At 34.7% G+C, this 57,671-nt stretch carries 55 protein-coding genes (2 of these 55 running past the window's edge); 14 read left to right on the top strand and 41 right to left on the bottom strand.

The features are described 5' to 3' along the window. The 25 genes from AC0NBN_RS06720 to AC0NBN_RS06600 all read right to left on the bottom strand — a co-directional run. Positions 1–2,423, bottom strand: the beginning of a protein-coding gene (locus AC0NBN_RS06720; protein WP_160813113.1) for an Eco57I restriction-modification methylase domain-containing protein. It extends 2,755 nt beyond the left edge of the window; only the first 2,423 of its 5,178 coding nucleotides appear in the window; it begins with the start codon at positions 2,421–2,423; its stop codon lies off the left edge, out of view. A gap of 4 nt (positions 2,424–2,427) precedes the next feature. Next, complete coding sequence (locus tag AC0NBN_RS06715) at positions 2,428–3,108, bottom strand: hypothetical protein (RefSeq protein ID WP_160813114.1); 681 nt, start codon at positions 3,106–3,108, stop codon at positions 2,428–2,430. A gap of 71 nt (positions 3,109–3,179) precedes the next feature. Next, positions 3,180–5,138, bottom strand: a complete 1,959-nt coding sequence (locus AC0NBN_RS06710) for a hypothetical protein (RefSeq protein ID WP_160813115.1) — start codon at positions 5,136–5,138, stop codon at positions 3,180–3,182. A 198-nt stretch (positions 5,139–5,336) separates the two neighbouring features. After that, positions 5,337–6,053, bottom strand: coding sequence for a hypothetical protein (locus tag AC0NBN_RS06705; protein ID WP_160813116.1), 717 nt, complete (start codon positions 6,051–6,053; stop codon positions 5,337–5,339). Beyond that, a complete protein-coding gene (locus AC0NBN_RS06700; RefSeq protein ID WP_160813117.1) occupies positions 6,046–6,888 on the bottom strand; it encodes a M23 family metallopeptidase in 843 nt (280 codons plus the stop codon). Before AC0NBN_RS06700 ends, AC0NBN_RS06705 begins: the two co-directional genes overlap by 8 nt. A gap of 31 nt (positions 6,889–6,919) precedes the next feature. After that, a complete protein-coding gene (locus tag AC0NBN_RS06695; RefSeq protein ID WP_160813118.1) occupies positions 6,920–8,905 on the bottom strand; it encodes a type IV secretion system DNA-binding domain-containing protein in 1,986 nt (661 codons plus the stop codon). Positions 8,906–8,909: 4 nt separating this feature from the next. Then, complete coding sequence (locus tag AC0NBN_RS06690; RefSeq protein ID WP_160813119.1) at positions 8,910–9,215, bottom strand: hypothetical protein; 306 nt, start codon at positions 9,213–9,215, stop codon at positions 8,910–8,912. Position 9,216: 1 nt separating this feature from the next. After that, positions 9,217–10,086: a conjugative transposon protein TraN gene (gene traN, locus AC0NBN_RS06685; protein ID WP_160813120.1), complete on the bottom strand. Its 870-nt coding sequence runs from the start codon at positions 10,084–10,086 to the stop codon at positions 9,217–9,219. Between the two features lie 4 nt (positions 10,087–10,090). Then, positions 10,091–11,293, bottom strand: a complete 1,203-nt coding sequence (gene traM, locus AC0NBN_RS06680; protein ID WP_160813121.1) for a conjugative transposon protein TraM — start codon at positions 11,291–11,293, stop codon at positions 10,091–10,093. A 25-nt stretch (positions 11,294–11,318) separates the two neighbouring features. Continuing rightward, positions 11,319–11,672, bottom strand: coding sequence for a hypothetical protein (locus tag AC0NBN_RS06675; protein WP_160813122.1), 354 nt, complete (start codon positions 11,670–11,672; stop codon positions 11,319–11,321). A 1-nt stretch (position 11,673) separates the two neighbouring features. After that, positions 11,674–12,288, bottom strand: coding sequence for a conjugative transposon protein TraK (gene traK / locus AC0NBN_RS06670; protein WP_160813123.1), 615 nt, complete (start codon positions 12,286–12,288; stop codon positions 11,674–11,676). Between the two features lie 21 nt (positions 12,289–12,309). Next, complete coding sequence (locus AC0NBN_RS06665) at positions 12,310–13,545, bottom strand: TraJ family protein (RefSeq protein WP_160813124.1); 1,236 nt, start codon at positions 13,543–13,545, stop codon at positions 12,310–12,312. A gap of 2 nt (positions 13,546–13,547) precedes the next feature. Beyond that, positions 13,548–14,378: a hypothetical protein gene (locus AC0NBN_RS06660; protein WP_160813125.1), complete on the bottom strand. Its 831-nt coding sequence runs from the start codon at positions 14,376–14,378 to the stop codon at positions 13,548–13,550. A gap of 5 nt (positions 14,379–14,383) precedes the next feature. Continuing rightward, entirely contained in the window at positions 14,384–15,049 is a 666-nt protein-coding gene (locus tag AC0NBN_RS06655) for a hypothetical protein (RefSeq protein ID WP_160813126.1), read from the bottom strand. 2 nt (positions 15,050–15,051) lie between these two features. After that, positions 15,052–15,735, bottom strand: a complete 684-nt coding sequence (locus AC0NBN_RS06650; RefSeq protein ID WP_160813127.1) for a hypothetical protein — start codon at positions 15,733–15,735, stop codon at positions 15,052–15,054. A 12-nt stretch (positions 15,736–15,747) separates the two neighbouring features. Then, entirely contained in the window at positions 15,748–16,404 is a 657-nt protein-coding gene (locus tag AC0NBN_RS06645; protein WP_160813128.1) for a hypothetical protein, read from the bottom strand. After that, the gene (locus tag AC0NBN_RS06640; RefSeq protein ID WP_160813129.1) at positions 16,401–16,655 is read right to left on the bottom strand and encodes a hypothetical protein; all 255 of its coding nucleotides are present in this window, start codon (positions 16,653–16,655) and stop codon (positions 16,401–16,403) included. The genes AC0NBN_RS06645 and AC0NBN_RS06640 overlap by 4 nt, the downstream gene beginning before the upstream one ends. Before the next feature lie 46 nt (positions 16,656–16,701). Then, entirely contained in the window at positions 16,702–19,773 is a 3,072-nt protein-coding gene (locus AC0NBN_RS06635) for a TraG family conjugative transposon ATPase (RefSeq protein ID WP_160813130.1), read from the bottom strand. Further along, on the bottom strand, positions 19,745–20,059 hold the full coding sequence (locus AC0NBN_RS06630) for a DUF4133 domain-containing protein (RefSeq protein WP_160813131.1): 315 nt from the start codon (positions 20,057–20,059) through the stop codon (positions 19,745–19,747). The genes AC0NBN_RS06635 and AC0NBN_RS06630 overlap by 29 nt, the downstream gene beginning before the upstream one ends. 1 nt (position 20,060) lies before the next feature. After that, the gene (locus AC0NBN_RS06625) at positions 20,061–20,384 is read right to left on the bottom strand and encodes a DUF4134 domain-containing protein (RefSeq protein ID WP_160813132.1); all 324 of its coding nucleotides are present in this window, start codon (positions 20,382–20,384) and stop codon (positions 20,061–20,063) included. A gap of 140 nt (positions 20,385–20,524) precedes the next feature. Next, positions 20,525–20,977: a hypothetical protein gene (locus tag AC0NBN_RS06620; RefSeq protein WP_160813133.1), complete on the bottom strand. Its 453-nt coding sequence runs from the start codon at positions 20,975–20,977 to the stop codon at positions 20,525–20,527. Between the two features lie 50 nt (positions 20,978–21,027). Then, the gene (locus AC0NBN_RS06615; RefSeq protein ID WP_160813134.1) at positions 21,028–21,675 is read right to left on the bottom strand and encodes a ParA family protein; all 648 of its coding nucleotides are present in this window, start codon (positions 21,673–21,675) and stop codon (positions 21,028–21,030) included. Continuing rightward, positions 21,672–23,120: a relaxase/mobilization nuclease domain-containing protein gene (locus AC0NBN_RS06610; RefSeq protein ID WP_160813135.1), complete on the bottom strand. Its 1,449-nt coding sequence runs from the start codon at positions 23,118–23,120 to the stop codon at positions 21,672–21,674. Before AC0NBN_RS06610 ends, AC0NBN_RS06615 begins: the two co-directional genes overlap by 4 nt. Continuing rightward, complete coding sequence (locus AC0NBN_RS06605; protein WP_160813192.1) at positions 23,117–23,470, bottom strand: PH domain-containing protein; 354 nt, start codon at positions 23,468–23,470, stop codon at positions 23,117–23,119. Before AC0NBN_RS06605 ends, AC0NBN_RS06610 begins: the two co-directional genes overlap by 4 nt. 4 nt (positions 23,471–23,474) lie before the next feature. Next, entirely contained in the window at positions 23,475–24,713 is a 1,239-nt protein-coding gene (locus tag AC0NBN_RS06600) for a hypothetical protein (protein ID WP_160813136.1), read from the bottom strand. 891 nt (positions 24,714–25,604) lie between these two features. Here AC0NBN_RS06600 and AC0NBN_RS06595 point away from each other — a divergent pair. The 5 genes from AC0NBN_RS06595 to AC0NBN_RS06575 all read left to right on the top strand — a co-directional run bounded on the left by AC0NBN_RS06595 (position 25,605) and on the right by AC0NBN_RS06575 (position 33,315). Continuing rightward, on the top strand, positions 25,605–27,248 hold the full coding sequence (locus tag AC0NBN_RS06595) for an AAA family ATPase (protein ID WP_160813137.1): 1,644 nt from the start codon (positions 25,605–25,607) through the stop codon (positions 27,246–27,248). After that, complete coding sequence (locus AC0NBN_RS06590) at positions 27,226–28,398, top strand: UvrD-helicase domain-containing protein (protein ID WP_160813138.1); 1,173 nt, start codon at positions 27,226–27,228, stop codon at positions 28,396–28,398. The genes AC0NBN_RS06595 and AC0NBN_RS06590 overlap by 23 nt, the downstream gene beginning before the upstream one ends. Before the next feature lie 155 nt (positions 28,399–28,553). Next, positions 28,554–29,741, top strand: a complete 1,188-nt coding sequence (locus AC0NBN_RS06585; RefSeq protein WP_160813139.1) for a hypothetical protein — start codon at positions 28,554–28,556, stop codon at positions 29,739–29,741. Between the two features lie 63 nt (positions 29,742–29,804). After that, positions 29,805–31,919, top strand: coding sequence for an AAA family ATPase (locus AC0NBN_RS06580; RefSeq protein ID WP_160813140.1), 2,115 nt, complete (start codon positions 29,805–29,807; stop codon positions 31,917–31,919). Between the two features lies 1 nt (position 31,920). Beyond that, complete coding sequence (locus AC0NBN_RS06575) at positions 31,921–33,315, top strand: 5-methylcytosine restriction system specificity protein McrC (RefSeq protein WP_160813141.1); 1,395 nt, start codon at positions 31,921–31,923, stop codon at positions 33,313–33,315. Between the two features lie 112 nt (positions 33,316–33,427). Here the strand turns inward: AC0NBN_RS06575 and AC0NBN_RS06570 are convergent, their stop codons facing one another. Further along, positions 33,428–34,657, bottom strand: a complete 1,230-nt coding sequence (locus tag AC0NBN_RS06570; RefSeq protein ID WP_474467606.1) for a site-specific integrase — start codon at positions 34,655–34,657, stop codon at positions 33,428–33,430. Positions 34,658–35,006: 349 nt separating this feature from the next. Here AC0NBN_RS06570 and AC0NBN_RS06565 point away from each other — a divergent pair, with 349 nt between their 5' ends. From AC0NBN_RS06565 to AC0NBN_RS06530, 8 genes are all read left to right on the top strand, one after another. Further along, entirely contained in the window at positions 35,007–35,387 is a 381-nt protein-coding gene (locus tag AC0NBN_RS06565) for a hypothetical protein (RefSeq protein ID WP_160813143.1), read from the top strand. Between the two features lie 531 nt (positions 35,388–35,918). Beyond that, a complete protein-coding gene (locus tag AC0NBN_RS06560; RefSeq protein WP_474467603.1) occupies positions 35,919–37,046 on the top strand; it encodes an RHS repeat domain-containing protein in 1,128 nt (375 codons plus the stop codon). Continuing rightward, positions 37,043–37,450 carry a hypothetical protein gene (locus AC0NBN_RS06555; protein ID WP_160813144.1) on the top strand — a complete coding sequence of 136 codons (408 nt, stop codon included), beginning with the start codon at positions 37,043–37,045 and terminating at the stop codon, positions 37,448–37,450. The genes AC0NBN_RS06560 and AC0NBN_RS06555 overlap by 4 nt, the downstream gene beginning before the upstream one ends. 184 nt (positions 37,451–37,634) lie before the next feature. Further along, on the top strand, positions 37,635–39,497 hold the full coding sequence (locus tag AC0NBN_RS06550) for an RHS repeat-associated core domain-containing protein (protein ID WP_160813145.1): 1,863 nt from the start codon (positions 37,635–37,637) through the stop codon (positions 39,495–39,497). Between the two features lie 11 nt (positions 39,498–39,508). Beyond that, positions 39,509–39,787 carry a hypothetical protein gene (locus AC0NBN_RS06545; protein WP_160813146.1) on the top strand — a complete coding sequence of 93 codons (279 nt, stop codon included), beginning with the start codon at positions 39,509–39,511 and terminating at the stop codon, positions 39,785–39,787. 292 nt (positions 39,788–40,079) lie between these two features. Beyond that, entirely contained in the window at positions 40,080–40,421 is a 342-nt protein-coding gene (locus tag AC0NBN_RS06540; RefSeq protein WP_160813147.1) for a hypothetical protein, read from the top strand. Positions 40,422–40,439: 18 nt separating this feature from the next. Further along, on the top strand, positions 40,440–40,913 hold the full coding sequence (locus tag AC0NBN_RS06535) for a DMP19 family protein (RefSeq protein ID WP_160813148.1): 474 nt from the start codon (positions 40,440–40,442) through the stop codon (positions 40,911–40,913). A 369-nt stretch (positions 40,914–41,282) separates the two neighbouring features. Then, positions 41,283–43,037 carry a discoidin domain-containing protein gene (locus tag AC0NBN_RS06530; protein WP_160813149.1) on the top strand — a complete coding sequence of 585 codons (1,755 nt, stop codon included), beginning with the start codon at positions 41,283–41,285 and terminating at the stop codon, positions 43,035–43,037. Between the two features lie 155 nt (positions 43,038–43,192). On the opposite strand, the gene AC0NBN_RS06525 is transcribed toward AC0NBN_RS06530, so the two are convergent. The 8 genes from AC0NBN_RS06525 to AC0NBN_RS06490 all read right to left on the bottom strand — a co-directional run bounded on the left by AC0NBN_RS06525 (position 43,193) and on the right by AC0NBN_RS06490 (position 53,566). Further along, positions 43,193–44,056 (bottom strand): alpha/beta hydrolase, encoded by an 864-nt coding sequence (locus tag AC0NBN_RS06525; RefSeq protein WP_143884906.1) that lies wholly within the window; start codon positions 44,054–44,056, stop codon positions 43,193–43,195. 78 nt (positions 44,057–44,134) lie between these two features. Next, positions 44,135–46,378, bottom strand: a complete 2,244-nt coding sequence (locus AC0NBN_RS06520; RefSeq protein ID WP_160813150.1) for a TonB-dependent receptor domain-containing protein — start codon at positions 46,376–46,378, stop codon at positions 44,135–44,137. A gap of 341 nt (positions 46,379–46,719) precedes the next feature. Continuing rightward, positions 46,720–48,006: a citrate synthase gene (locus AC0NBN_RS06515; RefSeq protein ID WP_143884913.1), complete on the bottom strand. Its 1,287-nt coding sequence runs from the start codon at positions 48,004–48,006 to the stop codon at positions 46,720–46,722. 89 nt (positions 48,007–48,095) lie between these two features. Then, on the bottom strand, positions 48,096–49,388 hold the full coding sequence (eno, locus tag AC0NBN_RS06510; protein WP_160813151.1) for a phosphopyruvate hydratase: 1,293 nt from the start codon (positions 49,386–49,388) through the stop codon (positions 48,096–48,098). 185 nt (positions 49,389–49,573) lie between these two features. Further along, complete coding sequence (locus tag AC0NBN_RS06505) at positions 49,574–50,554, bottom strand: coiled-coil domain-containing protein (RefSeq protein ID WP_160813152.1); 981 nt, start codon at positions 50,552–50,554, stop codon at positions 49,574–49,576. Between the two features lie 158 nt (positions 50,555–50,712). Further along, complete coding sequence (locus AC0NBN_RS06500) at positions 50,713–51,501, bottom strand: histidine kinase (RefSeq protein ID WP_160813153.1); 789 nt, start codon at positions 51,499–51,501, stop codon at positions 50,713–50,715. A 612-nt stretch (positions 51,502–52,113) separates the two neighbouring features. Further along, positions 52,114–52,929 carry a PolC-type DNA polymerase III family protein gene (locus tag AC0NBN_RS06495; RefSeq protein WP_160813154.1) on the bottom strand — a complete coding sequence of 272 codons (816 nt, stop codon included), beginning with the start codon at positions 52,927–52,929 and terminating at the stop codon, positions 52,114–52,116. 4 nt (positions 52,930–52,933) lie between these two features. Then, positions 52,934–53,566 carry a response regulator transcription factor gene (locus tag AC0NBN_RS06490; RefSeq protein ID WP_160813155.1) on the bottom strand — a complete coding sequence of 211 codons (633 nt, stop codon included), beginning with the start codon at positions 53,564–53,566 and terminating at the stop codon, positions 52,934–52,936. Positions 53,567–53,787: 221 nt separating this feature from the next. On the opposite strand from AC0NBN_RS06490, the gene AC0NBN_RS06485 reads away from it, so the two are divergent. Next, complete coding sequence (locus AC0NBN_RS06485; RefSeq protein ID WP_160813156.1) at positions 53,788–54,204, top strand: hypothetical protein; 417 nt, start codon at positions 53,788–53,790, stop codon at positions 54,202–54,204. Between the two features lie 57 nt (positions 54,205–54,261). On the opposite strand, the gene rplQ is transcribed toward AC0NBN_RS06485, so the two are convergent. The 7 genes from rplQ to infA all read right to left on the bottom strand — a co-directional run. Beyond that, a complete protein-coding gene (gene rplQ / locus AC0NBN_RS06480) occupies positions 54,262–54,789 on the bottom strand; it encodes a 50S ribosomal protein L17 (RefSeq protein WP_160813157.1) in 528 nt (175 codons plus the stop codon). A 6-nt stretch (positions 54,790–54,795) separates the two neighbouring features. Further along, positions 54,796–55,791, bottom strand: coding sequence for a DNA-directed RNA polymerase subunit alpha (locus tag AC0NBN_RS06475; protein WP_089745107.1), 996 nt, complete (start codon positions 55,789–55,791; stop codon positions 54,796–54,798). Between the two features lie 33 nt (positions 55,792–55,824). Continuing rightward, positions 55,825–56,433 (bottom strand): 30S ribosomal protein S4, encoded by a 609-nt coding sequence (gene rpsD, locus AC0NBN_RS06470; protein WP_143884922.1) that lies wholly within the window; start codon positions 56,431–56,433, stop codon positions 55,825–55,827. A gap of 19 nt (positions 56,434–56,452) precedes the next feature. Continuing rightward, on the bottom strand, positions 56,453–56,842 hold the full coding sequence (rpsK, locus tag AC0NBN_RS06465; protein WP_048504755.1) for a 30S ribosomal protein S11: 390 nt from the start codon (positions 56,840–56,842) through the stop codon (positions 56,453–56,455). Between the two features lie 12 nt (positions 56,843–56,854). Then, positions 56,855–57,232 carry a 30S ribosomal protein S13 gene (gene rpsM, locus AC0NBN_RS06460; protein ID WP_076444023.1) on the bottom strand — a complete coding sequence of 126 codons (378 nt, stop codon included), beginning with the start codon at positions 57,230–57,232 and terminating at the stop codon, positions 56,855–56,857. A 9-nt stretch (positions 57,233–57,241) separates the two neighbouring features. Next, the gene (rpmJ, locus tag AC0NBN_RS06455; protein ID WP_007839480.1) at positions 57,242–57,358 is read right to left on the bottom strand and encodes a 50S ribosomal protein L36; all 117 of its coding nucleotides are present in this window, start codon (positions 57,356–57,358) and stop codon (positions 57,242–57,244) included. Positions 57,359–57,467: 109 nt separating this feature from the next. Then, a protein-coding gene (gene infA / locus AC0NBN_RS06450) for a translation initiation factor IF-1 (protein WP_029297754.1) crosses the window boundary here: on the bottom strand, positions 57,468–57,671 show its 3' portion. 12 nt of this gene lie beyond the right edge of the window; the window shows 204 of its 216 coding nt (coding positions 13–216); its start codon lies beyond the right edge, outside the window — the gene reads right to left on this strand; it ends in the stop codon at positions 57,468–57,470.

Raw genomic sequence — 57,671 nt, 5'->3', positions numbered from 1 at the left:
TGGTAGTGTTCACCATAATTATTCAGCGTTCCGTCATAATCGGTATCTCTGAAAGCATTAATGAGCTCCTGTGAAATATCGGGACTGTTCTGCAAAGATGCAGGAACAATAGCATCCTCTTTTAAAAACCGGTATTTGAGGATACGTGGTTTTATGTCGGGTTTAGTCTGGACTTTGTACTCTTCGTTTTTTCCGGAGTTTCTTTCCAGTATTTTTTCTGCATTCTGAAAAAGCTTATCCAGCTGATCAGGAGAAAGAGTATCGAGAGATGTTTTGTGCTTTTCATATTTTCGGATTTCCGCATTTACTGCGGGAGATTTGAATTTAATATCACCAAGCGTTTGAAGAACTTCAGTTACTTTATTCTGAGCATTGGTAAGCAAAGTTTTTCTTTCCTGCCTTTTATCTGAAATAGCAGTCTGTTTTTTTTCTCCTGTCCCAAGCGAAAGTGAAACATCTTCAATATTCTTATTGGTTTCGCTATCAGAAAAAAGATCTTCAAAAAGATTTCCGATTCTTTCGGTATTTTTTTGAGATTGGATTTTGGCGATTTGCAGCAGGGCATCATCCATATTTCCGGAAACATACGTTTCCATTCTTCCGAACTGATTGGTTCTTTCTTTCATTTCACCCAGAACCCTGTACTGATTTTGGTCAAAATAACCGGAAATATCCTGAGCTTGTTTATGGGTATTTTTCTTCAGAACAATGATGTCAGTTCCGATTTTAGTCCCGGCAAAAGCTCCCGAAGGCAGTCTGAATGCATCTGTTATTTCAGCACCGGTTAATTTTTTCTGCCTGTTCAGCCAACTGGAAGGAAGCACCATTGCTAAAGTTCCGCCTTCCTTCAGAACGTCAAGACTTCGTTTTACGAAATAATCTTCGTATTTGGAAATATTGGACTCTTCACCTAAACCTTTGTAATAGCCTCTATGGTCACCATAAGGCGGATTACCGATGATAAGGTCGTACCTGTTTTTAAATTCTTCCGGATTTGCTTTGATTCCTGTTTCACCGATAAATTCAGTTTCAAATGAGCGAAGATTGATGTCGGCTTCAGGATGAAAAATTTTGGCAATTTTTGCCGTAGTTTCATTGATTTCAAAGGCTGTAATACTTTTTATATCAAGACCTTTCGCAGCATAAACAAAATTTCCGGTTCCGATGCTTGGTTCTAAAACGCTGATGTGGCTTTTTCCTTTACATTCGTCAGTAATGAGACTGCGAACTTCGTCAACAATTTTGGAATCAGTGTAATATTCATCAAGTATTCCACGTCCTTTTTTGTCTGTTCCACCGGATTTGTACTGACTACAGATGTTTTTTAAATCATCAGTGATCATCAGGTTTTCTTTGAGCAGGATTTTTTGCTCATCAGAAACAAAACAAGCTGCGGAAACTACTTCCGCAACTTGCTCATTGGTGATTTTATGATGCCTGTATTTTGAAATCAGAGCATCTAATTTCTGTTTTCCTGTCGCTGAATCTAATACTCCGTCCAAGGAATGTTCTCCTTCTTCATTTTTTCGAACATCATTTTGTTGTGGACTAATTGCGGATCTTCCTGTTTGTCCTCCTCCCAAATTGTTCCGTTCTGTGCCTGCAAGTCTATTTCCAGCATCGTTGCTGCCCACTGCTTGTCCTGAAGCGTTATTTCGGTTTTGGACGGATTGGCTTTCCTCGAAAGATTTTCCAGCGTTTTGTCGAGATGTTCCGGATTCCACTTGCTGAGTTTCGGGAACTGTTCCGGATTTAGTTGCAGTATGTTCATCCTTTGAAAAATTTAATGTGCTAAAATTAGTAATTTTCTGTTCATTGATGAGTTTATTTCTCAAATAATGATTCAGGCTGCTGTTTTCCGATTCCGATATACTGTAAAACGAACGGACATCCCGAATATTCCTGCCTTCAAAAAAATCCGAAATCTTTTGGGTTGCAGCATTCCCTGTGGCACTTCCACTCAGGCACAGCATGAGTTTTCCGTCAAAATTTTTGTACTGCTCGAAAAGCAAATCTGTATTTTCCGTAGAATGCAGCGTGACTAATGTTCTGCCATTCTTTTTGTTTCCCATTTCCAAAAGCCGGAGAAAAGACAGGGTATCCAAAGCATTTTCAAAAACAACGATTTCGTTTTTGCTTCCTTTAATTTCAGAAATACCGGATTTGCCGATAAGATCATGGTTCTGCGGATGCAGAATTTCAAATCCTCCGGAGTGGGTTGGTATAGCGATGCCGAGATATTTTTTTCCTGAATATTCGTAATAAACCTGAGAGGTATTCTGATGAATAAGATTTTTTGAGATTCCTTTTTCTTCAAAATATTCCGTGAGTCCGTATCGGTCAGAATTCAACCGACTGATGATTTTTACAGGAGCTTGATTCTCTGTAATCGCTGCGTCTTTTTGTTTTGGAAAATCAGCCATACGATTACTTCTTTTTCCTGCTTTCGATAAAGCTGTTGAATCTGAACAGTTCTTCGGCTTCCGAATCCCAGTTTTTTCGTGGAATCAGCTGCATGGATACAAAAATGTCTTTCTGTTTATCGTAAGAGTCTATTCTTTCAATTCTCCCATGATAATCTTCATCCGCTTCTTTGTAAAGGGAATAAGGCAGGATCGTATCGGTAGGATAAATATAGTACCGGGTATAATTCCAGGGCGAGTTGATTTCAAAACGTTTGTAATTCTTTTTGAAAAGCACAGTGTCGCTTAATTTCCTGCGGTTTCTGTAATTGAGGATCGGGTCTTTTGTGAAGATAGCTCCGGTGGTTTTCGTATACACTGAAACCGGCTTTTGCTTTTTTTGTATTTCTGATAAAACTGCTGAAGCATTATCGTTTTCCAAATTATATAAAACCGAATCTTTGATGAAATAGGTAGCCATAGTCATTTCCGGAAATTCCAGATCGGGAACCAATTCGATGATCGAGTCATTTTTATAATTGAGCTTTGAAATGTGGAAGCTCCGCATATTTTCCAAACCCTTGGAAGCATCGAAATATACATTGGAAATAATGTCGATTCCGCCTTTTTCGGATATAATTTTTTTCTTACAGGAAATCAAAGTTGCTGAAAGAAACAGGATTGAAAGTAAAAAGAAATTTCTCATAATTAGTGATATTAAAAAAGCGGTAAAACCTGTATCTACCGCTTTGTTATTGGGTTTTAGTGAATAGCCGGTTAAATTCCTCTTGATTTACTTTGTTCTTTTACGTTGTTTTTTTCCTGGTTGTTATCTTCTTTCAGACCTTTAATTGGCTCGTTGGTATTGATACGGGTCATATCATTGTCGTAAAGGTTCAGGTTTCTGTTTTGTGGATTCAAAACCGCTTTTCCCTCAATAACTTTGTCTTCGATCTCAAATTTTACTTTAACGACATTCCCTTTTTCCAGCGATTTAATGGTATCTGCCTTGAATTCAGGCTTATCAAAAACCAAATTGGATTTTTCTACAATATCAGCAGCATTTACTCCATATTTTTTGTAGAAAACCTGAAAATTGTAGTTGCCCCATTGGTTCTTTTCCTCTCCAAAGTTGAGCTTTACAAAAGCTGGTTCTCTTTCATTCGATTTAGGATTGTCAAACTCAATTTTTACGGAACGTCCCTCTAAAAGATTGATGGCTTCTTTTGCCGTATAAGAATTGTCCTTGCTTACCCTGAAATTTTGCGAAACGGATTCTCCTTTTTCGTTGGTCAGGTTGGCATCGTAAGAGTTCAGGAAAACTCCGCCTTTTTCGGGTTTGTTATAATTTAAAGTATAATCTATCTTATTTCCGGGTAAGGTTTTGTCCGAAGTGGTTTTAATTTCAAACTGCTGATTTTTGGAATTAATGCCTTTCTCCAGGTCTTTGTGAAGTTTCTCGTCTTCTCCGAAACCAAGATATCGTAACTGAGCTTTTAAATACTGTGTCTGGTCAAATTCTTTTTGTGTTTCCATACTGTTGGGGTTTTTATTAAGATTGTTAATATGTTTTTCAAGTTCATTTATTTTGTGCTCTATTACTTTTGCTGCCGAAAAATTATTCGCTAATAATTCATAATTACGTTCTCTGTGTAAAGCCTGTATTTTTTCAGTAATTTGTTGTATAGCATCATTTACAGAATTTTGGAGTACTTCAGCTTCGATATCTTTCTGTTTCTCCTCTTTCTTTAAATAAAAATCAAGTGAATTAGGATTCTCTTCTCCATGAATACTATAAATAAGGTCATCGACTTTTTTTAGTAGTTCCGGATTTCTTAGTAACGTTTCGTATTTAAAGGCTCCTATATTAGAATCAAATTCCCGTTCTAAAGCATTTAGATATTTATCAATAGAAGTATATTCCATAACTTCTCCTGAATCATGAAAAGTAATTTTACCAACTGGTTTTTCAGCTTGGTGAATTTGTTGGTGCAAATTTTCAAGCTCTGATTCTTCTTTTGCAGATAATGGTTTTAGTCCGTACTCATCAATGTTAGATTGTACACTTCTTTGCCCTAATTCCTGATATCTATCGATTAAATCTTCCAATGAAAAACCTTCTGATGTATCGTTATATGCTTCTTGTCTTTCACTAATACTTTTTAGTGGGTTTAATCCTGAATCTTTATTTGGGATATCTGCTTTTTGTTCTCCAATTTCAATAAATGGAGTTGATTCTATTCCTAATTTTTTAGCTTCGGTTTCATAATTTCGGTAATGGAAGGCTTGTCGTTCGTCAATTTGTGTAACCGTCAATCCGGAACTTAAACCGGTTCTTTTTTCCAATTCTTTTGCCCAGACGTCAGACAGAAATTTTTCTTTATCTGCTGCATTGCTGATGGATACTTCAAATTCGTTTGGAATATCTCTAAACAGATAACTTTTCTTTTCTGCAAAGTCCGATTTTTCAATATAGCTTACTGCTTTAGTATTATTTTCAAAGCTTAAAAACAGTTCTGCTTTATTATTGAATTTTACTACCACATTAAATTGATAATCGTCTTTAGTTTTTTCAAAATTCAGAGCATCATAGATTTTCAGAAATCTTTCCTGCCTGTTTGTAAGTCCTTTCCTAAAGAATTCTTCAGGATTACTCTCCAATTCTTTTACAAATCTTTTATATGCCGGATTTCTTGTTGTGATATGTCTTTCAGACCAGGACAGTTCGTTTTCCATCGTATCGGGATTACCTTGTTTGAATTAAGAAATATCCGCAAATTTGACCATTAGGAGCCATAAAACCTATATAATCAAGATATTGAAGACTAAAAAAGACTAAAAAAGACTAAAAACTGCTGCAAGGCGAAACCCTGAACTAAAAAATAAAAACAGGCACTTTTACAAATACCTGTTTTTAAATATCCTTACAATAAATTATCTTCCTCTGCCTTTTGGTCTGTGTAGTTCTTCTTCCTCCTGCTGCTGTTCTTCCCGGTGCCGATTGGCATCTTCATACATATCTTTATCATTTACATTCAGCTGAACATCGGAATCACCACCTTTAGAGATTTGCTTGTCATCAGGGGAGATACTGTTTACGGAGTTGAGTTCCTTATCGACAATATTCAAATCAACAGCAATATCTTTGGCTATTTCCGGATATTCGTCCATTTTATCGTAGAGAAAATTTTTCAGCTTTTCAAGTTCTGATTTGTATTGATTGGTTTCATCAGTATTATTTCTTTCCACAACGAGTTTTGTAAGCTCCGGAGCATTTTTGATAAAATCCAGTTCCTTTACAGTGCCCGTTTCCCTGTCAAAAACAAATGCCTGTTTTGAAAAGCTCAATTGAGCAGAATGCTTATTGTCATGAACATCATACTGTCCTTTCGTTTCAGAATACTGAATTTTTTCTTTACTCTTTTCCAGTATTTCCGACAGGCTTTTATCCCTTTCCAAAAAGATAACCTTCAGCCTTGTATTGTTTTCTACCAATTGAAAAGTAGCTCTGTTTTTGTCGTTGTCGGCAACAATGGTATATCCTTGCAGGAATTTCTGAATATCATCTGCATTCAGTTTTGTGGAGAATGTAAAATCTTCATTGATGATTCCATATTTCTTTAAATCATCTGTGGGTAATGTGTTATTCATTGTATAGTGTAATTAGATTATTTACTTTTATTAAGTCGTTTAAAAAATGGGCTGGATTAATGCTTTGTCCAAACTCTTTTACTGAAAAATGCAAATGCGGTCCGGTAGAATTTCCGGAATTCCCGCTTTTGGCAATAATGAATCCCGCATTTACCCGCTCACCGACACGATAATAGATTTCGGAAAGATGCAGATAAGCGGTTTCAAAACGGTTAAAGTGCCGGATTTTTATGTAATTCCCACCTCCTTTATTATCCCAGCCTGTTTCGGTAACAATTCCGTCCAGAACCGAATAGACATTTTCGTAATGGGCAGCCAGATCAATTCCGTTATGAAATTTGGACATTCCGAAAATTGGATGTGTTCTCGTTCCGTAAGGTGATGTAATAGATATCTTTCGATGTAATGGCATTCCGATTTTTGAAAAGCTGAGTTCTTTCGGCTCGTCGACAAAATCGTACTGAGTAAACAGACTCCTGTTATTTTGAGGACGGTTCATCATTGTACTTTGAGCGGATAAGATCAGGGAATCCTGTACTTTTTTCATATCCCATTTTTTAGTGTTTGATGCTGAACTTTCCTTAATCATTGCTTTCAGAGAATCAAGTTCATTTTTCAAATCGGATTTTGTGGTAACATTGAAAATATTTTTCCAAGGTTTTTTATCTTTTTTCTCTTTTTCGATTTCCGTGCTTTTACCATTATCCGAATCTGAGGCGATGTTTGTTTCCTGCTTTTTCGGTACAGTCGGCTTCAGTGTGTTGAATTGCCCGAAAACAAAACTTCCGAAAGCAATACAAACAGCGGTCATGTATTTCTGTAAAATTCTGTTCATTTTTTAGTTCTTTAATTTTTGAATTTCTTAATTACCTCACAAGCTCACCAACAATCAGTTCTACTTCCTTATTGATTTTTCTGAAGTTGGTCATCAGAACATCTTCTTTGCGGTTATTTCCTGCTTTGTCCACAAACGAATAATAGGAGGGCATTTTGACGTAGTTGTTTTCCTCTTCTTTAATGGCTTTCATATCAAGATTGATTTTTCCGTTGATAGCAGACGTTTTGTATTCTTCCGTATCGTTTTCCTCCCCCTGTGCAATCATTCCCGCCATTTCTCCGGTTCTGAGTGCTGCGATCTTTCCGGCAGGAATCATAAAATCCATTTTTTCATTAATGCTGGTTGTGGTTCCCTGTTGTGATATGGATTGGGAAAACGATTTTTGCTTGATCTTACCAAACAGTTTTTCGAGCCATTCCAATGTATTCTTATCTCTCGCTGAACCGGATAGAATATTTCCGACAATGGCGGAAATGGTATCAGCAACTTCCTTTTTGTAAAACTGGCGAAGCTGCGGAAGTTCCTGAAGACCTAATAAAACTGCAACCCTGTTACTTCTTGCGGTAGCCACCACATTGTCAATTTTGTGGATGTAGATCGTTGGAAATTCGTCTGCAATAATTCCACCCGGAAGATTGTGCTTGGAATTGATTAATCGTAATGTCCGGTTTAATACTGCGGAATACAACGCTGAGTTAATATCCTGCGTTCCCGGATCGGAAGCCAGGATAATGATGGACGGATTTTCTCTGTCAGTAATTTTCAGTTCCACTTCATCTCCTGAAAATACCCAGAAGCTTTCCTTGGTTGCTAATCGTGAAAGGAAAATTTTGAGTGTTCCTACCTGTCCTTCAAGCTGGTCAAATGCTTTGTTGTCATACGCAGTTTTGAAAGGCGAAAGCAGGGAATACAATTCTTCGTGATGAAAAAGTGTGTCAAAAATTTCTTTATAGCTGCGGTTCATAAAGGAAAGAATATGAGGTAAATCCGAATATTTTCCGTTTTCGTGGGTAGCAAAAAAATAGATGCAGGATGAAAGGAAATTAATGGCAGACTGCGTAAAGAACTGGTCTGATCCACCGCCGGCACTTGCTCCGCCTTTTTGAAGTGAGGAAACCATTGCTTCTGCCATTTCCTGAGCTTCCGCCAATGTTTTTACATATTCTTTCCGGAACGGATTGACTCTTTTTGATTTTTCAACTTCATTCAGGTTGATTACGTGAAAACTATAATTATAGTCAGACTCTTTGCTTTTTTTCAGCAGATAATGATAATAGGCAATCTGCGCTAAATCGGGAAATTTAAAGTCATAAATGCAGAGGCAGAAACCTTTTGCAATCATTTGGCGGATGGCTGGATTAATGACTCCGAAAGATTTTCCGGAACCTGGTGTTCCGATCACCATTGTTCCACGGAAGGGATTCAGATTGATCCAGCCGTTATTCGTTCTTTTGTTAAATCTGAACAGATAAGGAATATTAATGGAGGTATCGGTTTTTACCAATTCCTGATTCTGGGCAAAACTTTCTTCCTCTACGTTCCATCGGTCTTTTCCCATTTTCTGCTGCATCAGCTTTGAGATACTGTCGGCTCCCATCTGAAGAATGACCGCACCTAAAAAAGAAAGAACAGCATAAATAATCTGATAAAGGCTCAGCATTGGAATGACTTTCGGAAAATAGCGGTTATCCGCGAGAATGGTAAAGTAAAGAGAACCGAATATCATGGTTAATCCTGCAAGAATGGGAAGTATAATCGCTTTTACAATATTCAGATCCTGCTTCTTCTTCGCTCTTGTTCCCACTGCAACCAAAGCAATAAGAATCAAGGTTGAGATTTTGGCATTGACTGGAGGATAGAAAATCTGCATTTTCGCAAACCCTTCCAATAATTTGGATACCACAGGAATTTTAGCATGCAGAAAGAATAAGGTGATACAATCCAATGCAACCACTGCATACACCGCTTTTTGCAGGAATCCGTAAATTTTGATCTGATGTTGTTGCTCTTGCATTTTTCTAACTTTTATTTTCTTTTAATTTTACTTTAAGCCTGATCGCAAAATGTTCTTCATTCTCAAAAAATACTTTTGCATTGGGTAAGGCTTCAAAATATTTCTTACCAAATTCGTTCAGTATTCTTTTTTGCCCAACAGATAATCTTTTCTTCTGCATCAGATTTCGAATGGATTCGCTTTCTTCTAATCGCATGGCTGCTTTCTTCTTTTCCAGCAGGTATTCTCCGATATCATCCATTCCAAACGAGATAGCTTCCTTTTTCAATTCTTTAGCCTGAGATTTTGATAATTTTACAGTGTATTCCATATTAAAATGTATCGGCTTTAAGAATATCAGAATAGTTGACCTTCATTTCAATGGTTCGTCCGGAGAGCTGCTCTTCAATAAGGCGGATCATCATCACTTTAGAGTTGGGATATGTGAATTTTTTAAACACATAAATATTTCTGAAATTTTTCCTGAAGTGTTTTTGTGGGTTCAGCTGAAAAAGAGGGTTCATCTCAATACTTTGATTATTCGTAGCCTTATGGATTTTTTTATCTTCTATGGAAAACTTCAAGGCTTCAATATCATAGCTAAGGTTCGTATTATTCTTAAAGGTCATATCCAAGAATATATAATTGTTTATGACATACACATTATTGAGCTGAACGGTAAGCTTCAGATTTTTCTCCTCTCTGATCGGATTTTTTTCTGATTTTTTCTGAATGATGTTCATTGCATATTTTCTCAGTTCGAAATTGGAAAAAACCATTTTACTGAATTCCAGGGGCTGCATATCTTCCGCCTGAATATGGAAATTGGTAACGGTATTCAAACTATTGGAATTTCTGTAAACCGCTTTATACTGAGCAATGAAAGACTGTCCGACAACAGTAATAATTCCAATGTTATCACCATTAAGAAAAGAAGCAGATATTTTTGTTTTTGCCTCCTCATTAGATTCCGGATGATCAGTAATCTTAATTCTGGCAATATTGGCAGCCGGTAAATCTCCGGTAAGCTGATGCGTGGATAAATCCACATATTGAATAGGTTCCGGTGAAATAATATGCAGGTTGATTCCTTCGGTAATTTCCAGTTCCGGTAAATCGGAAATGATCTGTTCTTTCGTTGCGGTTTGTGCGGTTAAAAATTGAGCTGTAAATAACAGCAGGGTATATAAAATTGCTTTCATTTTTTTATTTTTTTTGTTGGTTTTGTGAATCTTTGAGTTGTTTTTCGTCAATCAGGAATACATAAGAATTGTACTTCAGTTTGGCTTTATTGGTTTTGATAAGGTTAGCAATGGATTTGGAAGTGGAAGTAAATAGCTTGGAACCAATGCTGGTAAAAAATCCTTCGCTGCCCATATCCATCTGGGTTCCCTGAACGGAATTGCTTCCCATTTCCCGAATCATCTCCCTGAATACGCTTTGGGGAACATATAGTCCTTTCATTCCGTCCACATCGTAAATGGAAAGGTTAACAGGGAAAATTTCTCCTTTGGTATAGACGGATACGATCTTGAGATCGACTCTCTGCATGGAAAACCCTGAGATTTGTCCGTATAAAATAGAACCTTTATCGAGTTTTCTGTTTGCTACAAAAATGTCTTCCAACAACCGGAACCGGATTCTGCTTCCCAGGAAACCTTTGTTGTTCTCATCAATCACGGCTTTGATAAAACTGTTTTCATTTTCTTTGTAAAAAGCGTTGAACCCGCTGTTAATTCCCGATTTGCTGACATTGAAAGTGGAATTGAGAAACTCATCCATTTTTTCTTTGTTCGCTTTGAGGCGCTGTTCTGCTGCGAGCTTGCTTTGATATTCAGGATCTCTTGATTTTTCCAGGGAATCCATCACCAGCATTTGTTGCTTCAGGTATTTAACAGGATCTTGCTGGACACTTGTCTTTTCTTTTGATGCATCAGTGTAATTATTTTCCGGTTTTCCGTAGGATTTATCATTCAGCATTCTGATGATTTCCGAAGACCTTTTGTAATCTTTATCGTTATTTTGCTGATTCGGATTATAATACGATGAAGGATTCCCTTTTCCCTGATACCCGTTTTGTCTTCCGGATACGGCTTTTAATGAGTCGATTTTTCTTTTCTGGGCTAATGACAGCTGATCTCCGTAGTTTAATAGGCTGTCTTCTTCTTTATTCAGTCCTTCCAGCATGGTTCTGTTATCCTCTTTTTTGAAAAATGCGTCATACGCATCATTTTTCGTCATAATGGAATCCTGTGATTCTCCTAACGAAAGGGAAAGTTCTTTGGGCTTATCTTTTTTCGATGTATCTTCTTTGGTAAACTGAGTTCCTACATATACAAAGAGCAACAGGAACGGCAGTGCCAAAAGAGGCAATACATATTTTTTCTGTTTGAAATCAATTTTTTTCATTTATTTTTTATTTTTAGGTAAATTGCTACTGGTCATTTTTTAATTGTTGAAATTGGTTAAACAAATATTCAATTCTCAGGCTGTCCTCTTTCTGTAAAGCATGGCTGTCCCTTTTTACTTTTAAAGCTTTGAGCTCAGTCACTATTTTTTCCATTTCTTTTTCGTTATTTACCGTTGTATTTTGGTTGGTATTGCTTTTGGAATAAAGAACAGGAGGCTTTATTTTAAATGCGGTTTCAGAGGGAAAGAAAATTCCCTGTATCATTGATATTGCGAAAGAAACCGATAAAAAAAGCATCGAATACGTAAAAAACTTTTTAGGATTATTAACAGCCCAATTCAGCCAATTTTGTCCGGTTTGTTTAAAAAAAGTGCTCATTTTAATAGGAGTTTTTGTTTTGATTGGATAGTTCTTCATTATTAATGATCCGCCAGTTTTTGAGTAGCACACCGTGCGGATTATTGGGACTTCGGATTATATCCTCAAAGAAACCTTCAGTAATGAGTTTTCGGGTGATAACCGATGATTTTCTCGTAATCATCTGTTTTCCGAAAAAAGCGAATTTTTTCTTATCCATATTGACTGCTATCGAATCGGTATGGATGCTGACCATTGAGCTGGAAGCAATAATCTGGTTATAAAATCCTTTTTCCCTTAAGTTGGTATATTCTTTTTTTCCGCTGTCATCAATCAGATACAGCGATTTTTGGATATTGTCCTTTATATAAGCATCATCGGGAGCGAGGGTAAAAAATAACCGGTGAAACAGTTCGATCTGGGCTTTGTACTCCACAGGTCTGTTGAGCAGGACATCGGTTTGCTTGGCAAGTACCGGAACTCCATTGTCCAGAATGTAAATGGATTTTCGGGAATCCTGAATCATCCTGTAAGAGAAGAAAAATCCGGCAATGACAATAAAAGCCGCAAAAGCAATGGTTGAGATCGAAACAATCTTATTGACTTTAATTCTTTGTTCTATGTTTTTGATAAGCATTTTGTTGTAATATTTTTGAAATTATTTTCCTTTTTTCATAGAATCCTGCACTCTTCTTGATGCAGAACCAGCCGCTGCCGATTTTACTGCGGAAGCTCCTCCTGTTTTAACAGCCAATACAGCGGTTTTTGCACTGCTTGCCATTTTTCCTGCGGCACTTTTCATTTTGGTCATCGCTCCGGCTCCTCCTGCTGTTACAATCGTATCGGCAATGGTCGGGGTCATTAAAACTCCGATTCCTGTTACGACATAGGCTACACAGGTAAAAAGCTGGTTATAGATCATTCCGGAATTGCTCACATAGACCAGCAACGCATCTAAATTGGTAATGGTACCGTTCGTTAAGAGAGTGTCGTATCTTTCAATTTCCATCTCGTAACCTGAAGCGATAAGCTGCTGACCGATATTGATAATGGTGTAAGCGACAAAAGTGTACAGGTTAATATTGATAAATTTGGATACCCAGCTGTACAATGAGTTTTCAAATCCCGGAATGAGCGCCATTCCGACAGCAATCGGACCTAAAATGATAAGAATGTATGCCCAGATTTTCTGGATAAAGAAAATAAGATAGACGCAAACCCGAAGAATGGAAAGGCAGACAAATTCTATGAGTTCAGCGACTAATTTCTGCATCTGGAACTCCATTCTGATAGACCATTCTTTAATAGGCTGAATGAGCTTGTCCAATCCTTCGCTGATATCGAACCAGGAATCGTCGGCATCCTTACCTGTATTGTCAATGACATCCTGTTTTGCATCTTCTTCCGCCTTCAGCTTTATAACTGCATCCAGCAATTGCTGCTGCTTTTTAAATCTTTCAATTCTCAGATCATTGACTTCGGATTCGATGTCACTGAAAATGGCTATTCCGGGTTGGGCAATGGCTTCAAAAGGAGCCTGTATCAGATTGACGAATCCGGTCCAGTACACGAGTGTAAATCCAATCAAAACAGGTTTCAGCATAGGGGTGATTTCCCATTCACGGTCACCGGCTGCCATTTGCCAGCCCATATATCCGAGGTACATCAATGCTCCCAGACCGCCGATAGCTCTCCCGACCAATGCAGATCCGGCAGCATTATCCTGTACGCTGTTATCCAGCTTTGTAAAGACCTCCATAAACCATTTCTCAAAAGCACCATCGCCTTTTAAAAACTGGAGCAGGTTACTGTAATCACTGTCTGTCTGGGCAAATCCCATGACAGGCAATAGTATTGCCAACAGGCAACAAAATAGTGTGAGTGTTTTATTCATATCTAATATCTGTGTTTGTATTGCTGCATTGTGTTTTGAACGATTTGTTTATCCGATGCAGGAGTCCACCCAGAAGGCAAAGCGGTGGATAAATGGTTTTTCAGAATATTTTTATAATCTAAAAGCAGCGTGGTCTTATTGTTATATTTTCTTAATTCCTGAACAAATTTTCGCCATCTGATCAGTGTTTCGTGGTACATGATGAATCTTTTTCCTCTCGGCATATCCATAGACCGGGACATTGAATATTTTTCTTTAATCATATCCAGCTCCTCCTGAAGCCTTTTTAATGTTCCCGTAGTATTGAGGGTTTCATACGTCTGCTGATCTTTCAGCCGCCATTCGATAAAACTTTGTGGTGTATCGGGAAATTCGGTAATGGGTTTGAGCATCCGTTTGTAATAGAGCAGCCATAAAGGGTCTGCATCAACCGTAGCGGAAGTCCAGTGGGCAAAATCCTGAACGCTTCGTTTATAAATAGTATCGGATGCCGCTTTTATCTTTTTGGCTTCTTCTTCCTCATATTTTAACTGAGCGTATCTCTGATTCTGTACTCCCGTAGGTTTTAATGGTCGTATATCCTCTCCATCTTTATAATCCCTGTTGATACTCGGCGCCCACATTCCCCAAACCGTAGCATAGGCAAAATTCGTCTGAATGCCCAGGAGATATTTGGGATATGGCCGCCAGTCTCCCCAGCTTTCAAAGGTCATCCTCTTATGCTGGGCAACAATAGAAGGATCGTTCAATCTCTTTACGCTGATTTGCCCGAACACAGAGACTGTGACCAATAAAAATTTAAAAAAGCTTAATTTCCTGAATAGTGTTTCCATAACTATTAATTAAAAATGTATTTGTATTTAGTGATAATGTCTCCGACAATGGCTTTGTCTATATTGATGTAATTACGGAGTACAGGAACCTGATACAGATAGGGAATTTTCTTAGCATTTTCCAATCGTAAAATGATATATAGAATATTCCCGTTGATATTTCTTACCCGTGTAAATATCTTTTCAATGAGCATTTCCCTGTCCATAGCATCCATCAGAAAATCTTTGTCTTCTTTCAAAATATCCTGCGTGACTTCCTGCTGAAGCTTGAGTACCTGTTTACCGATTTCAACATAATATTTTGAAACCAGGACGGCATATTCAGGGTGCTGAGCAGATAAATCCAGCATCTTGTTTGAATTGGTTACGATCTTTCCCAGGTACTGATAGAGATAGATCAGCTTTTTACTTTGTGTCAATGCTGAATTGACATTTTTCAGCTGCTGATATATGTATTCCTGAATCGCAATGATCTGGGTGGTTTTATTATTGATTTCGTCATAAAGCTCTTTCTGCTTTTCATAGGAATCCAAAAACGTCTGTTCACTTGCTAATCGTACAGCATGGTTTTTTGTGATTTGCGTTAATAACTTGTCGTTGATAACAATTTGCTGGCTGTTGACAGAAATTCCTAAAAGCACAAATATTCCAAATGGTAAGAGTTTTTTCATCTTTAAAAATTTTTAATATTGTTCATTATATTTTCCACGACCTGCCTATCCCGATTCACATAATATTGAAATGCTCTTTTGTTACGTAAAACTTTGGCTTTGATATCTCTTATTTTTAAGAGCATGTGGGTGGAGTTTCTGCTTAATGTTTTTACTTCTCCCAAAGCATAATCGAGTAAAATCTTACGTTCTGATTTTTCCATCTGGTTGATAGCTCCGTAAGACAGAATGATTCCAGTTATCAGCCGGGTTACCATTTGCAAGTCATCCACAAACTGTACCTGGGAAGGCAATATTGCTATAATGGAGTACGGAGCTGTATTGATTTCACCAATGATAGCCGTCTGATTATTTGTTATTTTGGTGATTTCCCTGCTCATGGCAATTCCGGTAGGGATCGCCTGAATAGCAAATGACACAATGCGTAATCTGTCCTGAATCTTGGTAACTTTGTTTTTGAAGTCATTCCATTGTGTTCTGTTTATGGCTTCCGTTCCGGCATTGAGGGTCTGTTTCTGCCTCATTTCTTTTTGTCTGTCATGCTCTTTCATTGTGGCATTGATCTCTAAATTCATCATGGGGAAAGAAACATTTTCTTTTTGCCATGCAGGAGTGGAACCACCACTCGAAGAAGTGATAACAACATAAACTGTGGGAATCAACAGGATTTGAAAAATCTTCTTCATCTTAGGTGAGTTTTAAAAATTTCGTTTATACCGGTTCATTATATTTTCCACAATTCCCTTATCGGTATTGATATATCCAGCAAAAGGATTGATGGAATTCCAGAATCCCAATCGGTTTGCCTTTTCGAGTCTTAGCTTTATGGCTAAAAGCCATAGCTTCAGGTTTTTTACATTTTCTGATATGTTATGAAGGATTTTGTAACGATCTCCCGCTGTAGCCAAATTCAGCTCTCCGGAAGCAAGAATGTCTGAAACATCGGTAACGATCTTCAGGCTTTGCTCATAGGTTTTTTGAGAAGCTTTAGTTCCAAAAATGGCATACTGCGGATGTTGAGAAGCCAATTGTACCACTTGTGAGGAATAGGTGTAGCACTTATTCAGTTCTGTGTAAATCTGCTGCACCTGAATTCCATTCTGTAAAGTTCCGGAAACTTCTTTCAACCCTTTCAGTATTTTATTCTGAATGTCGTTGGCTACGACCATCTGGGTTCCTACCCATGCCTGGGCATCTTTTAATTTGGACGTTTCCTCAATGACATCATTCTGTTTGGCTTTCAGGTTTTCCGAATACAGAATCATCGCTGCGGTTACGGTAGGGTCGATGTAAGTGTTTTGGGCGTACAGCAAACTGCCGAATCCTAAAAAAATAATGGTGATCAATGTTTTCATAATGTTTTATATTTTACCGTTTTAATCCATACTTCGTCTTTTTCCCGATAGTCATCAAATGCTAAATCTTCTATACAGCCGGAAAACGTAATCATTATGTCCTGACCTGTCCCTGTATCTATTTTCAGCATGTTTTTTTTAAAGGAATGAGAGAGAATCATTACCTTTTCCCAGGTTGTTATGCGGATTTCATTCTCAAGTGCTGAAATACAGTCAACCTGTTCTTTTTCTTTTTTGATGATCGCTTTCATAGATTGTCTTTTGGCTTATTACTCGTTTACTCCCATTTTTGAATTATCAAGACATGCCGGAATACACAGCGCTACTGATATATTCTTCCAAGGTCTGTTCGTTCATTTCCAGTTCATTTTGTAAACTCTTGAAGATATTCTGACCCTTGTGCCTGGTTTTAAATTCGTGGTAGAACTCAAGAGCTTTTCGGTCTAATGGCTTTTTATAGAGGTTAACCAGGGAAATCATATTTCCCATATCATCCTTAAAGGTTTTTACCTGCTCCGTAAAAATTTCCAGAGCTTTATCAAAGTTCCCATACTCTTTTACATAATACTCCAGGGCAGATTTTTCAGGCTTCTCTGTGGTGTAGGTTAAATACTGCTCAAGGGAAACTTCGTTACCGTACACTTCTCCTTTAGAACCTCTCTTCAGATAAAATTCCTTAAATCGGCTCCTTCCAAATTTGTTGTTGAGATTATTGATCGTGAATATCTTATTTTGCTCCACTTTATTCAGGGAAAGCAGAGAGGCAATCTTGTCAAAATTGTCTTTGAATTTGGTCTGGTCAAGCAAAATGAAGGTATCGGAATTGTTGATGATAGAATCTTTTACCACTGCATTACCGATGATATCGTCCAGTTCCTGAGTGACTACAACCGCTTCACCCCAGAATTTTCTTACCGTTTTGTAGAGATACAGAATGTAACCTCCCATTAATTTTGACGCGATTGCCTTCCACGCTTCCTCAATTATTAAGGCTTTCCTGCGGTCTTTTCTAAGGCGCATTTTCTGAATGAACGTGTCCATAATAATCAGCGTTACAATTGGAAACAGCTTGGGATTATCCTTTACATTGTCGATTTCAAAAACAATGAATGATTCGTCAAACAGCGTATTGTCAGCAGATTCGTTGAGAGTGGTTCCGTATCTTCCGCCTTTGTAGAAATCCTTCAGAACAAATAAAAACGTTCTCAGATTGAATTCTTTTTCGGTAATTCTATGTTTTCTGTTATTTAAGTAAAGCGGGAGAAATTTGTCGCAATAATCATAGAATCCATTAAAGGAAAGTTCTTTTGCTTCTAATTTTTCTTCAAGCTCCTTAATTTTCTTGATAATGGCTTTTCTAAATGATCCATACCATTCTTCGGGTGTTTTTGGCTGTTTGATGATTTCGCTGGATTTAATAAGGATCAATTGGGTTTCATTATAAATTTTCCTTTTTTCTTCATCATTCAACGTTTCGTAAGCTTCATAGACCTTATAAAATTGTTCACTGTCATAGTCAGGATTATTGACATTTTTATCGGGATGATAAAATTTCAGAAGCTTTCTTCCGGCATCTTTCACTTCATCAGAACTTGCATCGAAAGTAATTCCCAGAATATCGTAGTAAGTGCGTTTTCCGTTGGATTCATTCTCATATTCGGCATAAATATCTGCTTCGTGAATGTTGTATTTGCCTAAATACAGAATTAATTCCTCCGAGCTTTTATTTTCATACCACTCGGTTCCCGAATTAAAGTATTGATGATAGTAGGACATCAGGACATTATCTAATATGGATTTCTGTGCTGACGACATGGAAGCATCGGGACCTTGCCAGATAAGGAAAATCAAATTGGTTAAAAATTCTATTTTTTCAATATTGAATTCTTTTTTATCCATCAGGAAAGGATTCATTGTAATCGGTTTTTCTTCCGTGTACTGAATGTACCTTCCGCCTTTGTACTGGCAGGTTCCCGAATAAGAATCTCCGGTATCCACGATCACGACATCATAATTGTAGGTCAGATACTGCTCGACAATATTATTCATCAGGAATGATTTGCCACTTCCTGAAGGTCCTAAAACAAACTTATTTCGGTTATTGATCCTTCCTGTTTTCATTGGTAAATCAGCAGGGTCTACTTTTAAAGGAACGCCCTGTCTGTCCGTAAATCTTAAATAAAAATTGGATTCTTCGCTCAAGGGGTAACTTTCTTTAAAAAAAAAACACAAGGCTGCTTCGCTTGTCGTCATAAATAAATCATACTCCCTGAGTTCGGTTCCGTTGCCCGGAATTGCTGATCGAAAGAGTTCCAGCTGATTGTAGGCATTTTTGGAAACGATGATTCCTTTGGTAAACAGCTTGTTTTCAATCATGGACTGTATATTTTCCATTTTCTCTACTGTTTCTGCGGAAAACAGAATCGAAAAATGGGCATTGACAACCAATTGCCCGTCAATAGCGATGTTATGGAGCAGGGTCTGGATTTCTTCTGCAATGATGGCATTGGACGGAGAATTGTTGGCGGCTCCTTCGTGCTTTTTTTTCTTTTTGTCGAGTTCCCTTTGCTGTTGTGCCTGCGGTGGAATGGTAATCACCTGGTTGTAAATAATCGTTTCGTAATCTTCCAATTCGTTGATAAAGGTGAAATTATCAACGGCTGTTTCTGCGGCAGCTCCATTTCCTCCTAATATGGAATAGGGCTCTATTTCTGAAGGCAGATCAATATTCTCTACATCGACATAGGATATGTTTTTGACGAACCGGTTTCCGATCTGTAAATACTCATTGGTACTTTTAATGTTATTAAAAACAGGAGTATCCGAAAACTGCATCGACAAAACTCCGGAAATATAATATTCAAAATCTTTCTCGAACAGAAACTGAGGTTCGCAATCGCTCTGTTTCAAAAGCATATATACTTTCTGGCATTTGTCACGAAGCTCTTTATAGCTTTTTTCCGAAAATTGGTAATGCTTAGTTTTCTTTTTCAGCTTATCATCAATAATGTCAGTGAAAAAAAGTACCGTTTCAATGGTCTTAAAAAGTCTTCCATCAAAATGTTCTGAATATTTCTGCTGAAGGAACTGGTTGGATTGTTCAGCTGTATATTTTTTTTTTGTGAAAATATCAAGCTTCTGAACAATTCTTCCTTCTCCGATAATGGATACCACCTGATTGAGAACCGTATGGAAATTCAGATAATTATCAGGATCCGCCGAATATTGCTCAACAACGTTCTTTATCCTGATTCCGATGATTGGATTTCCGTACTGTCCGAACAACACGTCAAAATCCCAATTGAAATCTTTTCCGTAATCGTACCCGATAAAAGGAATGCTAAATGCCTGTTTTTTTGTTTTCACCATGTTTTAAAAATGTTTTGTTGTTTAGCTTTTTGGGAAAAATGAATATCTGATCGAAATTTTTGGTTTTATCATACAGACCGTGTTTGTCCTGCCTTTTGAAGATTAAATAAACGCCACCTGCTGTTACGACAAGACCTAATAAAGAACCTAACAATCCGAATTTGGATAATATGAGCGCTGCAATGACACCACCTCCGATGACACCTACTGCATAAAATATGTACTTGCCTTTAAGTCCGAAAAAGACAAGGGGCTTTTTGAGCCCCTTATAAAGATAAAATCCCATTTTAGGCGAAGAATGCAGTTACGAATTCCGGTACTACGATCAAAAAGATCATCGCTCCTCCATAACCAAGGATCTCTTTGTTGACATCCTGATCACCGTTCGTCCATTTGTTATACACTCTAAGACCTCCGATGAAGCCGACCAATCCCCCAACGGCTTTAAGAATCAGTTTAATGGGATCCCAATAATCTCTGATATCACTTGCTGCATTGGAAATCGCTGTTGCTCCGCCCTGTGCAAACATCGGAGTCATTGCCATCATCACTAAAGCAAGAGTCAGGACTTTTTTTGTTGTCACGTTTTTTTTGAAAAAACTTTTCATCATAATAAATAAAATTTTAAAGGTTAATAATGAATTGGATAGTAGAGTTAAGGCATAGAATACCCTGCATCGAATTATGAATTCGCTGCTTATCAATGTTTTAAATTGTTTTTAGATTAAGTTAAATATGAATTGAATTTGAGTTACATGGTTGAGTGGTACACCTTATGTCCGTCAATGTTGGAAACCAGCTGAACCATTGTTTCCGAAAGGTTAAGGATATGATTCCACCCGTTATCTTTAGCTTTCGGGACTTCCTTTTTCTTTTCAGGTTCGTTCTCCGAAATAGTGTCCAAATCCTGCTCGGACTCAAAACGCTGTCTTAATTCATTCAGGCTCAGCCTTTCTTCATCATCTGCAGAAAGCTGTGGCATGATTTCTTTTTTGATGAACGATTTCGGCATATTGAGGTTTTCCACATCTTCGATGCCTACAACTGTCGCATCTTCTTTTTCATCGGTAAAATCCGAAAGGGAAAAGATCTCTGATTCTTCCTGATTGGTAGTGGTTGCTTTTTTGAGAAAAAGGTCGTAGACGATATTTCCTGCATAATAGAGAACATAAGCCGTTAAAAGCAGGAACGAAAATTTTATCATTTTTTTAGGGTTTGATGTTTACTGTTTAGTCTTTCTTCTGATTTCATAGTTCAAATGGTGGTTTGCAGTGCTTCATTAATGTGTTCTATGATTTCATTGAAAGGATTCTTTACTGCATATTTCTGTTCATACGTCAGTTTCCTGGTATCAATGGTTTGAAGGCAGTTTCTTTTGAATACCGGACTTTCGACCAGGATTCCGTATTTTGAAATCTCGGCATCCATTTCCTTCTGATTGAGATACTTGTATCCTTTGTCGTATTTTGAGCGGATGAAGATCCGTTCTGCTTCGCTTTCAAGCATTCCGAGAACATTTTTGAAAACCAATGTGGATTTTACCGATACATCCGAATATTCAAAAGGAATAATGATCACATCACTGTAAATCAGCAGGTCACTGTATTTTTCATCGAGCGTTCCGGCTAAGTCGAAGACATTCACATCCTTGCTTTCCTTCAGACCGATCAGCTGTTCAAAGTCTGAAAAAGGACGCTGCTCTTCTCCTGCGATTTCCACTTCATACAGCTTCGGCAATTCTGAAAGTTCATCTTCTTTCCATTTGTTGTAAAAGGACTTCTGATAGTCAAAGTCAAAAACATTGATCTTTCTCTCGGATATTCCCGAAATGTAATTGGCAAAAGCAATAGCCAACGTGGTTTTTCCGGCTCCTCCTTTTTGTGTGGCGAATGTGATTATCATTTCTTTCTTTGTTTTTTTCGTTTTTTGAGCTCTTCTTCTGCCGGGTCTTTCGCTGCTGCTGAAGATTTCATCATATCAAACAGGAAATCATCAATGACCTTTTCCAAACTGTCTTCTTTTTTATTTTCAGTCTTTACAACCGGGTTTAAAAAGGTTTGAAACTGTTTTTCTCCAATCAGTGTTTCCAGTTCCCCGATGTAGTGGAATTTGGAATGAATGGCGTAATATTTTCCGTCCTCTGATTTTATGATGCTGACATCATTGTTATTTTGTGTTTTGAGATATTCTTTCACATCATTTCTGATAGCACTAAATGTTTCTTTGTTTTTAAATTTTTTGTTCTCAAAAAGCATAAAGTCATGCAGCTCATTTTCCGGATATTTTGCTTTCAAAAAATTCAAAAGCACTGCTTTTATTTCTTTATCCGGAATGTTAAAATCTTTCAATCGCTCAAAAAGTCTTTTGTCTATCACCAGGGAAGTGAACTCAAACAATTCGTTCATTTTCATAATCTCACTTCCTTTGTACACTGTTCCTGTCTTGTTATCTATCAGAGAATACCCGAAAGGCTTTTGTCCGTCTTTATGATGAAATATGATGTCGATTCCAAAGATGTCTTTCAGTTTTTTTTGAAGCTCACTTTCAAATTCGATTTTCGGTTCCGGATCTTCATCCTGTTTTTCTTCAGGAAGCATTGCTTCCTGTTTTCGGCGGTCTTCGACTTTGAAAATAGTGCCCGAATGAAGCTCCTTGTATTTTGATAGAATGGCTTTGATCTGTTTTGTTCTGTTTTCATTTTTTTTGTTGTCAAAAACGATCTGATTTCCGTTAATTGTTTTTTCCCGGACTCCGTTTTTGAGAATATCCATTTTGGTTTCGTCTTCTTTGTTCTGAGCTAACCGGAATCCATTTCTTTCCAGTAAAAGTTCCAATTGTTTTAAAGAGCTGATCCGGTAACTCAGAAGCTTATTAATATTTTCTACATTGCTTATTCCGTACATCTTTTCCATTACCTTAGCTAAAGCTTTTTGTGACTTCAGCTTTTCGTAACTGTCGTTGATCTTTTTTCCGGTCTGTTTATCCACTCTTGTTGAAACAAAATGAACATGGTTGTTTTCAGTATCGTTGTGAAAAACCACGATAAACGGCTGATCTCCGTAACCCATTTCGTCCATAAAGCTTTCAGCAACCTTTGTCAGCTCTTCTTTGGAATGTTCCCTGAACTTTGTGGATAAAGCGGCGTGGAATTGCGGTTTCTTGACCTTTTCGTTTTTGGAAACGGAAGCCAGATAGGATTTTACTTCTTCCTTGCTGCTCGATCCGTTAATGAATGACGGGAAGTTTTTCATCAGCATCAGTTCGCCTTTTCCTTTATCTATTTTTTTGTCGTTATAATTGACACCTGGAAAAGTGGGACCTGCGGGTTTCATTATTTTTACAATCATTTTCCAAGCATTGAATAGATTTTAAGAAAAACCTCATTCTGCCGGGCTTTTAGCTTTGCAATTTCAGTCAGCTGATCGATGAATTTCTGTAATTCATTTTCTGAAATGAGCTTCTGACCATTCACAATTTTTGCAACCTGATTGATATTGGTTTCGATTTTTACGAAGATGTTGTCTTGCTTTTCAATGAACGCTAATACTTTTTTCCTCTCATTATCCATGAGTCTGTTTTCCACCGAATTGGTGATTAAACTTGTCAGAGATATATTCTCTGCTTTACAGATAGTCTTCCAATCTTCTTTTCTGTTCTTGTCTATCCTAAATTTTATCACATCTGTTTTACCGGTCATAGAATTATGGAGCTGACCATTGTAATTTCCCGTCAACACTTTGTAAATAATAAGTTCCGGTAGCAGGCGGAGTAGGAACTAAAATTCTATCTGTGAATCCTAAAGTTCCATCCGGTTTTGCTACAACATCTTTAGTATAGGTAGTATCGGATATTGTATATGCAGGGTTAATGATAAAGCTGCCATTAATTTTTAACCATCTTTGGGCAAAATCTCCGATAATTAAACCGTTAGTCCAGGAGGCACTATAGTCGACTATATTTTCAGTTCCTATATTGGCTGATGGTACGAGGTTTACATTGCTGTGAATAACCAATCTGTTATTAACAGTTTCAACACTGGTAACAGTATTGCTGTGTCCGGCACCTGTACCGATAAAAACATTATTTTCACCTTTCACGTAGGCTCCGGTTTGTGCACCAAGCATGACGTTTTTATTTTCTGCCGTAATAAACTGCCCCGAAGACTGACCGACAATGGTATTATAACTTCCGGTATTTAAATGATGCAGAGCTGACTGCCCAATCGCTATATTCTTATATCCGGAGGTCAGCTTTGTCAAGGTCGAATTTCCAAGCCCCACGTTTACATTTCCTGTGATGATTTTTCCGGTATTGGAAGAGTCATATCCCGAAGTATGACCGATTAACGTATTATAGGCTCCTGTTGTTACTCCGTTCAAACTGTAGCTTCCAATGGCGACATTTCCGGAAGCGGTGGATAGATTTTGCAGAGCTCCGTATCCATAAGAAAGATTATAGGTTTCTGTATGCATTGGATTCATATTCCCGAAAAACATGGAATAGGTCTGTAGATTCATACCTAATGCTCCGTCTCTGGTAGGAGAGGCTGTGCCTCCTGAAAAAGTGATGTATTTAGGTGAGTAGTTTCCTCTGTTTACGACAGTTTCCAAGGTGTCACGCTCAAATGGTTGCCATACTTCTCCGTCGAAATAGTAATATCCCACACGAGTTACATTCGCAGTTTTCTCTGTGGTACTTCCGAGTTCAAGCCCTTCTGTTATATAAACAATTGTCCCCGTCTGATCATTCTTATATATAGAATCTTTATTTTTTAACTCGGAACCTTTTAATCGAGGGGCAATAATTCCATCAGGTTTTGTTACATCAACAACATTTGACATGACATCGAGTGTTGCGCGAGGGTTTTCTGTATTGATACCGACTTGTCCCTGAACTGACATTCCGATAAGTGGCAGAAATAAATAAATTATTGTTTTCATTCTGTTTTTATGAGTATAATTTCTGCTGCAAAAGTGAAACATCAAAATCATGAAAACAATAGTATTCAAGGGCGCTGGACTGAATAAGACTACTTTGGATTAGTTTGGAATAGGCGTGGATTAAAAAAGAATAAATTGTACTAATATGGATTCCTGTACCTGATTTATTTAAAAATAAAAAACAAGTTCCGCAGTTTTTTCCCCTTTTTGCAAAAAAGGCAAGAGGGTCTTTGTAGTCGAAAATTTTGAAAAAATTTGTGGGTACAAAGACACATCTTGCTGATAAATAGAGTTGATTTTTTGAGAGTTCTGAAAAGTGGATAATGCTGTTATTCTGATTTTAATAAGTTATTGAGTATCAATACTGAATTTTGTAACTCTGATTTTCAGAGTATAAAATAAGTACCCTGCGTTATTTTTTACAGGTTAGGTGCTGAACCTTGCATTATTTTTTACAGGTCAGTGGTGGAACCTTACAGTATTTTTTACAGGTTGAATGTTGAACCTTGCGTTATTTTTTACAGGTGGGTGATTTGTACTCTGTATTATTTTTTATAGGTCAGTGATTGAACCCTACATTATTCTTTACAGGTTGGTGGTTGAACCTTGTGTTATTTTTTACAGGTTGAATGTTTGAACCTTACACTATTTTTTACAGGTGAATGTTTAAACCTTGCAGTATTTTTTATAGGTAAGTGGTTGAACCTTGTTTTATTTTTTACAGGTAATTGGTTTAACTTTGTGTTATTTTTACAGGTTATATATTTGAACCTTGCATTATTTTTTATAGGTGGTTATTATTTAATACTTTTGTTTTGAGGAGTGTGGGTTAAAAGAATTGGAAATCTTTTTAATAATGAAGAAGCCAAAAATGAAACATTTTGATTAAATATGAATATCACCAAAATCCACATAGAAAATTTTAAAACCTTCAAAGGTTCGTTTAAACTTAATTTAAACAAGGGAGTAAACATTCTTGTGGGTAATAACGAAGCAGGAAAATCTACAATTATTGAAGCTATACATCTTGCTTTGACAGGTTTGTATAACGGTAAATATTTAAGAAACGAATTATCTCAATATGTGTTCAACAAAGAAATTGTTGCGGAATACATTGAAAGTTTAGAACCTGAAAATATAGCAAAACCTTTACCTTATATTTCCATTGAAGTTTTTGTAGAAGGAAAAGAATTGGCAGAATTTTGGGGTGATTTACATAGTGATAAACCAAATAATGCTAATGGATTTGCTTTAAAGATCGCGTTTGACGAAAACTATCAGAAAGAATATGAAGATTTAGTAAAACTTGGCGGAATAAAAACTTTGCCAATTGAATACTATAATGTTTCGTGGATAAGTTTTGCACGTAACGAAAGCATTACACCAAGAACAATTCCAATAAAATCAGCTTTGATTGATTCGTCAAGTAATAAACTGCAAAATGGTTCTGATATTTACATTTCCCGAATTGTAAAAGAGTTTTTGGAATCAAACGAAATTGTAGAAATATCACAGGCTCACAGAAGAATGAAAGAATCTTTTATGGGCGAAGAAGCAATCAAAAAGATAAATGAGAAGATAAAAACCGCTTCAAAAATTTCAGACAAAAAAGTTGAACTTTCAGTTGAGCTATCATCAAAAAATGCTTGGGAAAGTAGTTTGATGACATACTTAGAAGATATTCCGTTTCATTATATTGGTAAAGGAGAACAATGTTTGGTAAAAACAAAATTGGCTTTGGGACACAAAAAAGCAAAAGAAGCTAACATTATTTTATTAGAAGAACCTGAAAATCATTTATCTTATTCAAAACTCAATCAACTAATCAGCGATATAAAAAATGATAGTGGAGAGAAACAGATTTTGATTTCTACCCACAGCAGTTTTGTAGCCAATAAATTAGGACTTGAACATTTGATTTTGTTGAACTACAAGAAAACGGTTAAGTTAAATGAACTTTCAGCAGATACTTACAAGTTTTTTGAAAAGTTATCAGGTTACGATACTTTGCGTTTGATTTTATGCAAGAAAGCTATTTTAGTTGAGGGAGATTCTGACGAGTTAGTTGTTCAAAAAGCATTTATGCTTAACAATGACGGCAAACTTCCGATTGAAAAAGGTGTTGATGTAATTTCCGTTGGCACCTCATTTTTGAGATTTTTAGAAATAGCAGAAAAAATCGGGACAAAAGTTGCTGTCGTTACGGACAATGACGGAAATGTTGAAGCCGTTAAGAACAAGTATAAAAACTACTTAGACGATAACGTCAAACAAGACATCAAAATTTGTTTTGATTCAGATGTTGAAACAGGCAATATACAAGATTTCAATTACAACACGCTTGAACCAAAATTTTTGAAAGCTAATAGTCGCGAAGCATTGAACAAAGTATTTCAAACTGCTTATCAAAGCGATGATGATTTACAAAAGCATATGAAAGCTAATAAAACTGAATGTGCTTTAAAAATTTTTGAAACTCAAGAAACGTTGAACTTTCCTCAATATATTTTAGATGCAATCAAAACAGACCAATAATAGACTATTAATCGCTGCGGCAGGTTCGGGTAAAACAACTTTTTTGGTAGATGAAGCTCTAAAACAGAAAGAAGGCAAAATTCTTATTACTACATATACGCAGGCAAACGAAGAAGAGATAAGAAAAAAAATCATTGAAAAAAATAAGGTAATTCCCGAAAATATTACTGTTCAAACTTGGTTTTCATTTTTGTTAAAGCACGGTGTTAGACCGTTTCAAGGTGTATTGTTTGAAAAAAAAATCAAAGGATTGATTTTGGTGAATAGTCAATCAGGATTGAAGGCGTATAGAAATCCTTGTCAAGAATGCAAACAGATAAAGCTGGTTATTTCTAATTGTAATAAATGTAAAAATCCAATCTACTTCGGAGAAGAAAAGGAATTTGAGCAACATTATTTTACCAATGGATTAAAAATTTATTCTGATAAACTTTCAAAATTTGTGTTTCGTTGCAATGAGAAATCAAACGGAAATGTAATTGACCGTCTTTCAAGAATTTATTCTTATATTTTTATTGATGAAGTTCAAGACTTGGCAGGTTACGATTTAGAATTGCTGAAATTATTCTTTAATTGTAGTTCTACAATTCAATTGGTTGGTGATCCAAGGCAAGGAACATACTCAACCAATAGTGCCCCTAAAAACAAAAAGTTTAAAAAGGCAAATATTATCAATTTTTTCACAGACAAAATTGATAACCTGATAAAAGATGATACTTCGTTGATGACGAATTATAGATGCAACAAATCTATTTGCGACTTATCCAACAAATTATTTCCAAATTTTAAAGCCACGACATCTGGTAATAATATCAAAACTGAACATAGTGGAGTCTTTTTTATCAAAAAACAAGATGTTGAGAATTATTTGCAAAAATTCAAGCCTGTTCAGCTTAGAGATACGAGAAGAACTATTGTAAATGATAATTATCGAGTTATGAATTTTGGAGAATCAAAAGGAATATCATTTGACAGAATTCTTATTTATCCAACAAAACCTTTTCTTGATTGGCTGAAAGACAATAGTGTAGAATTAGCTGAAACAAGTCGTTCAAAATTGTATGTTGCATTAACAAGAGCAAGGCATAGTGTAGCTATAGTTAATGAGAAGGAAAATATTTGTGAAGGTATAAAACATTTAACTTTTTAGAGCGAAAAATAATTTTTAAAAGATGTTTATTCTCATTCACCTTACATTATTTTTAATAGGTTAGCTATGTGCTAAAAAGCTCTTTTTACAGTCAATTCCTAAAATTTTTACAAATTGAAAACATTAGTATATTTGGGTAAAACTATATCCAACTTATGTTTAAAAAAATTTGTATAAAAAGTAAGGAATCTTATTCTTCAAATCTCGACATTCCTTTTCTAATTGATTCAATGTTATATTATGGCAAAGTTGTTTTGCTGGTGCATAGAAATGAATTAGAAATTTTATTTAGAGAATTTGGACCTGACACATTAAAAGAATTAATTTTAAGTGGTAGGCTTGAAGTTAAATTCAGGAATAATATGCTAGGTTCTGTAATTGCTCCTGATGGAAAATACGGAATTAGCACTTTTAAGGGACAGAATATAAATGCACATTCTTCTTTATATGAAATTGATAGAAAGGAAAGAAAAAACAGTATAAAGAATTTAGCATTTGCTGATGAATTCTCTTCTTTAATTCCGCTTTATGAATATCCTAAAGACTTTGATAAAACTATAGTCAAAGATTTTCAGAATATAGAATTGTTAAGAAAGCAAATTCCTACTTATTTTAATGCGGTTGCACCTTTTTACAAATTACCTGAATCAATTGAAATTGAGATAATCCAAGATGAGAATTTCGTAGGTTTTGATACATATAAGGTTAATTCTAACATTGATTTAGAATATCTAACAAAGGAATTTAGAAAACAAAACCCAGAAAATACTTCTCCAGTAGATTTTAGTGGTTTTTTGTTAGCAATTGCGGAATCTAAAGGAGATATTTATATTTCTTCGGATTTAGAGAGCGAAATTGTAACTTCTGATTTGTATTCAAAATTTATAGAAATAGAAATTTCTGAAATAATAAAAAAGAGAGTTAAATCTGAGAATGAAATTAATTTATTTGAAGATTACATCTTGGAAAACTGCTACTCATTAGGTAATGCATTTAATGATGGGGTTATTTCTCGGACAGATTTAATAAAAATCCTAGAAAAGTCAGATAAATTTAGAGAATGGCTAGAAAAAATTCCAGAAGAAAAGAATCTACTAGGTGAATATAACAAAGCAATTTTAGAGAAAGATTTAAGTGATAAACTACCAACAAAAACTGCAAGATTTGTTATTTTTGAAGGCATTGGAATCACTTTAGATGTTTTAGGAGCTGGTGGAATAGGGACAACAATTGCAACAGGTCTATCAGCATTTGATAATTTTGTCTTGGACAAACTTATTGATAGAAAATGGAAACCAAACCAATTTATTGATGAAACTTTAAAGCCTAAAGTAAAGTTTTAACTACAGATATAATCGATTTTTGGATTGAGGAATACTAGCGACAAAGGAAAAGTGACAAATTAAATGAAAAGAAAGTATTGGGTACTATCACCAAACGTAATGAATGGTGCAGATGAAACAGAGTGGAAAAATGCCATTAATAATTTAAAGAGAGCGTTTATTGGGTATGATGATCGACATCGTTTTGGACAAATCTTCAAAAATGACATCCGAATTGGTGATGTCATATTAATTGCACAAGGACAAAACTCAAATAAAAAATTTTTCTTGTGTGGTTTTGTAGATGCAGAGGCAAAATATGAACATTTGGATGGTACACCTGAAACTGCACAAAACCGAAAATTAAAGTTTACAATTCCGAAAGAACGACTTGAAAAATTAGGGCTTGATTTTAATGACAGTACTTGGGGTGAATCAAAACAACCAGCAACACTATATCATTTAAAACCTAATGAAGTTCAAGCAGACAAGAAAATTGTAAACTTGTTAGCTGCGGAATTAGAAAAACAAATTATCAAACAATTGATGGAAAACATAAAATTATCAGCCGAACGACAAATTCAAATCAAAGCACTTTGGAATAAGTTTAAAACTGAAACAAAAGAGGAAGATAGAAAATTCAACAATGACGAAGTTGAAAAAAGGATTGCAGAATGGCAATTATACAAGGACAAAATCTTAAACGATACATTGAGTTTGGATGACTATACAAATACTTTGAGCAGTTCCACAGCAACAATGCCGGGAGGTTACTTATGTAATTTTTTAGAACGAACTACAAGAATTGTTTTGGGTTCTTCAAAGCCTGGCACTGCTTTTAATTTTGAAGTGAAATTAAATGATGACAACACAACATATCACATCAAAAGTATCAATCAATCAAATGCAAGTCGACAAGAAGCAGAAAACTATTTCAACGAGAACATAAAAGGTTTGTTAAAAAATATTGTCTCACAAACCGATCCATTAGAAAAAATACAATTGGTTGAAAATACAAGCTATAGTGCCAAACAAATTTTAATGAAATTGGCGGTGTTAGATAATTTATCAGACTTTCTTTACATCTATTCTACACAATGGTTAGAAGAATTGTATAATGAGTTTATTGATGGTGATGCCGAAGGTATTTTTACAAAAAATCATCAAGTCTGTATTATTGCAAAGAATCTTTTAGAAGTAAACGAACAAGATAAAAATGAACTTGTTTTGCTTTCTCGTTTCTTGTGGAAATTTGTAAACTCTAAAGCCATTGCGGATACCAATAATCCGAATGTTATAATGTATGGACCTCCAGGAACAGGCAAAACATTTTCTGCAAAAAGTAGTTTGGATTTTGTATGTCAAGGTGATACATCCCGATACGAAGTTTTACAATTTCATCCATCATTTACATACGAAGATTTTATTGAAGGTATCAAACCAAAAGGAGTTTCAAAAGACGGGAACATTCGTTTTGAATTGGTAAATGGAGTCTTTAAGAACTTTTGTATCAAAGCGAAAAAACATCCTAAGAAAGATTTTTACTTCGTGGTAGATGAAATAAACCGAGCTAATCTTTCGACTGTATTTGGTGAAACATTGTCGTTATTAGAAAAAGATTACCGACACGATGCCGAAAATAACAACAACAAAAACCTAATTAGAACGCAATACTCCACACTTATTGAGGATTTAATCAAAGAGGATGATAAATTTAAAGATTTGGCTTACGAAATTGATAATAATGAAGTAAAATTTGGAGTTCCTAAAAATGTGTTTTTTATCGGAATGATGAACGATGTAGACAAAAGTATCGATGCTTTTGATTTAGCTCTTCGTAGAAGGTTTAAATGGATTAGAAAAGATTGTGATTATGAAGTAATTGAAGAAGAAACACGTTTCAAAGGAAAAGAAGAGTTTCAGAATATCGGTCAGTACGTAAAAGCCTGTGAAAAATTGAACAACTTTATTTCTAACGATTTAGGTTTGGGAAAATCGTATGAATTTGGTCATTCTTTTTTTATGAAGATTGGAGACATTGCTAAACGTAAAGAAATTACGGCAAATAATATTGAAATTCTATTCAACTTGTACTTGAGACCAACATTGAAAGAATACCTAAGAGCTGTATTTGCTGAAAGTGAATTAGATAGCAAATTAGATGAAGCCTTGAATAAGTTCAAAGAAACAATAAAGTAAAATGAGAATTAGCGTTCCTGTCAATCATAATTTTTACGAAGAAGCACCAATTTTGGAATCTACTTTGAGTCAGTCTTTTAAGGTAAACAAATCGGGAGTTAAACATTTACAAAAGCTGTTTTCTTCAGTCTATGAGCTAAAGCTTGGTGCAGAGCAATTAAAACAAGTCAAAGTATTTAACTTCAAAAGCAAACCTTTTCACTTTGATCAAGACGAAGAACGACTAATTTTAAAATTATATTCCAAGGAAAAAACAGAAAAAGAATACTATATTCAAACAGGTTTGTATGCTGGAGTTTTATTTCATAAAGGTTGTAAAATAAATATTACAACAAGGTATGGTGACACTTTTCTAAAGCGTATGCTCAACTTCGTAAATGACATTTATGTAGATAATGAAGAAACACAAGCTAAAAAAGATGAAACTGAAAATCAGTTCTTATTTATAATTGCTCACTTATTTATTCAGTCATTAGAAAAAGCTGTTGTTTTGGGTTTGCCACAGCAATACCAAAAACAGCAGGAGCGAAGCCAAAAAGTGAGAGGTAGTATAAATTTCAATGACTACCTAAAAAGAGATATTCCGTTTCAAGGGAAATTGACAACAACTTTTAGAGAACGAATATATGTTCAAGAAATTGTAGATGTCCTATACTTAGCATTGAAAAAATTAGAAAGTGTTTTTGGAAAAGAAATTCACAGTCGTTTGCTTGGACTAAGCCAATTATTAAAACAACAATATTCAGGGAGTTTTGTGAACTACGAAACCATACAAAAGGTCAAAAGACACCAAACTATAAACAATCCAATGTATCGTAGTTTCAAAAAGGTTTTGGAGTATGCAGAAATTATTTTGTTGAATAAAGATTTAACGCCGGACTATGAAAAACAAAGCTTAACGACAAGTGGCTATCTTTTTGACATTGCTGAATTATATGAAATCTATCTTGAAAAACTTTTGAGTAGAAATTTCCCCGAATGGTTTGTGAGTGGACAGGTTGAACTTCCTATTTACCAAAAACAGTTTTATCACAGGTCTATTTTTCCCGACTTAATAATGAAACATAAGATGAGTGGAAAAATTATTGCTCTTGATGCAAAATTTAAGAGAATAGAAATGCAGAATAGAGATGTTGATCGAGCAGATTTGCATCAAATACATTCGTATTCGGGTTATTACAAAAATGAATTAATTGCAAGCGGTCTTATTTATCCATTATCAAAAAAATTAAACTTAGACAAATCTCATTCAAACTCACTATACGGAAACGACAACAACAATGTACGTTTTATTGTGGATGGAATTTATGTTGACGAAAATCAGACAATGGACAATTTAATTGAAAGCGAAAATAAATTTGTAAAACGAATGACACAATTGACAAGCAATTACTAAGTAATTGCTCAGCAAAACATTCCCAACACATCCTTCTTTGTGATAATTCAAAAGAACAGAAACAGCTTAAAAAAAAACCATTTCCGTTTTTCATATTTAAAACAAAATCTATTTAAAAATTCACCACAAATTTTCTTTCAGTTTCCTTGATGCTTTCTGCAAAGATTGCCATATCTCTGCCAACCTTTTCGGTAGTCATTTTAGCATAAATTTGGGTGGTTTGGATGTTTTTATGTCCCAGCATCTTGCTCACACTTTCCAAAGAAACACCTTTTGACATCGTTAAAGTAGCAAAGGTATGGCGTGATAAATGGAATGTAAGATGCTTATTAATTCCGCAGATTTCTGAAATTTCTTTTAAATGACGATTCACAGTTAAACTTACTTTTACAGGGAGGAGTTTCCCATCTTTGAATATTTCGTTTTTATATTTTTCTAGAATTTTTTTAGGAATTTCCATCATCGGAATAAAATAATCCACATCAGTTTTCTCACGTTTTCCCATAATCCACTGCTGTCCGTCAATAGATAAATTGATTCGCTCTTTGGTTAATTTAAAGACGTCAATATAGGATAAACCAGTAAAGCAGCAGAAAATGAAAACATCTCTTGTCTGTTCCAACTTTTTATCCAGTCTCCAATTCATTAAGATTTCAACTTCTCTTTGTGTCAGATAACCTCGTTCAGATTTTTCATCTTCTATTTTATAATTGATAAACGGATTCCGGAAAATCCATTCATTTTTATAAGCCAGCTCGACTATTTTCTTCAGATTGATTAAATACTGAGCAATGGTACTTTGCTTGTTTCCACGAACCGTCAACAGATACATCTCAAAATCTCTGATAAATTGGTAATTAATTTCCCGAAGCGGAATGTCAGAAAGATGATATTTCTCTGTAAGAAATTCCGATAACCTAACTCGCAGATAGTAATATCTATTATAGGTAGATTTTACAATCCTTTTACCTATCAGATTAAATTTTTCTTCAACGTGTTCATCAAATGCTTTTAGCAGCATATATTGTTTACTGTCAATTCCAAGAAAAATATTTTTTACTTTTTCGGCAGAAACTGCATTTTCACGCTCTTGAATATCCCTGTAAATTTTATGGATTCCGGCTTTTGTTTTTTCAAGCAGTGCATTGATTTCTGAAGATTCTGTACTTTTTCCCTTTGCTTTTCCTTCTTTCACATTCCAGAGTTTCGGGTCAATATTTTTCTTCATTCCGAAACGGGCTTCTTTTCCATCAATCGTAATCCTGCAATATACAGGTACACTACCGTCTTTTTTTTGTTTGTCTCTTTTCAAAAAGAAAAGGACTTTGAATGTACTTCTCATACGCTTCATTTTTATAATTGTAAAATTAAATTCAACCTCTAAAAATGAGCGGTTTGCAGGGCGGACAATATCAGTCGGTTATAAGTCAAATACTGCCATTTCAGCTCTTTTTGTGTCCTCCTTTTGTCTGCATAAGAAGGGGGTACGATTTGGAGCGTCATCTTTGGCGCTCAATGGCTGTTTTATGGCTTTTTATGTCTAAATTTGTACCTTGTAAAATCCTCAATATGTTGACACTTTCCTCTTTTTGTCGGGGTTTGTCTGCATAGTGGGTATTATTTTATAATTTTATGTAAAAAATACTTTAATATTTAATGATGCTAACGGTTTATCAAAATACATTGAAGAAATGCAGAATGCGAACAATTATATAAACAATGGGCTAAATACAGCTCTAGGATTCGTTTCACTTCCTGGTAAAGTATTGCCTATCGCTGCATCATTAACTTTAGGAATGTTAGGAACTACTTATGTTTCTGATCCTTGGGCTGTAGAACCAAGATTAGGTGATCAACTAGTTCAAAATACTTCATATAAATTATTTTTCTCCGTTAATGGTGATGTGAAATTAAATATAACAAATTACATTTTCCAATATAATGCGAATAATGAATATCTGGGAAGAAAATCTTTTTCAAAAGATTATGATTTATCATATACAATGAAAGATGCTATAATATATTTATTAGAATCTAAAACCCAAATAAACAAGCCAATATATGTTAAATAAACAGAAATTAATAGCTTTTATTGAACTAATATTTATAGTTTTTACGACAAACTCAAACAATTTGAGAAAAGGAGGTAATTTATTAAATACTTATGAACAGTTTTTTCAGATCGTATCAATTATAACAACGATAACGTTAAGCTTTATATACATTTATTTCATCCTAAAAAGGATCAATATATTTGAAAGAAATGTAAAATTAGCTTATATAATGGCTAATTTTATTATCCTCATCTTCTATTTTTTTAAGATTAATATATTCCGAGATTTATTTTATATTCCATTAGTGGTTTTGATTGCTATAAAAAGTATAATTTTTAGTATTTATTTTTATGTAATGCAAATTAGAAACAAAAAAAATAATTAAGATCCTAGTAGTGCCAGAACCTCGCTAATGCTGGTATATAAAAAATGAGCCCTCGCAATATTGCGAGGGTTTATAATTGTCAAGTAAGATCCAATTGCTATTTAAGCACATAAGGCTATTATGATTTTGTAAATAATCGTTATATTTACCACTACAATGATCATTTGGGTAACGTAAGAGTCAGTTTTGCAAGAGAAGGAAACACGGCGGTCATTGTACAGCAAAACGATTATTACGCATTTGGATTAAGACACAGTTACGGAATTAGTGCCATTGGAGACTACAAATACCAATATAACGGTAAGGAGCTTCAGGAGACCGGCATGTATGACTACGGTGCAAGGTTCTATATGCCCGATCTAGGAAGATGGGGAGTGGTTGATCCGCTGGCGGAGATGATGACCCGTCATAGTCCGTATAATTATGCGTACAATAACCCGGTAATGTTCATTGACCCGGATGGAAGAAAACCTCAAGCCGGACAATCCGGGATTTATTATGATTGGGATGAAGAAAGATACATGGACATGAGTACAGGTATGGGTTCTACATTTGAGGCTGCAATGTCTCAGCATAGCGTAAATGGAAGTCCCGTTTATATTACCAAATCTTTAAGTGCTGTGGGAGGTTCAAGTGGTGGTGGTGGCGGTGATCCGAACCCTACATTTTGGCAGGATGTCAAAAGTTTTTTCCGCAACCTTTTTGGTGGTAAGAAAAAAGGTTCTGTTGAGCCAGATAACAATGATATGACCATGTCTCTTGTTATCAATCTCATATTCGGGAACTCTGATCCGTTTATGAATATTGGAAATTCAGGAATTGGTCCTTATGCAGCAGAAAGGGAAAATATAGGTGCTGTTGCTATGCTTTTTATTAATCCTGAGGTAGGAGCCGAAAAAGCATTACAGAGAACATTACTAAGAAATACTCTACCTATAAGTACAGAAGGTAAATTATTAGGGTCAATTATTGATGGCAAAATAGTTATGAATGGAACAACAAAGGCATCAGGAACGTTTGACTTTGTTATTACTAAGTCAGGTGAGACCTTATTAGGAAGAAAACACACTTTTTTATCAAAAGGTGACGACGTCTTTGCAGCAGGTGAATTAAAAATAAGAAGTGGAAACATTGTAAATATAAATAATTTGTCAGGACATTATGTTCCTAGTTCTAATGTAGCTAATACTTACCTAGACATTTTTAAATCTTTTAACATAAATGTTTCAAAAGCACATTTAAAAGTTTATAATTCTCAAGGTCAGGTAATTAATCATATAGTCCCAAAATGAAAGAAATAATCATAAAAAATAGCATTTCAGAAATATTAATAGATTCTAACATGTCATATTATATGTTTTCATTTTATTTCATTTTATTTTTAGAAAATGAAGATAAAGTGAAAGAAGATTTGTTTTTAGATAATAAAGATAAAATTAAAAATTTATATGATGTTTTAGAAAAATATTTAAAGAAAATATTAGTTGAATGGTATCAAGAACCTAGTGAGAAAGAATTTCAAAAACATTCAACTAGATATGAAAAAATTGTATTAAATAAAAAAACATATAAAATAAATTATAGAATGTCCGAGATAGGCAAACTTGCATATCTTATTTATCGGATATTACAAATGCTTGACAATTCACATGCTAAAGGAGAATCAATAAATATTAAAATAGTTCACAAAGAATAATTTTTTGTCAATGTGTACCCCCGCTCTGCGAAGTTTGTAACTTCGCAGCAGATAATTAAAGAACCCTCGCAAAATTGCGAGGGTTTTGTGTGTGTTATAAAATGTTCTGTTTTCAAATAGGAAACAGAACTATAGAGCAGCAATATTTTTCTGAAGATACCGCTACAACGGCAACATTACGGAGATGACCTGGAAAAACAGCGGTGACGGTGTGCTGAAAAGATACAGTTATCAGTACGATGCTTATAACCGATTAAAAGCAGCAATCTATCAGGAACCGGAATCTTTTGTCCCGCAAAATGGATTCTATAACGAATTTATGAGCTATGATGCCAACGGAAATATTACCGGGCTTAAAAGAAACCAGAAAGGCTACACCGGAACGGTAGAAGAAATAGATGAGCTGGTATACAGCTATCCCACCGGCAACAGGCTGGAATCTGTGGTAGATCTGAAAAACAACTATGCAGGTTATCCCGAGACTTCCGGCAATATCATTTCGTATGACGACAACGGAAGCATGACCAGCCATATTGACAAAGGCATTCTGGAGATTAAATATAATATTTTAGATCTTCCTTCGTATGTGAAGTTTAATAATTACGTTGAGAGGTTAGGTCAAAATGTTTACAGAAACATGAATTACACTTATCGTGCAGACGGAGTAAAGGTAAAGAAAGTACATCATTATTTCTCAGGAAAGAAAAGTCAGGATGCATTTATAACAACTGAGTATGTTGATGGGTTTCAGTACAGTATAGATACTGCAAACTTAGATCTTCTAGTATCTAATTTAAAGTTTTTTGCCACTTCAGAAGGATATTTTGATTTTGTAAATAATCGTTATATTTACCACTACAATGACCATTTGGGTAACGTAAGAGTCAGTTTTGCAAGAGAAGGAAATACGGCGGTCATTGTACAGCAAAACGATTATTATGCATTTGGATTAAGACACAGTTACGGAATTAGTGCCATTGGAGACTACAAATACCAATATAACGGTAAGGAACTGCAGGAGGAACTTGGGATGTATGACTACGGCGCAAGATTCTATATGCCGGATATTGGAAGATGGGGAGCAATTGATCCAATGTCGGAAGTAACCCCGCATTTATCTCCTTATCATTACGCCAACAACAATCCGATCATGTATAACGATCCTACGGGAATGTTGTCTCAATCGTTTATTGATGAGTTATGGAACTCGCCTTCCGGAACAACATGGACAAATAGCGGAAACGGTTATTTCTACAATAACTGGGGCGGAATGATGGATAATGAAGGCAATGCACAAAATTATAGATCCTACAGTTTAGCCGCACAAGATAATTATATGACTGGTGGCGGTGGTGGTGATGTTGCAGGAGAAATTTTACTTCCAGAAGCAGTTATTAATGCACAAGGCAACATTCATAACTGGAATATCGGAACCAATTACTTGAATAATGTCATTTCAATGAGTATGGCATTTAAAAAAGCTCTTAGTGGTTGGCTTTATCAAGAAGGTACTTTCGTCTATGATCCTTTAGCAGGGGTAAAAAGCGATGGTCCAATTAAAATGATTGGCGGAGCTGGAGACCTAAGTGGACTTCTTGATATTGCCGGGCAAGTAATCAGTAACTGGGAACCTGAAAACCAAGGTCTTGCAATGGCAGCAGGAGTAATAGGAGCTGTCGCTTTAAAGAAACCGGGACTAGCTGTAAAAAGTGAATATTACTCTGTTGCTTATGAAATGAAATTAGCAAAAAGTTCATATCCAGGAGTATATAGAGGTGGGCATTTTAGAGAAGCTAACAAAGCTCTTGAAGCTGCTATAAAGTCAGATGCCAGATTTGCTTCGTCTATGGAAAATTTAGGTATATTTATTCCTAAATCACCAACTGGATCAATATTAGGAAAATCGCCAGCTAATTGGGTTTGGCATCATCATATTGATGAAGGAATAATGCAATTAGTTCCTAAATCACAACACACAGTTGGTAGTTCATTTTGGAAAACTATGCATCCCGGAAATAAAGGAGGGTTCTACTTTTGGGGAAAATAAAAATAATAATTATGAATTTGATTGATTTAATTAATGGTATAAACGATGTAGATGAAGATTCTATTATCTTTATGGAAAACATAAATGATTACAAATCAGAAATTATATTATCATATCCAGAAGATGGAGATAATGGAATCAAAATAGAAAGAGGAAAAAAATTTAATTATCTTATTGAAATTTTTTTAGCAAAAGAATTTATAGAAGATTGGATTAATAGTTTGAATTATACTCCTTCTAAGGACGAAATTGCTAAAAGACTTTATGAGTATGGTATAAATGATGCTTAACCCAATCTGGCAAGCATCTACTAATTCTGTCAGAAAATCTTTATTGCACATCATAGAATACAAAGTTACCAACAATATTAATTCCAGAAGTTGGTCATAGGTTTTTAGGTCCTAATGGGATTGTATCAAGAAGTACTAAAGGACTTACGTCCGCACGTCAAGTTTTAGCACGAGATATTTTTGAATTAAGACGTGTGTATGGATCGCAAGGTATACCAAACAGCGCACTCCAAGAATTAATTCAAGCAAACAAAACAATGTATCCAGGTGCATTTTTAAAAAGATAATATAAATGAAGTCAGAAGTTTTAGTAAAAATTCTCAACAGAGATGTAATTAAAGGTAATTTAGAATTATACAAAAATTTATTAGAAACTACAAATGAGGCTACAGACCCTGTTTGGAAAGGAATTCTACCATTGTATATAGATTTTTCAAAAGAAGAAAAAGATAATTTTATAAGTTTTTTGAAAATAGTACAAATTAATACACTATCACATATATTAGGAATATTAGACGGTACAACTCATGCAGATGGAATAGAATGTGAACTAATTTTAACCGCGGAAAATGAGAATATAAAAATTAACGAAGATTTACAAAGTTTATTCTTGGAATTAATTGAAGATGAATAATTTTTTTAAAAATATTAAGTGAGTAATCAAAAGCTAATAGAAAAAACATATTTAGCAGCAACTAAAGGAATTAAAGAAGATTGGTTTTTCAGCGATATTCCATATTGGTACAGTTACGTAATAAATTTATCTAATGATCAACAAATAACATATTTAACGTCTATATTGGAAAATCAAGTATTAAATGGTGGCTTTCATCAGTATTTTACAAACTCTTATGGACAATTTTCTAAAGAAACGATAGATGCACTAATTGAAATAGGAGCTTTTAAAAAATCAAATCTCTTAGATAAAGCATTAAAGATTGTACAAGACAAGAATATGCCTGATGTTGAATTTAGAAAAGGGTTGATGAATAAAACTCTAAAACAATTATTTATTGACGATGATCTGTTTGATCCTTTGGAAGAATTAGATGATATCTACTATAATATCGAAGATGAAGATATTGCAGACTTGTTAGGGAAATACTTAAATAAAAAAATAAAATAGCTCTCCGCTCTGCGAAGTTTGTAACTTCGCAGCAGATAATAAAAAGAGGCTGTCTCAAAAGTGAGACAGCCTCTTTGCGTTTATAATGCAACAATTTTTCCGCAGATATCCTTAAAATGTTTTTTGAAAAAGAAGGTTTCAATGAACTTTAGGAGAATGTTTTTTTTCTTCGGTGTCAAGTTCGTTGGTAAGCTTAATTTGTTTCCACTACTGCAGTGTCTCATCCTCGAACCGCAAATCCTTTCGTATGGCGGATAATAAAGAACTCATCGTAGATACAGTAGGTCTAATTATACAAAATTTCACATTCATAAAAACAACATTCATCAAAAAAGTTAAGTACTTTTGTGATTCATGTAAAACAGACAGATGCAGAAATATACTTTTTTAGTTGCCGTTTTTTTAGGATTAATGGTCAATGCACAGCAAAAAACCTATTGTAATCCTATCAATATTGATTATGGCTATACGCCTTTTGAGGTTTTTTCAAAACAGGGAAAACACCGCGCAACAGCAGATCCGGTAATTGTAAATTTCAAAAAAAAGCTTTTTCTTTTTTCAACCAATCAGGAAGGATACTGGCATAGCGACAATATGCTCGACTGGAAGTTTGTGAAAAGAAAATTTCTGAGAGACAACAAATATACACACGACCTCAACGCTCCCGCAGTCTGGGCAATGAAAGATACTTTATACGTTTATGGTTCAACGTGGGAATCAGATTTTCCGATCTGGAAATCTACCAATCCTACTGTGGACGACTGGAAAATTGCAGTAGATACTTTGAAAGTCGGAGCCTGGGATCCCGCTTTCCATTATGATGAAGACAAAAATAAACTCTATCTTTATTGGGGATCCAGCAATGAATGGCCGCTTTTGGGAACAGAGGTTAAAGTAAAAACTTTGCAGTCTGAAGGTTATGTAAAGCCAATTTTAAGATTGAAACCGGAAGATCACGGATGGGAAAGATTTGGCGAATACAACGACAATGTTTTCCTGCAGCCTTTTGTGGAAGGAGCATGGGTAACCAAGTACAAAGACAAATATTATATGCAGTATGGTGCTCCTGCAACGGAATTCAGCGGTTATTCGGACGGAGTTTATGTTTCCAAAAATCCTTTGGAAGGCTATGAATATCAACAGCACAATCCTTTTTCTTATAAGCCGGGAGGTTTCGCAAGAGGAGCAGGACACGGAGCGACATTTGAGGATAATTTTAAAAACTGGTGGCACGTTTCAACTATTTTTATTTCCACTAAAAATAATTTTGAAAGACGTTTGGGAATATGGCCTGCAGGTTTTGACAAAGATGATGTAATGTACACCAACACTGCTTATGGCGATTATCCTACTCTTCTTCCGGAATTTGCTCAGGGAAAAGATTTCTCGAAAGGGCTTTTTACAGGGTGGATGCTGCTCAATTACAATAAGCCGGTTCAGGTTTCATCAACTTTAGGCGGTTACCACTCCAATTTTGCGGTGGATGAAGATATTAAAACCTATTGGAGCGCAAAAACAGGAAATTCCGGAGAGTGGTTTCAGACAGATTTAGGTGAAGTTTCTACCATCAATGCCATTCAGATCAATTATGCCGATCAGGACGCAGAATTTATGGGAAAAACGGAAGGAAAAATGCACCAGTACAAAATCTGGGGTTCCAATGACGGCAAAAAATGGAAAATTATTGTTGATAAAAGCAAAAATACCAAAGATGTTCCGCATGATTATGTAGAACTGGAAAAACCTGCCGAAGCAAGATACTTAAAAATGGAAAACCTGAAAATGCCTACCGGAAAATTTGCATTAAGCGGTTTCAGAGTTTTTGGAAAAGGAAAAGGTACAAAACCTTCCAAAGTTCAGAATTTTGTTCCGCTAAGAGCTGATCCTAAAAAATATGGCGAACGAAGAAGCATCTGGATGAAATGGCAACAGAGTTCCGATGCAGACGGATATGTAATTTATTGGGGGAAATCTCCTGATAAATTATACGGAAGCATTATGGTTTACGGTAAAAATGAATATTTTTTCACCGGAGCCGATAGGGTAGATTCATACTATTTCCAGATCGAAGCTTTCAATGCCAACGGAATTTCTGAGAGATCGGAAGTGATGAAATCTGAATAGTTTTTTGAAAAATTAATATTTAATGCTATTTAAGATGAGATTAAAGACAAGTTATAGTTGCTAGTCAATTTTTAATCTTATAAATTTTCGAACTCACATTAATAATTTAAATTAAGAATAGTGTTATTACGCCTTGAAAAGTTTTCAAGGCGTTCTTATTTGATGTTTGCAAGAAAAATATCAATTCTATCAATTAAGAATGAAGTATTTTTTTCATTTTCCCAATCGAGATGACCACCGGAAAATTCGAAAGACTGATTGTAAACTTTATTTTTGTTTAAAACCGAATCCAAAACAGTTTTTTGTGATAATGGAATTATTTGATCACGGTTTCCATAAAATGAAATTGTTGGCGGCGACTTTTCACTAATCCAAAAGATCGGGTTGGGAATATCTTTGTTCGTTAAATCTTTTGGAACAGACGCAGATAAATCAATCATCCTGTTTTTAACAAAATAATAATCGGGATAAGCTTCAAAATTTTTATCATACAAATCAGAAGGCCCAACAATATTAACGATTGCTTTTATTGAATAGTATTTTTTAGGATACATAAAATCGTTATAACCGTACAGCATTGAAAGATGTGCTCCTGCGCTATTGCCAAGTAAAATAAAGTCAGGATTTATCTTTAATATTCTGCATTTTTCAGTTAAAAGACTGATTGAATGTTGAATATCATCAGTTTGATTGGGCAAAATAAAGGTATTATTGTTTGCCAATCTGTAATTGATATTCGCAAAAGCATAATCGGGAAATTTTCGCATCAGTGAATACATGAAAAAATTAAGTTGAGATTTATTTCCTGCTTTCCAGCCTCCACCGTGAACGATGACGAAAATACCTTTTACAGAGTCTTTAGTCAAAGGAAAATACCAGTCTAATTTTTGCAAAGAATTATCTCCGTAGGAAATATTTGTCTCTTTGTTGAAAATAATATTATTTCCGAGATCAAAATCTTTCTTTTTGCATGAAAAAGATATAAGGATTATAAATGCAAGCTTCAACAAGTTATTCATTATAATAAAGATAAAAAAACCTGCCGGTTTCCCGACAGGTTACGATACAAAATAAATATATATGAAAAATGATTGTTTTTATCTTGTTCTGCTTTTGATTGCATCTGAAGCACCTTCAATGTCTCTCACTTTTTTCACTTTCTGATTTCCAAAGTTGTAAGTAATGCTGAATGTTCCGCCTCTGTTGTATCTGTTCTGGTGAATGTAATTGTAATTTCCGTTAGCCTGAATATCTTCTATTTCTACAATATTGGTATTGAGAATATCCGTCAGATTCAGCGCAAAAGTCCAGTCATTCCAGTTTTTCTTGATGCTCACATCCAGACTCATTAAGTTTTTAAGCAAACCCAGCTCAATTTGCTGCTGATCTACAAAGAAATAATTAACTCCCAAAAACCAGGTTTTCTTTTTATCCAGACGAAGTGTATTGTTCGACTGAATCACAAGACTTGAAGAGCTTCTGTTATTGACATACGTATCGAAAACCCCACCCGTCGTAGGATCTGTATTGAGTGTTCCGTTGTTGATGTTATGCTGCATCCCGATATTAAAGTTCATCGTAAGATATTGCTTGAAAAAAGTTTTCTGCATTCCCAGCATGGCAGACATCTCTTGTCTGTCTCCGAAATTGGTTCTGATATAAGCAAGCTGTCTGTAAGTAACACCGTCTCTTACAATATCTCTCTGAAGCGGAACCTGTGTGATTACATCTTTCAGGTAAGAATGATTCAAAATCAGGAAGTAAGAGTTTTTAAACATATAAGTGAGTTCCTGGTTATATGTAGAAGAAGCTTTTACAAAAGGATTATTCTGGGTGTAATTATCCTGCGTCAGAATATTTTTTACCGGATTCAGTTCCCAAAAACTCGGTCTTCTCATTCTGCTGGAAAATGCATAAGAAATATTATTTTTATCGTTGATCGCATAATTAAAGCTTAGATATGGTAAAAGATTATTATAATTCCGTTCAAATTCCTGCATCGGCACATTCGGGACTTCAGAAGTTCCCATACTTCTCGTAATTTCATATCTTGACCCAACTTTACCTGATAGTTTATCAGAAAATTTCTTTTCAAAGGTAAGATAAGCTCCGTAAATCTTTTCGTCATAAATGAAATGGTTGAAATCTGGTCTTTCATTGATTAAGCTTCCGTCTTTATAATAATTAAAAAAGTTTTTAGTATCATTATCTGTTTTTGTCATGTTGAAATTACCCCCTACGGAAACAGTAAAATCATTTTTAAACTTTTTGATGTAATCAGCCATTCCCGAAAAATTATTAATGATCTGCGGAATTTCCTGCAATACCTGTTGGCGAAAAACAGTAAAATTATTGTTCTCATCCAGTCCCAATGTTCTGTTGTCTGCATTCTGAAATCTTTTATAATTAAGATAAGCTGCGTTTAAATTTAATTTACTTCCCAACGAATCTGTTTTGAGTTCGTAATTCAGATTCACAGAATTATTATAAGATCTTGCATTTTCAATATTTCTTGAATTGGTGAGTTCCCGACTATTCAAAACACCGTTTTCGTCGAACATGGTAAGTGTATTGATAAGATTTACACTAGAATTGTAGCTTCTGTTTGCCCAGGTGTTCCATGAAAGTGCAAGATTGCTATTGTCATTCAATTGATAATCAAGATTGAGATATCCTCCAAGATTTTTGTTAGGATCATCAATATCTCCCACAGATTCGTTTTGAATCATACTCGTTCCGTTTTTCAATGTATATCGCTGCGGCTGAATATTGTCGCCGCCATTCAGATTGGCACTGATTCCCAATTTATCTTTTCTGTAATTGGCTGAAAAGCTTGCAGAACTTCCGTTGTATTTATTCTGTGTATTTGCCATTCTCATGTTTCCGTTCAGCCCGTCTCCCATTTTCTTTTTAAGAATGATATTGATGATTCCGTCGGAAGATTCTACCTGAAATTCACTTCCCGGTACTGTAATTACCTCAATTTTCTGGATATTTTCAGCAGGCATATTTTTCAGAAACTGCGTAAGAGATTCTGCATCCATATTAGATTTTCTGCCATTGATGTAGATAAGCGCATTATTTTTTCCTGCAATCTTTAACGTTTTATCATCTGTTGTAGATAAAAGAGGAGTTTGTCTTAAAAGATCAAAAGTAGTATTACCTTTGGTTACAGGAGAAGCGGCTACATCATATACAAAACGGTCACTCTGTTTTTTGAATACCTGCTTTTTGATAACGACTTCTTCTATCTTTTTTGTTTCTAAACTATCAGTTTTTTTCTCCTGAGCAAAAGTAAATCCGGTAAAGAAAATGGCTGCTATGAGTAATTGAGTTTTCATATATGTAGATTTTTGTTTTTAAATTTTCCTGAAAAAGACTTGCTTACTAACATACAATCATCAGAAGCTTGTATTTGTTATTAATTTACATTGCAAAGATATATTATTTTTTTAGTATCATGCAATACAAAGTAGTAAAAATGTCTTACACCGCCTTTTAGTTAGTTGATTAACAGTAATTTATTTTTAAATTAAAATTTTCACCTCTTTACATAATTAGACAACTGAACTAGCAATTTTGTTACAGATAAGTATAAAAAATTTTCAATTAGTAAAATTGCAATAAAAAAATCCCAAAACTTTTCAGCTTTGGGATCATATTTTAATCAGATAAAAGAATATTATCTGTTGGTAATATCAATGTAATCTCTTTTTTGAGCTCCTTGATAAACCTGTCTTGGTCTACCGATTGGATCTCCTTTTAATCTCATTTCTTTCCACTGAGAAATCCATCCCGGAAGTCTTCCTAATGCAAACATTACCGTAAACATTTCGGTAGGAATTCCTAATGCTCTGTAAATAATTCCTGAATAGAAATCTACGTTTGGATAAAGTTTTCTTTCTACGAAATATTCGTCTTCCAAAGCTACTTTCTCCAGCTGCATTGCAATGTCAAGAGCTTTATCCTGAATGCCTAATGCGTTAAGAATATCATCAGCTGCTTTCTTGATAATTTTTGCTCTAGGATCGAAATTTTTGTATACTCTGTGACCGAATCCCATCAAACGGAAGTTGTCATTTTTATCTTTAGCTTTTTCAACCCATTTATTTACATCTCCACCGTCTTTTTCGATCAGCTCAAGCATTTCTATTACTGCCTGGTTTGCTCCCCCGTGAAGTGGTCCCCAAAGTGCAGAAACACCCGCAGAAACAGAAGCAAAAAGACCAGTATGAGCAGAACCTACCATTCTTACAGTAGATGTAGAACAGTTTTGCTCATGGTCAGCATGAAGGATTAATAATTTATCTAAAGCATCTACAACAACCGGATCAATTTCAAATTCCTGATTCGGCATTCTGAAAGTCATTTTGTAGAAATTTTCTACATAATTTAAGCTGTTGTCTCCGTGGTTTAATGGTAATCCCTGAGTTTTTCTGTAAGTCCATGCACAAAGATGAGAGAATTTAGCAATCATCAATTCAGCTGCATGATCCATCTCCTCTTTAGAATTTACATTGACTGCTTTAGGATTGAATGCAGTTAATGCTGAAGTAAGGGAAGATAAAACTCCCATTGGGTGAGCAGAACGAGGAAAAGCATCAATGATTTTTTTCATTTCCTCTGCTACAAAATTATATTTTTTTATATTTCCATTGAAATTGTCAAACTGCTCTGTTGTAGGCAACTCTCCATGAAGCAAAAGATACATTACTTCCGTAAAGTTAGACTTTTCTGCAATCTGCTCAATAGGATAACCTCTGTAGAACAATTCTCCTTTGTCTCCATCAAGATATGTAATGTCGCTTAATGTAGCACCAGTGTTTTTGTACCCTAAATCTAAGGTAATAAGACCTGTCTGGTCTCTTAATTTTGAAATATCTATTCCTCTGTCTCCGATTGTACTATCCACGATTGGATATTCATAAGAATTACCGTCGTAATTTAATATAACTTTGTTGTCTGACATTATATAATTTATTTTTCTTTAAATATACTACTTATTATAAAATACGGCAAACAAAAAAATCGCTTGCCGTTATTTATAAATTCAATGAATTATCTTTTGATTTTGAAAGCATCTAAGCCCGGGAAAACAGCTGTTTCGCCAAGAGCTTCTTCAATTCTGAGCAATTGGTTGTATTTTGCCATTCTGTCTGATCTTGAAGCAGATCCTGTTTTAATCTGACCGCAGTTCATCGCTACTGCAAGATCAGCAATTGTAGAATCTTCTGTTTCACCTGATCTGTGGGACATCACAGATGTAAACTTGTTATGCTGAGCCATTTGTACCGCTGCCATTGTTTCAGAAAGAGAACCAATCTGGTTTACTTTTACTAAAATTGAATTGGCAATTCCTTCTTTTACTCCTCTTGCCAGTCTTTCTACATTGGTAACAAATAAATCGTCTCCCACCAACTGTACTCTGTCTCCGATTTTGTCGGTAAGCATTTTCCAGCCTTCCCAGTCATTTTCGTGCATTCCGTCTTCAATAGAGATGATAGGATATTTCGCCGCCAATTCTGCAAGATAAGAAACCTGCTCACTGCTAGAATATTGAGCTGCATCTGCTGTCTGGAATTTTCTATAATCATAAATTTCATCCTTATAGAATTCTGAAGCAGCGCAGTCTAATGCGATCATTACATCATCTCCCGGTTTGTAACCTGCTTTTTCGATTGCCTGAAGCAAAGTATCCAAAGCATCTTCAGTTCCTGCAAAAGTCGGTGCAAAACCTCCTTCATCACCTACAGCCGTAGACAGACCTCTTGAGTGAAGAATAGATTTTAAATTATGGAAAATCTCCGTCCCTTTTCTTAAAGCATGAGAGAAAGAATCTGCTTTTACCGGCATTACCATAAATTCCTGAAATGCAATCGGCGCATCTGAGTGAGAACCACCATTGATTACATTCATCATCGGAACAGGAAGCGTGTTGGCGTTTACACCGCCTACATACTTGTACAAAGGCATTCTCAATTCCGTAGCTGCTGCTTTTGCTGCTGCTAAAGAAACACCAAGGATTGCATTGGCTCCGATATTTCCTTTATTGTTTGTTCCGTCTAAATCAATCATAATCTGATCAATTAAATTCTGATCAAAAACAGGAAGACCCACCAATTCCGGTGCAATTACTTCTCTTACATTTTCCACAGCTTTGGAAACACCTTTCCCCATCCATTCTGAACCGCCATCACGCAGCTCAACTGCTTCATGTTCTCCTGTTGATGCTCCTGAAGGAACTGCAGCACGACCCATCGCACCACTTTCTGTAAATACATCAACTTCTACTGTAGGATTTCCTCTTGAATCCAAAATCTGTCTTGCTTCTATGTAAGAAATGTAACTCATTGTTTGTTTTTTTATAGTTTAGACAAATTTAATGATTTTTTGAGTTTTAACATTATTTGAACAAGTTTAATTGAATTTTTATGAGTTAAATTTTAGTTAATACCATAATTCAAATAAGTTTAAAATAAAATTCTCCATATAGTTTCGATACGGAGAATTGTGATACTAAGTAACTCTTTTTATATTTAAGATAAAATTTCCAAAGCTACTGCTTGTTCCATTTCATCTAATGCTTTTTTCCTTTCTATGCTTAAGCTTTCCAATGACTGTTGAAAAGGTTCTAATATTTTCTGCAGATCTGAAATCAGTTTGTTTAATTTTTCCTCCTCAATTTTTAATTGTTCGAGTGCACCATTATTTTTCAACTCCGTAATAGTTCCTTTACATTCTTCAATAGATTTCTCTATGTTTTTTTTCACAGGTTCTACATTACCCAAAATTTCACTTTGTGCTTTATCAAACTGTTCGTTTAATAATTGAACCTGTATATATTTCATTTTTCCTTCGTATGCGACGGTATGATCATTAATCTTTTGCTGAATATGTGCTATCTTTTCATTACTGTTCTCAATATTATCTTCAGATTCATCATAACTGATATTTGTAATCACTAATGTATTGAAAGATATCTCCTTGAAAACTACTGTCACTTCAGGAATATTAAAAATAATATCTTTAGTTTTCATTGTTACTTCGGGAATTTTTGTAGACATACACTTTCTTTCCATTGTAATTTCAGGAACCGATATAATAATAGGAGTCCATTTAGTAGTACAATCCCAAAACTTAGTCTTAATTCCCAGACGCCATTTAATCTGCCATTTACATGTTGTTTCTGGTTTCTCACCAACTTTTTTAGGAACCATTTTTGTCTTAGGCCAATCAAAGCATATTTCTCTAAGATTCATGGTTACTTCCGGAATATCAAAGGAAAACCTTTGTGACTTCATAATAAACTGTGGGATCGGCAAATCAAAAATTATTTTTTTCCATTCAAAATTATATTGATAATTTCCGTTCTTAATTTTAAACAGTGTATTATTATCCTGTAAAATCTCACTGTCATCCTGAAGATTTGAAACTTCTTTAGATATATCATTAGTAAGTCTTTTCAATTCTGCTTCAAATTCTTCTGTCAGTTTTTTAATTAATTCTTCTGCGTTCATTGTAAATTTAATTTTAGTATTAATAAAATGGTTATTAGTTTTGTTATTTCAAATTTCACACTTAAAACTTCGCCAATCAATTACACAAACGGGTGAATTTTAAAACAGAAAAACAACACCTTAAAATGATGTTGTCTGATTTCAATATTTAAAATTTGCTACAAATCTATTCTGAAAAGCAAATTCGTTCCGTTTTCTATGGTGACTTCGCAGTGACCGTTTTGTTCCTGCATTCTTCGTTTCATATTTCGAAGTCCGTTGCCCTCTGATTTTTGTTGGTTAATTCCTATTCCGTTGTCGGAGATTTTCATCATGAATTTTTTGCCTTTCTGGATAAATGACAATTTAATATTATCGGATTGGCTGTGTTTATAAGCATTGTTTAAAGCCTCTTTAAGACACAAAAATAAATTTCGCCTCTGTTCTGTAGAAATAATGGTCTTAGAAACTATACTGTTATCTTCTTCAACAATTAAATTGATTCCGGATTTTTTCAAAAAGTTTTGTGCGTACATTTTTGCGTAATCTATGAAGCTTCCTAAAGTATCATTTCCTGAATTTAAGCTCCATAGCATTTCCCTCATAGATACGTTCATTTCTTCAGATGTTTTCAGCAACTCGTCTATATCTGCAATAAGATTTTTGTCTTCTGACTTTTGTTTTAAAAACTCTGCCTGAAGTTTTAATGCCGAAATTCCCGCACCAAGATCGTCATGCATATCATGGGAAATTCTTTCTCTCTCTGCTTCTATGGATTTTTGTTTTTCCAGTTCTTTTTGGAGGAGCTGGTTTTGATGTTCGGATTCTTTGAGTTGCTGCTCTTTGTGGTAGAGAAGTTGTTTTCGGTTGTATGTAATAACTATAAATACAACAAAAATAACCAAAATCATAACCAGCAATACCGCTATTATGTAAGTTAATTTTATTTCATCTGGTAAAGATTTCATCTTTTGAGTTTCTATATTTTGTTAATCCTACATAAAATAATGTATACACCATGATATTAATTATTAATAACACGCTTTTTAATAATTTCAAAAATTGTTTATCTTGTTCATCTAGTAAATACATAGGAATTATTCTAAAAAGAAAAAAACAACTCCATATTAAGATTGATGCGGAAATCCAGAATAGCGGTTCACTTGTAATCCTTATTTCAGAAACATTATTTAATTTTAAATTAATCCAATACAATGAATAAAAAATATTGGTTATACAATAAAGGATGGCAAGATTTAAGTTGTATTTATCAAAATAAAAATAATGGCTTGTGAATATCACACATAGTAGTGTAACAATTAAAATAAGTATTGGTAAAACTTTGCTTTTTAAATAAGGCAGATAAAATATTCCAAAAAAAAATATATTAAATAAGTTGAGATAATTGTATTGAATTGCTTTTGAATTAATAATATTCAGTTCGGAAAGAAAATCAATTAAAAAGTTAACAATCAAAAAAACAAAAAAATAATTTTGAGAAAAAAAAATATTCTTTCTCAAAATTATTATTGATTTCAGAACAGTAATAAAAAAAACAATATAATATAGTTGAATTAGCATTATGGTTCTAAACTACCTTGGTCGTAATAGGGAAAATTTAAATTTAAGTATTGTCCAGTAATGTCTATTGGTATTGATGATAAATAAAAAGATTCTACTTCTACATGTTTATGCTTTCTTAAACCAAAACAAAAATTGAAGGCAATTTTATCTACGTCTTTATTTAAACAACCATTCAAATAATTTCTTACTCTGTCAATATACTTTTTTACTTTAGGTAATTCATACTGTATGTAACTAGGTACATATTTATCTTTTGAACTATTTTTCATCGACTGCCCTAAGCAGCTTTGCAAAAAATCATTGTGACATTTATCCAAATCAATATTAATTGGATACTCATCTTTCATATTAAATAAAAGAAATGTTTCATCTTTATTTTGTTGTTTATCCGAAAAAGTTACAATTGCATATATTTTATTAACAAAAGAATTCAAGCTTGATAAATCTTCTTGAGATATATCTTCTATCTCGAATTGATTTTGTTCCATTTGCAAAAAAGAAATATTTACAAAATCAAATCCGCGCTGAATATAATTATTGACTAACTTTTCATATAATTCATAATATATAAATAGATTGGATTCTATATTAGGTAATTTAATCCCAAAACGACTTGCATCCAATTCATACATATCATCTGGTATTGGATCATTAATTATCTTAACATAATTTTCAGCATTAATATGGTTTCTAATCTTGATGCTTAAAAAAATTTCAAATTTATTTTTATTTGGTAGATAAATTATTTCACCCAATTTTTCCTTAGATATTAATTCTCTTTCTGCTTCACAATCAAAGTCTTTTTTCTTCATGATTTTAGTTTTTGAAATGGTTAAATTTATTAATAGCCTCCACCTTGTTATTCACGTGGAGTTTTCTGTAAATGTTTCCTACATGTTTTTTGACGGTATCAATACTAATAAATTTTTTATCGGCAATTTCTTTGTACAGTAAACCTTCAGCTAGAAGTTCCAAAACTTCTTTCTCTCTTTCCGTAAGCTCGTCCCATTCCTCTACTTCTGAATGTTTTCTTTCAAAATGGCTGAGAACTTTTCGGGCAACTGCGAAACTCATCGGAGCACCGCCATTATACACATCACGAATTGACGAAAGAATTTTATCCATGCTTTCGCCTTTTACAAGATACCCCATTGCTCCGGCTTTAAGCGAGCTAAAAATTTTTTCGTCATCTTCAAAGCTGGTACACATAATAAATTGAGTATTTGGAAGTTCTTTTTTTATTTTAGAAATCACATCAATTCCTAACATATCCTGAAGCTGAATATCCATCATCACAACATCAGGAGAAAGACCAAATAATTCATGTAAGGCTGTTTTGCCATCAAAGAACTGAGCAACAACCATCATGTCATCCTGATAATTGATGACTTTCTTCAACGCATTGTTGTAGTTTTTTTCGTCTTCTACTATGGCTATGGAAATACTCATGTTTACGGATTTCTTTAGAACAAATTTCAACAGAAAATTGAGAAGAGTCAATTACACTTTCGGGTAATTGCTAATTTTAATAATCGTTTTAATGGTTTGTTTTTTGTTTTTATTAAATTTAAGAAATTTTTCAGAAACAAACCTTTATCAATATAAATTTATAATGAATTTGATACATCTGAAACATCCTAGAAAATAAAATTTAAAAAACATTTTAATTTATGAAAATACATCAATTGGCTATTGCCTGTATTATCAGTGTTACATTATTTAGCTGTAAAAAAGAAGGCAATAAAGGCATTATGAAAAGCGATCAGGAAATAATTCTCGCAGATAATGGAAAGCCCGATTCTACTATATCCTACAACGTAGATGTGGACGGAAATAAATCTATTAAAACAGATTATGTTTACAGAGCGACCGACGGCACTTTGGTAAAAGTAGTTTTCAATTATGATTCTGCACACAGGAACATATCTATAAGAAGCAACAACAAAACATTTATTCTTGAAAAAACCGAAGCGAAACCTAATGAAACTATCTACGAAAAAGATGACATGAAAGCTCTGGTAAAAGGAGACAGCTTAATTCTTCACCAAAGCAGTAACATTATTGAACTGGTAAAAACAAAAATATAAGAATAAAAAAAACCGCTCAGTAATCTGAACGGTTTTTTTATTATCTGTAGGAATTTACTATTCTTCAGTTTTTTCCTCTGTAGAATCCGTAGTTTCTGCTTTAGGCTCTTCTACTTTTTCTTCTACTACAGGAGCTTCAGCAACTACAGCTTCTTTTTTAGGAGCTGTTGCAGATCTTCTGCTTCTTCTTGTAGTTTTCTTCTCTTCAGCATTAGGATTGTAAAGCTCATTGAAATCAACTAACTCGATAAGAGCAGTATCTGCAGCATCACCAGGTCTGAAACCAGTCTTGATGATTCTCGTATAACCACCGTTTCTTTCAGTGATTTTCGGAGCTACAGTTCTGAATAACTCAGTAACCGCTTCTTTATTTTGAAGATATGAAAAAACAATTCTTCTGTTGTGAGTAGTATCTTCTTTTGCTTTAGTTAACAGAGGCTCAACATATACTCTTAAAGCCTTAGCTTTAGCAACAGTAGTGTTGATTCTTTTATGCTCAATTAGAGAACAAGCCATATTAGAAAGCAAAGCACTTCTGTGAGAAGCCGTTCTTCCTAAGTGATTGAATTTTTTACCGTGTCTCATTATTAATTATTTATCAGCGTCTAATTTATATTTTGCAACGTCAAAACCGAAGTTAAGACCTTTTGAATGCACCAATTCTTCTAGTTCTGTCAAAGATTTTTTACCAAAATTTCTGAATTTCATCAAATCAGACTTACTGTAAGAAACTAGCTCACCAAGAGTTTCTACTTCAGCCGCTTTCAAACAGTTAAGGGCTCTTACGGAAAGATCCATATCTGCTAATTTAGACTTAAGAAGTTGTCTTGTATGAAGAGTTTCTTCATCATATTGAATAGATGCTTTTACAGCTTCAGTTTCCAACGTGATTCTCTCATCAGAGAAAAGCATGAAGTGATAAATTAATATCTTTGAAGCTTCAGTTAAAGCATTCTGAGGACTTATTGAGCCATCAGTTTCTATATCTAATACCAGTTTTTCGTAGTCTGTTTTTTGCTCTACACGGTAATTTTCAATACTATACTGTACTTTTTTGATCGGCGTAAAGATAGAGTCAATAGCAATAGTTCCCATAGGAGCATTGTTTGACTTGTTTTGTTCAGAAGGAACATATCCTCTTCCCTTTTCTATGTTGAACGTAATTTCAAAAGTAACATCAGAATTCAGGTTGCAGATCAATAAATCAGGATTCAAGATCTCAAATCCGTTGATTGATTGTCCTAAATCTCCAGCAGTAACAGCAGTTTTTCCTGAAACTTTAGCAACAACCTGCTCAGAAGCCTGGTTTTCTGCTGTAGCTTTAAGTCTTACCTGCTTAAGGTTAAGAATAATTTCAGTAACATCTTCAATTACTCCCGGGATAGTTGAAAATTCGTGCTCTACACCTTCTATTTTGATAGATGAAATAGCGTATCCTTCCAGAGAAGAAAGCAACACTCTTCTCAAAGCATTACCGATTGTAAGCCCGAAACCTGGTTCTAGAGGTCTGAATTCGAATTGACCTTTAAATTCATCAGAGTTAAGTAGGATTACTTTATCGGGTTTTATGAATTGTAAAATTGCCATATTGTTGGGTTGAGCAAAAATTTGATTAAAAAATTATTTAGAGTAAAGTTCGACGATCAACTGTTCTTTGATGTCCTCCGGAATCTGGATTCTGTCCGGAGCAGAAATGAAAGTACCTTCTTTCTTCTCGTCGTTGAATTGTAACCACTCGTAGTTTGCTTTTGAAGCCAATGCATCAGCAACAACTTCTAAAGATTTAGATTTTTCTCTTACTGTGATTACATCACCAGCTTTTACTAAATAAGATGGAATGTTCAGAATTTCACCGTTCACAGTAATGTGTCTGTGAGAAACTAATTGTCTTGCTCCTGCTCTTGTTTTAGCAAAACCTAATCTGTAAACCACGTTGTCTAATCTAGACTCGCAAAGCTGCAAAAGAACTTCACCGGTTACACCTTTACTTCTGTGTGCTTTTTCAAAAAGATTAGCAAACTGTCTTTCTAAAATACCGTAAGTATATTTAGCTTTTTGTTTTTCAGCTAACTGAATTGCATATTCTGATTTCTTAGCACCTCTTCTTTTGTTAGGACCATGCTGTCCTGGCGGTTGGTTTTTTCTTTTTTCGAAGTTTTTGTCATCTCCGTAGATTGCAGCACCAAACTTTCTAGCAATCTTAGTTTTAGGTCCAATATATCTTGCCATAATGGGTAAATTCTAAAAATTAAACTCTTCTTCTTTTTGGTGGTCTACAACCATTGTGTGGCATAGGAGTCACATCAATGATTTCGCTGACTTCAATTCCTGAATTGTGAATAGTTCTGATTGCAGATTCTCTACCTGCACCAGGACCTTTCACATACACCTTTACTCTTCTAAGACCAGCTTCGTGAGCAACAGCAGAGCAATTTTCAGCTGCCATTTGAGCAGCAAATGGAGTATTCTTTTTAGAACCTCTGAAACCCATTTTACCGGCAGAAGCCCAAGAGATAACCTCTCCGTTTTTATTTGTTAAAGAAATGATGATGTTATTGAAAGAAGCCTGAATGTGCGCCTCACCAATAGCTTCAACTTTTACTTTTCTTTTTTTAACTACTTTAGTTTGTTTTGCCATAATTCCTAACGATTATTTACTTGCCTTTTTCTTGTTAGCAACTGTTTTTCTCTTTCCTTTACGGGTTCTAGAGTTGTTTTTCGTTCTCTGGCCTCTTAAAGGTAATCCTAGTCTGTGACGTATTCCTCGTTGGCATCCTATGTCCATCAATCTCTTGATGTTCAATTGCACTTCAGATCTCAATTCTCCTTCCACTTTAATGTTTTCAGAGATGTATGTTCTGATTGCAGCCAATTCATCGTCATTCCATTCGTTGACTTTCTTGTCTTCGCTGATACCGGCAGCTTTAAGGATTTCTGAAGAAGTGCTTCTTCCGATTCCGTAGATGTAAGTTAAACCGATAACGCCTCTTTTGTTTTTTGGTAAATCAATACCTGAAATTCTCGCCATAATTTAATTTTAGCCTTGTCTTTGTTTAAATTTTGGGTTTTTCTTGTTGATTACAAACAGAACGCCTTTTCTGCGAACGATTTTGCAATCAGCACTTCTTTTTTTAATTGATGCTCTAACTTTCATTTGATAGTATTTATTTTTTACTAATGATAAAAATCCGAAGATTTTAATTTAGCATTTATTTTTCAACAATAGCCAAATGGAAACTTCAGAATCCATTTGGCATTTGTTTTTAGTATCTAAATGTGATTCTCCCCTTTGAAAGATCATAAGGAGACATTTCTAATTTTACCTTATCTCCAGGTAACAGCTTAATGTAATGCATACGCATTTTACCGGAAATATGAGCAATAAGCACATGCCCATTCTCCAACTCTACACGAAACTGGGCGTTGGAAAGAGCTTCCGTTATCACGCCATCCTGCTCAATATGTTT

This window comes from Chryseobacterium sp. L12, assembly GCF_056133985.1.
The sequence above is the reverse complement of the archived record's forward strand: the minus strand, read 5'-3'. Positions and strand labels throughout refer to the sequence as shown.

What these genes read in the sequence shown, in the direction of transcription:
- rplQ (WP_160813157.1), bottom strand. Translation starts at nt 54,789, where the DNA reads ATGAGACACGGTAAAAAATTCAATCACTTAGGAAGAACGGCTTCTCAC.
- AC0NBN_RS06605 (WP_160813192.1), bottom strand. Translation starts at nt 23,470, where the DNA reads ATGACCGGTAAAACAGATGTGATAAAATTTAGGATAGACAAGAACAGA.
- traM (WP_160813121.1), bottom strand. Translation starts at nt 11,293, where the DNA reads ATGAAAAAAATTGATTTCAAACAGAAAAAATATGTATTGCCTCTTTTG.
- AC0NBN_RS06590 (WP_160813138.1), top strand. Translation starts at nt 27,226, where the DNA reads ATGCAATCAAAACAGACCAATAATAGACTATTAATCGCTGCGGCAGGT.
- AC0NBN_RS06645 (WP_160813128.1), bottom strand. Translation starts at nt 16,404, where the DNA reads ATGAAAACATTGATCACCATTATTTTTTTAGGATTCGGCAGTTTGCTG.
- AC0NBN_RS06495 (WP_160813154.1), bottom strand. Translation starts at nt 52,929, where the DNA reads ATGAAGAAAAAAGACTTTGATTGTGAAGCAGAAAGAGAATTAATATCT.
- eno (WP_160813151.1), bottom strand. Translation starts at nt 49,388, where the DNA reads ATGAGTTACATTTCTTACATAGAAGCAAGACAGATTTTGGATTCAAGA.
- AC0NBN_RS06620 (WP_160813133.1), bottom strand. Translation starts at nt 20,977, where the DNA reads ATGATAAAATTTTCGTTCCTGCTTTTAACGGCTTATGTTCTCTATTAT.
- AC0NBN_RS06585 (WP_160813139.1), top strand. Translation starts at nt 28,554, where the DNA reads ATGTTTAAAAAAATTTGTATAAAAAGTAAGGAATCTTATTCTTCAAAT.
- AC0NBN_RS06530 (WP_160813149.1), top strand. Translation starts at nt 41,283, where the DNA reads ATGCAGAAATATACTTTTTTAGTTGCCGTTTTTTTAGGATTAATGGTC.
- AC0NBN_RS06615 (WP_160813134.1), bottom strand. Translation starts at nt 21,675, where the DNA reads ATGATAATCACATTCGCCACACAAAAAGGAGGAGCCGGAAAAACCACG.
- AC0NBN_RS06610 (WP_160813135.1), bottom strand. Translation starts at nt 23,120, where the DNA reads ATGATTGTAAAAATAATGAAACCCGCAGGTCCCACTTTTCCAGGTGTC.
- AC0NBN_RS06600 (WP_160813136.1), bottom strand. Translation starts at nt 24,713, where the DNA reads ATGAAAACAATAATTTATTTATTTCTGCCACTTATCGGAATGTCAGTT.
- AC0NBN_RS06525 (WP_143884906.1), bottom strand. Translation starts at nt 44,056, where the DNA reads ATGAATAACTTGTTGAAGCTTGCATTTATAATCCTTATATCTTTTTCA.
- AC0NBN_RS06500 (WP_160813153.1), bottom strand. Translation starts at nt 51,501, where the DNA reads ATGAAATCTTTACCAGATGAAATAAAATTAACTTACATAATAGCGGTA.
- rpmJ (WP_007839480.1), bottom strand. Translation starts at nt 57,358, where the DNA reads ATGAAAGTTAGAGCATCAATTAAAAAAAGAAGTGCTGATTGCAAAATC.
- AC0NBN_RS06695 (WP_160813118.1), bottom strand. Translation starts at nt 8,905, where the DNA reads ATGCAAGAGCAACAACATCAGATCAAAATTTACGGATTCCTGCAAAAA.
- AC0NBN_RS06700 (WP_160813117.1), bottom strand. Translation starts at nt 6,888, where the DNA reads ATGAACAGAATTTTACAGAAATACATGACCGCTGTTTGTATTGCTTTC.
- AC0NBN_RS06715 (WP_160813114.1), bottom strand. Translation starts at nt 3,108, where the DNA reads ATGAGAAATTTCTTTTTACTTTCAATCCTGTTTCTTTCAGCAACTTTG.
- AC0NBN_RS06515 (WP_143884913.1), bottom strand. Translation starts at nt 48,006, where the DNA reads ATGTCAGACAACAAAGTTATATTAAATTACGACGGTAATTCTTATGAA.
- rpsD (WP_143884922.1), bottom strand. Translation starts at nt 56,433, where the DNA reads ATGGCAAGATATATTGGACCTAAAACTAAGATTGCTAGAAAGTTTGGT.
- AC0NBN_RS06485 (WP_160813156.1), top strand. Translation starts at nt 53,788, where the DNA reads ATGAAAATACATCAATTGGCTATTGCCTGTATTATCAGTGTTACATTA.
- traK (WP_160813123.1), bottom strand. Translation starts at nt 12,288, where the DNA reads ATGCTTATCAAAAACATAGAACAAAGAATTAAAGTCAATAAGATTGTT.
- AC0NBN_RS06665 (WP_160813124.1), bottom strand. Translation starts at nt 13,545, where the DNA reads ATGAATAAAACACTCACACTATTTTGTTGCCTGTTGGCAATACTATTG.
- AC0NBN_RS06690 (WP_160813119.1), bottom strand. Translation starts at nt 9,215, where the DNA reads ATGGAATACACTGTAAAATTATCAAAATCTCAGGCTAAAGAATTGAAA.
- AC0NBN_RS06710 (WP_160813115.1), bottom strand. Translation starts at nt 5,138, where the DNA reads ATGGAAAACGAACTGTCCTGGTCTGAAAGACATATCACAACAAGAAAT.
- AC0NBN_RS06575 (WP_160813141.1), top strand. Translation starts at nt 31,921, where the DNA reads ATGAGAATTAGCGTTCCTGTCAATCATAATTTTTACGAAGAAGCACCA.
- AC0NBN_RS06505 (WP_160813152.1), bottom strand. Translation starts at nt 50,554, where the DNA reads ATGAACGCAGAAGAATTAATTAAAAAACTGACAGAAGAATTTGAAGCA.
- AC0NBN_RS06705 (WP_160813116.1), bottom strand. Translation starts at nt 6,053, where the DNA reads ATGAATAACACATTACCCACAGATGATTTAAAGAAATATGGAATCATC.
- AC0NBN_RS06570 (WP_474467606.1), bottom strand. Translation starts at nt 34,657, where the DNA reads ATGAGAAGTACATTCAAAGTCCTTTTCTTTTTGAAAAGAGACAAACAA.
- AC0NBN_RS06475 (WP_089745107.1), bottom strand. Translation starts at nt 55,791, where the DNA reads ATGGCAATTTTACAATTCATAAAACCCGATAAAGTAATCCTACTTAAC.
- AC0NBN_RS06630 (WP_160813131.1), bottom strand. Translation starts at nt 20,059, where the DNA reads ATGGGATTTTATCTTTATAAGGGGCTCAAAAAGCCCCTTGTCTTTTTC.
- AC0NBN_RS06540 (WP_160813147.1), top strand. Translation starts at nt 40,080, where the DNA reads ATGAAGTCAGAAGTTTTAGTAAAAATTCTCAACAGAGATGTAATTAAA.
- AC0NBN_RS06650 (WP_160813127.1), bottom strand. Translation starts at nt 15,735, where the DNA reads ATGAAGAAGATTTTTCAAATCCTGTTGATTCCCACAGTTTATGTTGTT.
- traN (WP_160813120.1), bottom strand. Translation starts at nt 10,086, where the DNA reads ATGAAAGCAATTTTATATACCCTGCTGTTATTTACAGCTCAATTTTTA.
- AC0NBN_RS06660 (WP_160813125.1), bottom strand. Translation starts at nt 14,378, where the DNA reads ATGGAAACACTATTCAGGAAATTAAGCTTTTTTAAATTTTTATTGGTC.
- AC0NBN_RS06625 (WP_160813132.1), bottom strand. Translation starts at nt 20,384, where the DNA reads ATGATGAAAAGTTTTTTCAAAAAAAACGTGACAACAAAAAAAGTCCTG.
- AC0NBN_RS06565 (WP_160813143.1), top strand. Translation starts at nt 35,007, where the DNA reads ATGCAGAATGCGAACAATTATATAAACAATGGGCTAAATACAGCTCTA.
- AC0NBN_RS06640 (WP_160813129.1), bottom strand. Translation starts at nt 16,655, where the DNA reads ATGAAAGCGATCATCAAAAAAGAAAAAGAACAGGTTGACTGTATTTCA.
- rpsK (WP_048504755.1), bottom strand. Translation starts at nt 56,842, where the DNA reads ATGGCAAAACAAACTAAAGTAGTTAAAAAAAGAAAAGTAAAAGTTGAA.
- AC0NBN_RS06675 (WP_160813122.1), bottom strand. Translation starts at nt 11,672, where the DNA reads ATGAGCACTTTTTTTAAACAAACCGGACAAAATTGGCTGAATTGGGCT.
- AC0NBN_RS06635 (WP_160813130.1), bottom strand. Translation starts at nt 19,773, where the DNA reads ATGGTGAAAACAAAAAAACAGGCATTTAGCATTCCTTTTATCGGGTAC.
- AC0NBN_RS06655 (WP_160813126.1), bottom strand. Translation starts at nt 15,049, where the DNA reads ATGAAAAAACTCTTACCATTTGGAATATTTGTGCTTTTAGGAATTTCT.
- AC0NBN_RS06555 (WP_160813144.1), top strand. Translation starts at nt 37,043, where the DNA reads ATGAAAGAAATAATCATAAAAAATAGCATTTCAGAAATATTAATAGAT.
- AC0NBN_RS06520 (WP_160813150.1), bottom strand. Translation starts at nt 46,378, where the DNA reads ATGAAAACTCAATTACTCATAGCAGCCATTTTCTTTACCGGATTTACT.
- AC0NBN_RS06545 (WP_160813146.1), top strand. Translation starts at nt 39,509, where the DNA reads ATGAATTTGATTGATTTAATTAATGGTATAAACGATGTAGATGAAGAT.
- AC0NBN_RS06490 (WP_160813155.1), bottom strand. Translation starts at nt 53,566, where the DNA reads ATGAGTATTTCCATAGCCATAGTAGAAGACGAAAAAAACTACAACAAT.
- AC0NBN_RS06580 (WP_160813140.1), top strand. Translation starts at nt 29,805, where the DNA reads ATGAAAAGAAAGTATTGGGTACTATCACCAAACGTAATGAATGGTGCA.
- AC0NBN_RS06595 (WP_160813137.1), top strand. Translation starts at nt 25,605, where the DNA reads ATGAATATCACCAAAATCCACATAGAAAATTTTAAAACCTTCAAAGGT.
- rpsM (WP_076444023.1), bottom strand. Translation starts at nt 57,232, where the DNA reads ATGGCGAGAATTTCAGGTATTGATTTACCAAAAAACAAAAGAGGCGTT.
- AC0NBN_RS06550 (WP_160813145.1), top strand. Translation starts at nt 37,635, where the DNA reads ATGACCTGGAAAAACAGCGGTGACGGTGTGCTGAAAAGATACAGTTAT.